This is a genomic window from Vibrio lamellibrachiae (assembly GCF_050337265.1).
Taxonomy (GTDB): domain Bacteria; phylum Pseudomonadota; class Gammaproteobacteria; order Enterobacterales; family Vibrionaceae; genus Vibrio; species Vibrio kyushuensis.
Genome location: NZ_JAKJSU010000005.1, coordinates 115,344 through 173,014, shown reverse-complemented (window position 1 = coordinate 173,014; position 57,671 = coordinate 115,344). Strand labels below are relative to the sequence as shown.

Genomic DNA, 57,671 nt, shown 5'->3' with positions numbered 1-57,671 from the left:
GCAGATGGGAATACGTTTACCTTGAAATAGTGGCATTTTAAAGTGGTCAGGGTAATGACCATCGCTATAGAAAATACCAAGGTCGATCGGATCAAATTGAAAGTCCGCGATATTCTGTTTTGTTACCAACTTTATACTTAAGTTTGGATACTGACCGCGAAAATTCTTCAATCGTGGCATTAGCCAAGCGGAAGCGAAGTAGGGTGATGTTCCGATGTAGATTTCGCCACTGAGTTCGCCGTTTTGAATATCGGACAACTCAGAAAAAATCAGTTCGAAAGAGGTGTTGAGCATCGACAGCACACGAACACCTTCAGGGGTTAATTCCAGTTTTCTTGTTTTTCGGATGAAGAGGTTGAACTTAAGTTGAGTCTCAAGTTTCTTGATTCGGTGGCTGACGGCACTTTGAGTCAAAAATAGTTCATTCGCAGCGTCAGTAAAGCTCAAATATTTAGCCGCCACGCTAAAGGTGTGCAAATGGGCCAATAGTTGCTGTTTATTATCAAACATACGCTATACATGAATTCTAGTAATCTATGTGGTGATTGTAGTCGTTTGTCAACCGTTAGTGAATTCGTTTTAATGAACTCAATTAATGGGTTTCTAGCGAAAGGTAGTAGATATGACAAACAAACAGACATTAAAAGTAACGGTGATTGGCGGTGGTTCTAGTTATACACCTGAGCTGGTTGAAGGATTATTAGCTCGAAAGGATGAACTGCCTATTTCAAATCTGTGGCTTGTTGATATCGATGCGGGGATGGAAAAAGCGAAAGTCATTGCTGCACTCACAGAGCGAATGATAGCGAAAGTCGGTGCAGATATTACCGTGCATTTAACAACAGATCGTAAAACAGCGCTGAAAAATGCAGATTTTGTTTGTTCTCAGTTTAGAGCGGGACGGATTGAAGCGCGACTACGTGATGAGCGTATCGCACTCAAATATAAAATGATTGGCCAGGAGACCAATGGGTTAGGTGGTTTCTCAAATGCTTGCCGTACGATTCCTATCGCCCTTGAAATTGCAAAAGAGATGGAAGAGCTATGCCCTAAAGCGTGGTTACTGAATTTTACGAACCCATCAGGCATGGTAACTGAAGCTCTACTTAAATATTCAACCATCAAAACGGTGGGTCTGTGTAATGTACCTATTAACATGGAACGTGGCGCATCATTGATGTTAGGCGTTCCTCAAGATGAATTGACGATGCAGATAGCTGGTCTTAATCACTTAGTCTGGGCACGTAAGATCCTACATAACGGTGAAGATAAGCTTGAACAAGTGAATGAACAGCTTCTAGCGGGCAACGATAGAATGACGCCTAAGAATATTCCGCCATTTTCTTGGAATGAAGATCTACTCAAAAATATGGGCATGACGCCTTGTGCTTACCTTCGTTACTACTATCAGTCTCGAGATATCATCAACAAAGAGTTTGAAGCATCAAAGAATAAGAGTAACCGAGCTGATCTGGTTGCAAAAATTGAAGCTGATTTACTCGAACTGTATAGCGACCCAACGCTAGACACGAAACCTAAAATATTGGAAGAACGTGGTGGTGCGTATTACTCAGATGCCGCATGTGAATTGATGAGCAGCATACACAATGATAAGCGTTCTATTATGCATGTGAATACGCGCAACAATGGCGCTATTCAGGGCCTGCCTGATGATTGTGCCGTGGAAGTGAGTTCGGTAATTACTAGCTCTGAAATTCTGCCACTTAATGTCGCGCCATTTCCAACAGATACACTGAGGTTAATTCAGCTGATGAAAGAGTTCGAAACCTTAACGGTGAAAGCCGCAATAGAAGGCGACCTTAACGCTGCGCATCGAGCTCTTATTCTAAATCCAATTGTCGACAGTGGCTCGCATATTCAGGACGCGTTTGAAGAAACGGTCCGTGAAAACATTGAATATATGCCTGCTTTTGCTCACGTTCTGAAAAAGTAATAGCGAGTCATCAAATGCAGCCGTTAAAGGCTGCTCTCTTTGGTAAAGCATTCTTTGAAATTGCTTTATCAGCAGAAACTGGCGAGATGAGACAATGAAATTAATTATGAATGCTGATGACTTCGGCCTATCTGAAAGCGTAAACAACGGAATCGTAGAGTGTATTAAAGCCGGTGTTGTGAAATCAACGACTGTTATGATGAATCAAAAAGCTGTTGACCATGCGGCTAGTCTGTACAAAGAAGGGCTTATTCCTGAAGTGGGTCTGCACTTTACGGTTACAAGTGGCAAGCCCTTATCTGCTCCGTCAGAGGTCCCTAGTTTGGTAGATGAACATGGGTACTTTATTGATAAGGCGGAGCTTATTAGCAAAGCTGACGTGTGCGAGAAAGAAGTCTACAAAGAGCTCCATGCTCAATATTGTGCAGCCATAGATGTTGGGTTTGAGATAAATCATATCGATTCCCATCATTTTGCAGGTGTATTTCCACCGCTTAAGAATGCCTTTGTGAAGTTTGTTAATGACATTAACTTGCCTGTACGTCGCATAGACAACATTGTTTCAGGGCAAAGTATGTTGCGGGTAAAAACGCCAGATGTCTTTGACATGGGATTTTTTGATACAGGGGCAACAATTGAAAATCTAAAACAGATTATATCTAACTATAAAGAGAAGCACCCTGAAGGGTTGATAGAGCTAATGTGTCACCCAAGTACACAAGAGTTTGACGACTTAACAGGACTGACAGGTTATCGATCTATACGAGCAAACGAGACTGAAATCTTGACGTCTCCTGAGCTAATAGACTGGTTACAAGCTCAGGAGATCGAATGTGTGGGTTTTGATGTATTTAGTCGCGCTGTTTAGCTATGCATTACTGCTCTCAATCATTATGGTTTGATAACCTAAATTGACTCAGTGCTTGGATGTGCTCAGGGTGAATACCACAGCATCCTCCAATAATTGATGCACCTGAGTCCAGCCACTGTTTCGCATATTCGAGGTATTGTTTTGGTGAAAGGTCATCACGAATGGCCGATAAGCCGTCATTGGCAAGGTGGTCGTCTTGTATGGGTGTAAAGCCATTGGCATAAACACCAATTTGAATGTTTTTACCAAGCTCAGTGAAAATCTGTTTGCTGATTTTAACTGCGTCGTCCATGACCTCTGGGCAGGAGCAATTGAATAGAATCGCTTGTGCATTGGATTGAGCGACAGCTTGTGCAACGCGTTTAATCTCTTCTCCCGAACGAAGCTTAGAGGGTGGAGTCATATCATCTTTGAGTGTAAACGCGTAGTACACCGGTTTGTTTGAATCCGATAGCATTGCTTGGACTAGTTGAAACTCCTCAAGAGAGCTGATGGTTTCAACAATCCACAAGTCGACAAAAGGTTCTTGTGCATTGATGAGGGCGTCAAGAATAGGCCTTGCTTGTTCAGCGTTAAACAGGTCAGGGCGGTACGAGCCTAATGCAGGTGGTAGTGCACCAGCGACAAGCGTGTTTGGGTGTTCATCAGCTGCATTACGAGCAATTTGAGCCGCTGTTGTGGCTAAACCCTGTCCTTGCTCTTCAAACAACTCCGTTCCTAGGTGAAACGGTACGCACGCATAACTGTTGACGGTAATAACATCACAGTCAGCTTCAATAAAATTGCGATGTGCTTGCAGTACATGCTGTGGAGATTCTATTAGAGATTGCGCACTCCATAACGGCTGAGAAAACGGCGCACCCATACGCTGTAGCTCTCGCCCCATACCGCCATCAAAAAGTGTAAACATCATCCAACTTCCAACTATTCGTAAATGGGCAACAGTACTACATTATTTAGATGTTGAAAATGGTAAGTGCTTGTAGGGAAACACTCAAACATAAGTAAATGATTTTTAACTATTCGATCATTAGAAGGATAACGCTAACTCTTATACAGTCTTTATCTATACTCAAACTATTTAGTGAGTGGGAGACGGTATGTGTGGACGCTTTAATGTTATTGATGACCCGTTAACTAAGTTAGTTAGTGAACTGCTCGACATGCAATTTACTACCCAATCTAATAGCGATGTAAGACCAACGAATATGGTATCCACTGTTGGTCACTCTAAGCAGGCATATAAACAGTTAGAGCTAAATTGGGGAATAAAACCAAGCTGGGCTAAGCGAGTGATCATTAATGCACAGGCGGAAAGCGTATCGACGAAATCGACGTTTCGGGAGGCGTTTGAAAACCACAGAGTAATTGTGCCATGTTCAGGCTGGTATGAATGGAGAACAGAACAAGGAAGTAAACGGAAATATCTATTTGGTAACGCTGATGGTTCACCGCTCTATATGGCGGGAATCGCACTAGAGTCTCAGCAGAAACTGGTAACTCTGACGACAACATCAAATAATCAATGTCAGCCATACCATCATCGAATGCCATTTCTGGTTCCGAGCTTTGCAATTGAGGAGTGGCTGACGGTTCCATCGTCACAATGTGTTCAACTGCTCACTAATTACTGGGACGAAGAGCTATTGATAAAACATTGTGACGAGGGTTAACTTTCAGTCGTGGGGAACTTAACCGCAACACTTCTTGTATTTTTTACCACTTCCGCAAGAACAAGGGTCGTTACGGTTTGGTGTTTTTTCAAACGTTGTTGTTTTTGGCTTGTTTAGCAGCGTATCAAGCTCAAGTGTGTTTTCTTCTTTAGTAGAATCAACAGTAATGCTTGCTACGATAGCGTGCTCAGCGACTAATGCTTCAATTTCAGCTTTACGCTCGTCAGTGCTAACCATTACAGAGACCGGTGCTTCTTCAGTTCCTAACTTGACGTCACGATTAACGTTATAGCCTGATTGAACGTGGCTTTGTCTTGCATCGATTCGGCCTTTAAAAAACAGTTTTGACATTGGGGACTCGCTAACAGTTGGGGTGCGTAATTGAGCGAGGGATTATACGCATATATACCGAATGTGAAAGGCGCAATGGCGTTAAAGCTAAGTATTACTTATTGATAGCCACTATATGAACGCTTAGCAACCCGAGCACTGTTTGGGCTTTTGCTGAAAATCCAATAAGTTACCTTGAGCATCAATGGAAAATTCACAGCAGTCGCTAAACAAGGCATGCAGCATTGAACGACTTTTTTGCACACGAGATTTTAATGTGGAGTATTTAATGCCATGAGTTTGAGCGTACTCTTTTTGAGGAACACCTTCGATCTCTATCTTTGTGAGTAAGTCTGCGTGTTCTTGTGGCAGGCCTTTAATAAAGGGGAGTACGCAGGATGAAAGCTGTTGTAGTACCTCTTCGGGCTCTGCTTCCCAAACATGATCTTCTATTTCCTCAGTTCGTTTACCGTTTTTTCGGTAGAAATCGATGATCGTATTATTGGCTATCTGAAACAACCATGACTTGATCTTCTTCTTATCTTTTATGACACCTAAGTTATTGTACGTTTTGATTAAAATCTCTTGAAGAAGGTCGTCAACGTCATCGGGGGTAGAGACGTTTTTGTGTAAAAAGGCTTTGAGGCTAGCTCGGTACTCAGACCATACAGTTTCAATTTTCATCTTTTCGCTATTCACTTCTGTTTTCCTAGTACCTTGTATAAGTTAGCAAATAAGTGCTCCTAAGAGCACTTAATTTAACGGTTATCAAATAACCAAATTAGTTTGTGCAACAGTCAGGTGTGCAGCAGTTCGCTACGCTACCATTAGTCGTACAGCACTTCTCTTTGGCATTGTCTGAGGTGCAGCAATCAGAAGTACAACAATTAGCTTCGCAACAACCATCATCACAACAATCGGCATTATTACAATCGACAGTGCAACAGTTAGAGGCTTGGCCTTCATTAATTGTCGCAACAAACGTGTTGGTGAGATAAAAGTTTTTGAATCGCTCGATAAAATCTGAAGAAACTGATTTTTCTCCAAGCTCTGTTGATAATATAGCTTGTTGCCATGCTTGCGTTTTAGGCAAGCAGCAAAGTAGGTCGTACCCTGAATGCTCCTTTACTATAGCCGCGCGATGCAGAAGGGGTAACCAAGCAATATCGACATTGCTGAGTTGGTTTGAATTGAAGAACGTTGTAGAGCCAGTCAGTTGCTTCTCAATCTTTTGAAATACAGTGCGCAATTTCTCAGTACGTTGATTGAATGTCGATTCATCTTTACTACTCATGGCCCCGCATTGTGACAGGTAGTTTTTGGTTCCAAGATAGCTCCAGGCGCGATCCTGCGCCCGTTGTTCATTTGAAATACTATCTTCTAATGGACCAAACTCATCCTCGATGTATTCAACAATCGCATCAGATTCAAAAAGGGCGGTGTTGTTTTCGGTGATCAATACTGGCACTTGGCCGTTAGGTGAAAGGTCAAGGAACCACTGCGGTTTATTCTTAAGGCTAATGAATTCGATCTCGTAAGGGATGTTTCTTGTCTCAAGTGCCGCTGTTACACGCTGAACAAATGGGCAAATTTCAAAGCTAATCACTTTAATCATAATGGTCTCTTCAATAAGGTTTTAATGTATTTACCTCTATAAGACGAAGGGACTTTGAAAAAGACGAAATAAAATTGAAGTTAATTAGAAATGAATGGATACGAATATTATCGGGGTACTGTCATTACTGAGGGAACTTGACTGAAAATGTTGTGGAGCGGTTATAGGCGAAGCAATCGTATAGACGAAGCAAACGTATAGGTGAGTTTGCTTCGTCAGGTCATTGTCTGACTTTTACTACATCTGGTGCAATAACTTAACCATAAGCAACGCTAGGGAACCAAAGCACCAACTGGGGCCAAGCGACCAAGCAGCTGAGGGCAATCAGTTGAATTACGATAAAGGGTATAACGCCTTTGTAGATATCCTTTAACGCGACGCCTTCTGGGCATACCCCTTTTAAATAGAACAGGGCGAACCCAACAGGAGGGGTTAGAAAACTTGTTTGCAACGCCATTGCGACCAACATAACGAACCAGACTAGGCTAGGATTATCAACTACGCCATGACCGTCTAATTCAATGCCTAAGCTTGAAATAACCGGAGCAAGCAAAGGAAGCGCAATAAGGGTTATTTCAATCCAATCTAAGAAGAAGCCTAAGAAGAAAATGATCATTAAGATAAAGGCGATGATGCCGTAAGGCCCGAAAGGTAAACCGCTTAGGAACGATTCAATCAGTTCATCCCCCCCTAATTCACGTAATACCAAGGCAAAACAGGATGCGCCTAAAAAGATCATGAAAATATAAGCGGTTGTGCCGTAGGTGGAAAGAAGGACATCTTTAATCACTTTAAGCGAGAGTTTTCTATTGTAGGTTGCCAACAGGGTTGCGCCTAACGCACCAATCCCAGAGGCTTCTGTTGGGGTAGCGATGCCCGCAAAGATAGAACCAAGAACCGCAATAATAAGCACAACGGTTGGAGTAATGGCTTTGAATACCTCGAAAATGATACTCCAATCGACAGGCTGAACATCATCAGGTACAGGAGCATGATTTGGGTTGAGTTTGCCGACAATCAGGATATACGCGATGTATAAGCTACCAAGCAACAACCCTGGTAATATCGCACCCATAAAGAGATCGCCAACCGACAAACCTAGTTGGTCAGCCATAATAACCAACATGATGGATGGCGGCAGTAAGATACCAAGTGTTCCAGCAGAGGCCACCGTACCAAGCGCCAATGGAAGGTGATAACCTTGGCGCATCATGGTCGGCAGAGACATGACGGTCAGTAACACCACCGAGGCACCTATGATTCCGGTTGATGCCGCGAGAATGATCCCGATAGCCATGACTGTGACGGCTAATCCACCATGAACTTTACCAAACAGCTTTTGCATCGACGCCATAAGCTTTTCGGCAATGCCTGACTTATCTAGCATATTCCCCATAAAGATAAACATGGGCAAAGCGACCAAAATCCAGTTGTCCATTATTTTGTAAATACGGTTAACTACTAGCCCAAGGGTGTTGTAGTCCAAGCCTGTGAATGTATCTAAATAGATGTCAGCAAAATAACCAACGCCTGCGAAGAATACTCCAATACCGCCTAATACATACGCAACGGGAATGCCAGTGAACAGTAACAGAACAAAAGAGCCAAACATGGCGATAACGATCCACTCATTTGCTTCCATGGGAGTCTCCTTTCTGTGTGTTGGAATTTAAGGTATGGACGTTTCGCAAAATACGAGAAACTAGTGATAGAAGAAGCACACTGAAACTGATGGGTATGACCGCTTTGATTAGCCAACGAAAAGGTAAACCAGAAGGCGACGATGAGCGTTCATTGACTCGCCAAGCTTCATAAGTGAAATCGTAAGCATGAAAAATCACGACAAGTACAAACGGAATAGCGAATAGGGATAACCCAATAATATCGACCCATGCTTTTTTACGTTCGCTGAACTTGTGGTAAAACAAATCGACTCTAACGTGCAGGTTATTCACTTGTGCGTATGCGGTGCCAAACATGACGGCAGTTGCATAAAGGTGCCACTGCAACTCTTCAAAGGCTATTTGTCCGTTAGAGAATACTTTCCTTAAAACCACCTGAATAATGATGACAGCGATAAGTGCCAAGTTGGCCCAAGCAATAACTTTGCTGATTGATTGGATAAAATTATCGATGTGTAAATACACGGGTGTAGGACTAGAAGTGGATAACGCACGAAGCATAATTTCCTCCAGTGAGACTGATCAGCGTTTAATGCTGACCAGTCGAGCTATTAATTGAATAGTGATTGCTAAAAAGTGTTAGGTTTTAGTGCGCGTTTATTGGCCTGACTCTCTCGGAAGGAATGCATGAGATTCCCACAAAGCGTAACCACGTCGGAACTCACTTAAGTCTTCCCAAACTTTGGCAAAGAATGGGTCTTCTACTTTTTCATCAACCACTTCTAGCCACGTCGTTTCAAACAGGTTCAACATCTCGTCGTTCCAGTATCGAATCTCAACACCTTTCTCTTTGGCTTTTTGCATCGCGCTGTATTGCATTGCTTCACCTTCAGCGATTGAGTAAGTCATTGCCGCCATACACGTAGTTTCAACAGCGCTTTGCTGCATGGTGTCCATGCCGTTCCAAGTATCTTTGTTGATCAGCAGCTCAAACACAGTGGATTGTTGATGCCACCCCGGGAAGTAGTTGTATTTGGCAACTTTGTGGAATCCAAGACGTTGATCAATAGCGGGCTGAGAGAACTCAGACGCATCGATTGCCCCTTTTTCCATCGCACCAAATATTTCACCACCCGGCAGTTGCACTGTACCGACACCCAATTTTTCCATAACAGACGCACCCAACCCAAAGAAACGCATGTTCAAGCCCTTAAGATCTTCTGGCTTCTCGATCGGTTTTTTAAACCAGCCTGAAGTTTCTGGGGAAATAATGGCACAAGGAAGAACCTTAACGTTGTAACCGCCTTGGTCATACATCTCTTGATAGAGTTTTAACCCGTTACCGAAGTGAAGCCATGCCATGTATTCGCCTGCTTCTGGCCCAAAGGGAACGGCAGAGAAAAGAGCAGCAGCCGGTAGTTTTCCTTGCCAGTAACCTGCTGTTGAATAGCCCGAGTTAATTTTACCGGTAGAAACGGCATCTAGAATCTCAGCAGGATTAACCAACTTGCCTGGCTCATAGATTTTCATCTTAATAGTGCCACCTGAGGTTTGTGGAATGCGCTCTGAATACCATTTGATAGGCGTACCAAGTGCAGGCAAGTGACTACCAAAAGCGATAGGCGTTTTAAGCAGTACTTTGTCGGCGGCGTGTGCTGAGCTGAACGTCAATCCACTGGTAGCTGCAACAGCCATGATCAGAGCGATTTTGTTGAGATTCATATCCATTTCCTCGTTAGGTCCCTAGTGTGTGTTGTTTGAAATGCGACTATTGCAAGGCAGTATGCTGATACTTGTGTTAATGCAATGTTACATTTAAGGTAGAGTTTAAAGGTCGTAGTGAGTGGGCGAAATTGGGATAAACGCGCAAATTGAATGAGTAGTATTGCTGAAAATTTTTCGAATGTTACGTAGTACTACGTATAAAAAATTAATGTTAGTTATGGTGTTGTATGCGTTTTGTGAATAATAAAAAATTATCGATTAACATTTTTTTGCTCTCTGTAGTGCCCCTGATTGTGGTGGTTTCTATCATGGCGACGTTACTGTTTAGCCAAGCCAAACAGCTGGTGGAAGAAGAGGTCCATCTAATTCGCGCCAATCTGATTGCCTCCAAGAAACAGGAGCTGCAACAGTATGTCGAGCTTGCTATCAAAGCGATTCAGCCCTATTACGACAGTGACCTTCCTGAAACTGAAGCGAAAACCATCGTTCGCGAAAAACTTACCCAAATGACCTACGGAAATGACGGTTACTTTTTTGCTTATGATTGGGAAGGTGATGCTTTGGTATTACCTTATCAAAAAGACAGAATTGGCAAGAACTGGTGGCTCGTTGAAGATGTTCATGGAAAAAAATTGCTTCAAGAGTTAATTAAAGTCTCCAAACAGAAAGGTGGGTTTGTTGACTATCAGTGGCACAAGCCGTCCAAATTAGAGCCCTTACCTAAATTAAGCTACGCCGTAGGGCTTGAAAAATGGCAGTGGATGATAGGCACAGGCGTTTACCTTGATGACATCGAACAACAAGTGCGCCACATGCACAATGGCTTTGATGACAAGGTGAGCCAAAGTGCCGCTGCTATGTTTGCGGTCATGATCGTAGCGGTATTTCTTATTGCGGCAGTAGGGGCATCGCTTAATTTAAACGTAAAGAAACTCGCGAACGAGCAACTCAGTTTACTCAATGAGCAGATAGTCGATTCTCAAGAAAATGAACGAAGACGCGTATCGAGAGAGCTTCACGATGGTGTAAATCAACTGTTAGTTGCGGCTAAATATCGCATTGAGAATGTTCGTGATGAAAGCGATGAAAAGAGAAAACTGGAAGAGTTAGAATCAGGTAAGGTCGCAATGGAACAAGCCATTGTAGAACTAAGGCGGATCTCACGAGATTTGCGCCCGCCTCAACTTGATGATTTAGGGTTGGTGGCTGGTATTGAAGCGTACCTAGATCAATTGAGGGCAAGAACGGATTTGGACTTACTTTTTGAGCATGATATCGATGAAGTCGTGTTACTTCCTGAAGTTGAAACGACACTGTATAGAGTGACTCAAGAGGCACTGCATAACGTAGAGAAACATGCGCAAGCGAAAGGAGCGGATGTCATTTTGCAGCGAGAAGGATCTGAGCTTCTTTTGACCATCAGTGATGATGGGTGTGGTTTTAATATACCCACCAAACGCAGAGAAAGATCAGTGGCACAAGGAATGGGCGTGAGAAATATGAATGAACGTATTCAAGCACTTGGCGGAAAGTTTTCGGTGTCGAGTGAGGTAGGGCAAGGGACGGAAGTTCGAGTGAGCTTGAACATGGAGTTGTTATGATTAATTTAGTGTTAGCTGACGATCATCGATTGATGCAGGATGGCTTGAAATCGCGCCTAGAAAGGGAAGATAACCTTAATATCTTAGCCTGCGCTGGAACAGGGTTGGAGGCGTTAGAGATTACTCGTTCATTAAAGCCCGATGTTCTTTTGCTCGATATTAATATGCCATTGTTAAACGGTATTGAGGTGCTGCAACAGCTGAAAAGCGAAGCGTGTGACACCTCAGTCATTATGTTGTCTATGCACGATACGAAAGAGTACGTTGTCACTTCCGTGAAGGCGGGTGCGAAAGGGTATGTGTTAAAAGACGTTGGCTCAGAAGAGTTGGTATTGGCGATCAATCAAGTTGCCCAAGGGCGTTCTTATTTAAGTGCGCAGGCATCAGATAAGTTACTTGAGCAGTTTAACGAAAAACCAGAGGTAAAAGACGACACCTTGTCCAAACGAGAGCTTGACGTGTTACATGCGTTAGTTGAAGGAGACTGCAACAAAGCCATTGCTAAGAAGCTGCATATTAGTGTGCGCACAGTAGAGACTCATCGATTAAGAATTAAGAAAAAACTGGCGGTAACTTCTACAGCAGGGTTAGTGAAAGCGGCTATTGATAGAGGTCTTATAGAGTAGTTTGAAGACTAGTAGAAGCGGACATCAGGTTATGTCCGCCAACCTTTATGAGACTACATTACAATGAGTCCAAATGGTTCGAGCAACTGTGCTTGCTGCCAGTCACACACCTTCACGCCATACATAGATACGCGGCGAATATCGAGCCCTTCTAGCTCAACATGAGTTAAGTCGCATTGCTCCATGCCAAACGTTCCCCATTGTTCTGGGCTAAATTCTCCTCGCGATAAATCCGACCCTTTAAGGCTTGCGCCCGATAAGTTAGCCCCATTCCAGCGGTTTTCAAACAACTCGCATTTCTCTAATAATGCACGCTCAAAATTACTGTAGGTTAGGTTACAGCCCGTGATGTAGGCTGATGAAAAAAATGCTGCGTTACTAATTCGATTAATAAAGTTAGCTTGTTGGAAATTTGCTCCCTTTAAATCACATTTACGCAGTTCAATGCCAAAGCAATCAGCGCCGCTGAATTGGCACATGGTCAGCATACAATTGTCAAAACTGGCGTCTTTTAAGTTGGCGTATTGGAAGCTACAACCTTCAAGTGCTTTGGGTTCAATGAAGCGACACTCTAAAAATTTTGCATCTCTCAAATCTGCGCGATCAAAACTGCAATTAAAAAATCGACACTGTTTAAAGGTTTGGCCCTGCAGGTCTTGGTGAGAAAAATCGTGCTGGTGATAAGTCAGATCTGTATGAGTCATATTCCCTCTTTTGGAATGGTGTACCGAAGATAGGCTAAGACTAACATTGCTTATTGCTATATTTCCACATAATTAAATGCCGTAATATCAGTGATTTACAATCGCTCAAATTGCCCGTTTAAAGAGCCTGTAGAGCCCGCTAGCCATATCGATTTGAAATTATCGCGATAGCATATCAAGAAAATAGTTTCATTCCGCGTGTGAGCTTAGCGTACGCATTAAGCAATGCCACACTCATGGTCTATAGTTAGCTAAGTATTAGAAGAACAATAAAAACAAATGTCAGATGGATTTGAGAGTGTATTTATGAACGTAACTAAAATACTAGCTGTCGCTTTAGGCTGGATAATTTGTGTCCCTCTATTTGCTGATGAGATACGTCTACTTACCTGGGAAGAGTACTTTTCTTCAGAGTTAATCAGCGAATTTGAACAACAAACCGGGCATACCCTCAAACAAGTCTATTTTGAAAGCGAAGCGTTACGCGATCAGGTTGTCTATTCAGGCAAAGCAAAAGCATATGATCTTTTTATTATTGATGGCTATACACTTCAGCAATTGGGCGAAGAAGGTGTGTTGAGTAGAGTAGATCGTTCTCTAGCAGAAGGTAATTTTTCAAAAGACTCGGTGGCGGCGTGCAAAGATTATGGTGTTCCATATTCGTTTGGATCGATTGGTATTGGCTATAGAGGATCAAAAGTGGATAAAACATTTAATTCTTGGATGGATGTTTTTGACTACGCAAAAGAGAATCCAAATACAGTCGTTATGCCAGATGAGGATCTGGATACTGCCGGAATTGCTTTGATGGCACTTGGGTATCATCCCATGAGTACGAGTGAAAACGAGCTAAAGGAAGCGTATCAATTGTTGGATGGAGTCGTAGGTAGCTTACTCGCATTTAGAAACACGCTCGGCTATGCAATGGACAAAGGTGCTGATTCTTCCATGGATGTGTCGGTATTTTATTCTGGTGAAAAAGAACAAATAAGCATCGCAACGAATCAAGATGATTGGGAGTATGTGATTCCTACCGAAGGGACGTTAATGTGGTATGAATGTTTCTCTAGCCATGTGGATAGGCCGATTAACGAGGCTACAAGATCATTCTTAAACTTTATAAATAAACCACAAAATGCCATCAATAACGCTCAAAGTATATGGTTTGCAACAACAAACAACAAAGCGTTGAAGTTAGCTGAGAACGACTATCTAAAGGATAGTGAGCTATTCCCGAAGGTTACAGAAAAAACTAAGAATTACAGTTATGATGTAATAGATGAAAAGTCACAACAGATAAGGGCCAATATTATCAATATACTATCATCAGACAAGTAGGGTGATTTATGCAGCTTTCACTTAAGCTTAATATAATTATACTCCCTGTTATGTTGTTAATATTTTCAATGGCTGGATATATAACTTATATTGCTCAGAAACAACAATTAGAATCTGTATTGGATTTGAAGATTAAATATGAATTAAAACATGTAGCGGGAACGTTAAATAAATCCATCAATGCACTAGAGACACTGAGTAACCTATTTTTAGATAGTGATGCAATTAACGGGTATCTAAACTCATTAAGTGTGAGTAAACACAGTTCATATTCAAATAGTAGGTTAACAAAGTATATAACGAGCTTAGACCCCAGCTTTGGTTCTGTGACTCAATTTTCGTTAGTTGATTTAGCGGGAAATGAGCTGTTTATCTATGATACGAAAGATCCCTTTGCGTCTATTGAATTACCTGAAGGTTTTAGTGAGTTTTTTGAAAGTGTTAGCAGTGAGTTAAAAGACCAAGGACTGACCAAGATTGATACTAGTATGTATCATTATCATACTTTGGAGTCGAAAAGAGACGAAATTTTATTGGTGAAAATATTTTCACCAGACGTTCCTATTCCTAGTACAAACGTTTCTAAAACACATAGACTATATGCTGCGATATTTACCGTTTTGCTTAATCCGAATGAAGGGTCGTTATCTTTACAAGATTCAGCGCTAAAGAGTAATATTGAATTGAAATTATCGTCATTAGGTCCTTCTCGTACTATCTATAAAAACCAACATATTGATAGGCAGAGTACAGACGAAAGCAGGTATGGATTCTCACTAACCTCCGATCTTTTTCATATTACAATATCGCTACCCAACGAAAAGCTAAATGATTTTTATCGTCCTTATAAGGTCATTTTTACGATTATTGTATCGCTAGTGACATTACTCTCATATATGTTCCTAAAAGTACTAATAGAAAAAGGCGTGATTGGGCCCATTGTGGATCTGACACAGCAGGTAGAATTATCAACGCCGGGTGGCGTAATGACAATAAAGCGTTCTAGCGATGATGATGAAGTTTCTACCCTTGCAAATAAATACCTTGATCTAATTGAAAGTCTGGAAGCTCAAGCTAAATATGATACTTTAACTGAGCTTGCGAATCGAAATCAGTTTAACTTATTTTTAAACAGTACACTTAATACAAATGTTATCTCTAATGACCGCTTTGCTGTACTTTATTTTGATATAGATAAATTTAAAGTGGTGAATGACCGATTTGGCCATCGAGTAGGTGATGAGATATTAAAGTCAATATCGAGTGACTTAATCAACATATTAGATTCGTATAAAATACCTTATGGAGAGGATGATAAACGCCTTTTGGCGCGAATATCGGGTGATGAGTTTGCTATTATTATTCAGAACGTCCGGGGTATGAGAGACATTGAGACAATATCTAATGAAATAATCAATTTATTTCAAGGAGGGTATGAAATTGATGACGTTGTATTTGATATTGGCATTAGTATTGGTGCTTCGATATACCCTGATGATGCGATTGATGTGGAAGGGCTGATGCGTAATGCAGATATAGCGATGTATAAAGCTAAAAAATCAGAAAAAAGCGTACTGCAAATTTATACGACGGAACTTGGGGATGAGGTGGAACGCTATGAGTATATTAACTCTAGCTTGAAGCTCTCTTTAAAGGAAAGTGCATTTTATCTCGTGTATATGCCTATCTATCATTGCCAAACGAGGAAAATTATTGGCTGCGAAGCTCTTTTAAGAAGCACATTGTCAGAGTTATCCCACTATGGTCCCGATGAGTTTATCCCTATCGCTGAACGATCTGGAGTGATAAAAGAAATTGATTATTGGGTGATGGAAGCTGCAATAAAACAGTTATCGTTATGGATGGAGAATATTAACTTCGATGGGGTAATGTCGATCAATTTTTCATCATGGCAGTTGAAGAATCAGGAGTTTGTGCCGAAGGTTGTAGAGCTAATTAAACGATACAATGTTCCGCCTCAACGTGTTGAACTTGAAATTACAGAGACATGCTTCGTACCTGGTGAATACAAGAACTTAGAAATACTTACCGAGTTACATAACATCGGTGTGAAGCTGTCTCTTGATGATTTTGGCACAGGGTATACGGCATTCAGTCAGTTGATCGACTATCCAATCAATACATTAAAAATTGATAAGATGTTTGTTGATGCGTTAGAAGATAGTGGAAACGGAAAGAATGGTGACCGTCCGCTGGTCGATATCATGGTTGATGTGGCTAAGTTGTATAATTTAAACATGGTTGCAGAGGGTATCGAAACCGAACATCAATTGAGATACGTGACAAAGTTGGGCTGCCAAAGTGCCCAAGGTTATCTGCTATCAAAACCATTGACTGTCGAGCGTTTTGTTGAACAGTGGGAGAGTCAAGAATTGCTATTTAACGATCTTGAGGGGCAAAAATCAGAGCATCAACGAAAGCTAAAATCGGTATAGATAAGTAATCGTAAGTCGCTTAAAAAAATTTGGCTGAATAAGCCATATGCCACCGTCTTGATTGTAGATATAAAATCTCTAGTACACTTAAAGTCTCAGTGCACTAGAGATTCTCTTTGTTGTTTAGTCTATTGATTACAATTTTCACTCACTATAGTTGTAGCCTCATTAAGTGCATTTGAAGTCGCAGTTAATTCATTAAGAGCGCTCGAGCACTGCGAAGTATCCCTATTTTTATGGGTACAGTTTCGTTTCACTTGTCTTAATATTGTTTGATAATCACGTTCTAACGCTGTTGCAGTAGCGATATCATCCAGACAGGTATCTGTTTCTGGCGGAGGAGGCGGTGGTGGGTTACCCGCTAAGTTAGGGTCAGTTTCACCACTGTCTACCTGTCCATTTGAATTCGCATCTTCGACACCGTCTAACATACCGTCACCATCAGTATCTTCATTAAGAGGGTCAGTGACGGTTGATATGTCAGCATCAGGAATGAAAATATTGAAGTCGGTATCACTTCCTTGCGGAGTGTTTAATCCTAGCTCCAGTCCATCTTGTAAACCGTCGATATCAGAATCGATGAGATTAGGGTCGGTCTCACCACCATCCACGTTCCCGTTTTGGTTCACATCTTCATTACCGTCTAATACGCCATCGTTATCGGTATCATCATCCAATGGGTTGGTGGTTGAAGTTGGGTCGTAGTCACCGCCGTTTCCAGTTTCAATGCCGTCTAGCAGTCCATCAGAATCAGTATCTCTATTTACTCGGTCGGTTTCATTTGGACCTACAGTTCCATCCCCGTTTACGTCTTCCTCTTCGTCGGCTAATCCATCATTATCACTGTCTAGATCCAAGTAATCTGCTAGTCCATCGCCGTCCGTATCGCTCCCACCAGTATCTTCTTCGATATTCGTAAAGATACCGTCCCCGTCGTCGTCAGGGTCAATACGATTAACATCTCCATTATTGTCACTGTCGGCATTCAACTCATCGATGTCGGCAACAGTATCGTTGTCACTGTCTGCGTCCAAATAATCTGGAGTGCCATCACTGTCAGTATCTACACTTGGGTAGCCTTCTTCTAAATCTGAATAACCATCCGCGTCAGAATCAGAGCTACCTGTTACATCGTCCGCCATGCCATTACAGTTATCATCAATGCCGTTTCCAACGATTTCAATCATATTGGGATTAATACTAGGGTTGCTATCATCACAATCAGTGCCACCGACGATATCACTATCAAAACCATCACCATCGGCGTCTGCTGCATCAGCGCCATCACAGTTTTGGTCTATTCCGTCGTAATATATTTCTGATGCATGAGGGTAAATTGAATTGTCGCCATCGTTACAGTCGCCTAAGGCAGAACCATCTGAATAGCCAGTGTCACTACAGCTTAAAGTTTCGTTAACCACTGCCATTGAGTCAGAGGCATATCCATCGTCATCTGCATCGACGTAACAAGCATCATAACTGTCACAGTTTTGATCGATGCCATCGCCAACAATGTCATTTGCTTCAGGGTGAATACGGTAGTCATTATCATCACAGTCACCACCATATTCAATCCATCCACCTCCTAAGTCATAACATGTGCCTTGCGTAACCGTAGCAGAGGTGAGATCTCCGTAAGCATCTCCATCCCAATCTGAATAACACGTTAATGCGTAAGCGTTGGTTGACGCCAAAATACCCACGAGAACTATAAAAGTCTTTAAAAGTAATTTCATATTATTATCCCCACAACGGTGGATAGTTCATTTATTACACGCATAGACGCAGTAACGCGGCCTATGCACTATTATCTTTTGTCAAAAGCTCAATTAACTAAAGGTAGAGTATGTATTGATTGATCTATCAATAAAGAGGTGAGGGACGGAGTTTTATGGTGAATAACCATACTTTTCACTAGCGAATGACGAAATGAAAGGAGCACGTATTGTTGGTTTATCGCTCTAATCACTAGAGCGATAATAGGTTAGATATTCTCTACAGCATCTAAATCTTCAGACTCTTCGTTGCTGTCGACTAGGGCAGTATTTTTGATTGGGTCTATTTTGGTGATATCAACCAAGATGTCAGCATCTTGATGGGTGTGAATGGCTTGGCTACGACCATTGTTTTTTGCTTTATACAGCGCAGTATCCGCGGCTTTAATAAGATCAACAGTAGATGCTTTTAGGTGAGGGTAAGTCGTTACGCCGATAGACACGCCGAGTTGCCCGAGCGATAGCCCTTTCATTTCTAAGTGAAGCTCTCGTATCTCTTTAACGATGGCTTCAGCAAGCTTGGTTGATTCTTGAATACCACAATTTGGACTAATGACCGCTAGTTCTTCTCCGCCTAGGCGGCAAGCGACATGTTCTTCATCAATGACTCGTTTTAATAAGTTAGAGACTTCTTTTAAAACATAGTCCCCAGCATCGTGGCCGAAGTTATCGTTAAAGCGTTTAAAGTGGTCCAAATCAAGCATTAGAAGAGACAGTGGCTCTTGGCTTGAGTTCGTTTTTGACCATTCGTTGTCGAAGACTTCTTCAAAGTAACGACGGTTAAACAGCCCAGTAAGAGGATCACTCAACGCTTGAGAACGCAGTTTTTCTTGTAGGCTTAAATTCGCCAAGGCCAAACCTAAGTGTTCTGCAATGGTAAATGCCAACTGTTTGGTCTCATCGTCAATTAACTTTTCACCAAAGTGCAGGTGATACATGCCAACAGTGTTGCCGTGAGCTGTTAAAGGAATACAAAGCGTAAGCCCGTCATCTTCGCAACTGCTCATATGGGTACATGGAAGATGGTGGTGCTCATCGGCGGACAAATGATACTTCCCTTTGCGTAGAGCCCAGCAATCATTAGGAGCATAAACTTTATTGGCTGGCCATTCTCCGCCCCAATCAAGTTTGATTTCTAATTGATTTCGAGAATCTCGCATAATGGAAACACATCCGTTTATATCCCCTAGGATCCGAGGAATTATGTCAGCGACAACGGTTTGAGCTTCACTGATGCTGTTACAAGCGGCCAACATATGCGCCAGCCTTTGCAGGAGTTCAATCTCTTCGGTGCTTTTCCGAATGCGAGATTCTTGCTTATCTCGCTCTTGGTTAATCAACGTCAATATTCTTCTGTTACTAATCCAAGAGGAAAGAATAAGAACTAATAAACTGCCACCTAACAATGCATAAACGATGATTTCTAATTCGGAAGCCATGGCGTAAAGCGTGGTCATTGGCATGGCTAACCGCAGGACATATCTCGCATCATGCCCATGCTCACTATCGTTGGTGTGACTTGTTTCTTGAGATAAATTGAGCGGTTTGGCAACATAAAGAAGCTCTTGATGAAGATCTGGGCTGAAATATTTATTCATACCACTTTTACCTTCGAAAGCTGTGGCTATTTCAACTCGTGTCCGGTGATCGTCCATTTTCGCTATTTCACGTGCATTGAGTGTTGTGTCGGCAAGTACTTTCCCACTGCTGTGGATGATAGTAAACCGTCGTCCGAACTTGGATTGCGACAACGTCTGGAGATAGTTGTTTATTTCAGTGGGGCCCATTTCATAAAGATCGATTTGATCGGTTTGAATTTGCTTTGCCACATCGTCGACCAGTCCAAACATATAATCACTGACAATATGGGTTAGCCAATCATCTAAGGTTTTTTTGTAAAAGTGGATACCGACTAACATAGAGAGGGCAATAGCAATAATAGGGAAATACTGAAATTGACTAAACGATTTTCTTTTCATTTTTATCACCGTAAAACTAGCCTACATGATCATGCCTTACCAAAGCAAAGCACCTCAATTTGTTCTGACGTTAAATTATAGTTATTCATTGAGTTTAGTATCAATTCTGAGATCCGCTACTTTTGAGGGGTGGAAATATTTATTCAGATAGGAATAGTGGATAAATACGTGGCAGAAGTCTCACTATCTATAAGTAACTGATAATGAGTTGAAAAGTTGCAGTTACGTTTGTCACAAATAGTTATTAAAATGAGTGAAAAGCCATAGTTTTTGTAAGTTTAAGTGCCTTTATAGCTAATTTAGCGAGATCTTATATGAAGAGACTTAAAAGCGGATTGAATGGAAATTAGAGCCAACTTGTATAAGTGGCTCTAAAATTAAAAATCAGCAGTCATAAATGCTAGTTCGAGATTCCCGCAGGCTCTTTATTCGAATAACGTTCTTTTAATTTCAGCGATACGTTAACTAAAGCTATTAGCACAGGGACTTCAATGAGAGGACCAATCACACCAGCAAATGCTTGATCTGAACTGATGCCAAAAACTGCGATAGAAACCGCGATAGCGAGTTCAAAATTGTTGCCCGTTGCGGTGTAAGCAATGGATGTGTTTTTGTCGTAAGGAATCCCCATTCGTTTACCGATAAAAAAGCTGGTAAAAAACATGATTACGAAATAGAGAGTAAGAGGGATCGCTATTCGAACCACATCCATCGGCAACTCGACGATCATTTCACCTTTAAGGCTAAACATAAGCACGATCGTACCCAGCAGAGCTATCAATGTAATAGGGGAAATACGGGGAATAAAGACGTCGTTGTACCACTCCTCACCTTTGAGGCGCACCAGTATTTCACGGCTAAGAAAGCCCAGTAAGAAGGGGATACCAAGGTAGATTAATACGCTATGAGCTATGTCGAGTATTGAGATATCGACGACCATGCTTTCATACCCAAACACAGGTGGTAGCACAGTGATAAACAGCCATGCCATGAAGCTATAAGTAAAGATTTGGAATACGCTGTTTAATGCAACCAACGCAGCTCCGTATTCTTTGTTGCCTCCACCAATGTCATTCCATACCAGTACCATCGCGATGCAGCGAGCTAGCCCTATAAGGATAATTCCCACCATATATCCAGGATGATCACCCAGAAACGCAAGTGCCAATATAAACATTAGAGCTGGGCCAACGATCCAGTTCATGATTAACGACAGAGTAATCGCTTGTTTGTCTTTTGTGACTTTACCAAGCAGGCGGTAATCTACCTTTGCAAGGGGAGGGTACATCATCAAAATTAGACCGATTGCTAATGGGATGTTGGTAGTACCGACGGACATTGCTTCGTTTAGTTGCTCTACCTGCGGGAAAGCAACGCCAAGGGCGACACCCACTGCCATCGCAACGAATATCCATAGAGTTAGGTAGCGATCCAAAAAGCCAAGTTTAGGGATAGCGTCTATTTGTTTAGTCATAAATTAACCTACATTATTAATATTAAAATCAATTCGAATATCGTCGATTGACGATTAAAGAGTTACTAAAGAGGAAGATAGAGATTCTTTTAAGAATGTTATCTTCCAATATCTATTAGTTAAAAATCCCAGAAAACAATGCTGAGTAAGTCTCTATTTTCTCACGATTAACTCGATAACACATTCTTGGCGGGTTAGGTTCCGCGGTAATAAATTCCGCTTGTTTTAGAATGCGTAAGTGCTCTGATACTGTTGATTGTGCAAGCCCCAACTCAGAGACTAAATCACTATTTAAGCAGCCGCCTAAGTTGTCCAACGTGAGCAGTATCTTTAAAATTCTGACGCGAGCAGGATGAGAGAGTGCTTTTGATAAGGCAGCAAAACTATTTTCTTGAGCTAACTCTTGCTCTGTAGTAGAAAATGCAGCCGAATTGGTGTTAGAACAGGCAGTATTCATAAGTAGTTCATAGTTAATCGTCGAATTGCGATTAAATATACTCTCTTCAAATTTATCGATCAAGTATTCTCTTCCTCCGTGATCGTTTGCAAAGCAACTGATTAATTATTGTTATAAGTTTGACGAATAAAGAAGTCTTATGAATAATTTGTCACTACTTTGTTGTTAACAATAATCAGGCTTTTGCCGACTAGGAAAGTACGTATGTTTAATTCTGCTTTAGAAACGATTAATAGATTACTGACCACCATTGCGTTATTGATGGTCATTGCTTACGGATGGCAACACGCTTTTAGTCCTAGAGCAAAGAATGTCCAGATGATTCAAGAGGCTGGGTACAATATAGATAGCTCTTCATTAACAGATGCCATCATGTATGGTGATGAAAACATTGTGAAAGCATTATTGAATTTTGACTTGGACCCCTCAAGAGCAGATATTGATGGTTATACACCACTGATATTGGCTGTCGAATCTGAACAGTCAGAAGTGATTGACTTACTGATAAGTAAAGGGGCAGATATAAATGGCATTGACCCTGAAGGTGGGTTTCCAATCTGGTATGCAGTTGATTCTGGAAACTTGAAGTTGATTAAGCAATTGGTTGGTCATGGAGCATCGCTTAACGAGTTAGACGATCTCAAACAAACCATCCTTATGTATGCGTCGTCTGAAGGGAAGAGAGAGTTAATTGAATTGGGTATTCAGGCAGGAGTGTCGCCAATGAGTCAAGATTTGGAAGGGGACACGATGCTTCACTATGCGGCTTATGGCGAAATGTATGAGACGTATGAATGGATTGCTGACCAGTTTCCTCAATTAATCGGTGTGAAAAATACTGATGGATTTACAGCTTTGGATATCGTGAGTCTAAATTAGGTCGCTCTGTTGCTTCACTGGTTCATTAGTCCCTAATCAAAATGACAAAGGCTCCCTAGTTCTTTCATTTTCGAAAGTTCTCGGGAGCCTTTGGGCTATATGAGAGTTACATTCTCATTTTGGGTCTCGGCTCATAACATCAAAGACGTAGTTTAATTAAGTACGATAACGCGTTAACACTTTCCCCAATTCACGGGAAGACTCCGTAAGATTCGCGACCCCGGATAAAGATTGCTCTGCAACGCCCTTTAGCGTATTCGATTGGGTTCTAATATCGGACAGCTCACTGGCTATATCGTTGGCGACTGAGCTTTGCTCAAGCGCGGATGTGGAAATCTGAACACTCATATCGTTAATATTTCGCGCAGAATCAGCGATGAAATTAATGTCATCACCAATGTTTGTGATTATATCTCGGCTGTTTTGAGCTTGATTTACCGTTTGCTCAGTAATGGACGCGATACTTTGACTCTCATTTTGCAGCTTTTCAATCATGGCTTGAATTTCAACGGTTGCTGCTTGTGTACGGCTAGCAAGGGTGCGAACTTCATCGGCAACGACTGCAAAACCTCGGCCTTGTTCACCCGCGCGTGCTGCTTCAATCGCTGCATTAAGTGCCAGTAAGTTGGTTTGCTCGGAAATACCGTTAATAGTGGTCACGACATCACTAATTTGCGCTGTGTTATCGTTGAGCGTTGCTGCTGAGCTAGAAGCCTGTGAAATATAATCAGACAGTTGAACGATCTGCTGGATTGCTTTTTCAACGCGAGATCGACTCTCATTAACCTGAGCGCTGTCTTGTTCGGTTTGCTGAGTCGCTTGGTTGGCAATCGAAGCGACTTCTTGTGCCGATGCCGTCATTTGTTCCATAGCAGTAGCAACAGAATCAAGTGATGAATATTGATTATTAATCTGTGCTTCACTCTCTTTCATTTCACGCTCGAAAGAACTTGATGTCTCCCCAAGCTTAGTTGAGTTACTTTTTACCGTATCAACCAGTTGAGAAAGGGTGTCCATTGCGTTATCCAGCGCGCAACCAATCGTTCCGAATTCATCCCGACCTGCGTGAAACCCAAGACGAGATGTTAGATCACCTTCTGATATCTTTTCGGTTGTTGAATACAATACCCATAGCGCACCACCAATAAATGTCGCCACCCAATAAACAAAAAGAGCAAAAGGTAGAACCCAAAGGTAGCTAAGAGCAAAAGAGCCTCTAGCTGAGCTGAGCATGGTGTTGTATCCGGTAGAAAAGTTTTCTGTTAGCTGATAGGTGGTACCGGATTTATGTTGGCCGTTAACCGTCACTACGCCATTGTTATAATGAGACTCACTCATTCTAGATGTCGTTGAAAGGCCGCGAATAGAAGAGGTATCAATATTGTCAGAAGCTAGAATGCCAGTCAGTTTGTATTCCGCTGCCATAATAGACTGCGCTTCAAATTGATCGACGGTGTAATAATAGCGAGCCCCCGCAATACACGTTAGGGTTGTTAAGAAAAGGGCAAAGACCACCCACATTTTGTCGTTGATCGACATTTTAATAAACAGGCGATCAATCGTTCGAAAATCCACTTCTTTCATAGAAAGCTCCATGCACAAAATTTGCAGACATTTTACAAATCAATGAAAATCATTAGTGAGATGTACATCTCAAATCTATGTACTGAATGTTTTCTGTTGCGTAATTTATGTGATCTGCGTTGGTAGGAGCTTGTGTTTTGGTATTAACAAAGAGGTTAACAAGACTCATTTCTAATCAATTTGGCTTTCAAAAGACGTGCTAGATACAAATTGGTATCTGTATACGACTGTTAATGTTGAAAATTTAATAAAAATTAAAAAAAGTACTGTACATAACGATTTCAGACGTTATTATATTCCGCAGTTGTTCAGAGAGTTATTAAATGCAGCATCAAGTACAAGTAAAACTTCCACTACTAGAACCACGTTTTTGTAGCTAGGCGTTTCCCTTTTATTTTAGCGTAACATGATATAATTCAACACATTAACATACTGTTAATGTTGAACTTTTTCTTAAATATAAATAAATAAGGGACATCACATGTCTAACTCAATTACTGGTACTGTAAAATGGTTCAACGAAACTAAAGGTTTCGGTTTCCTAACTCAAGATAACGGCGGCGCAGACGTATTCGTACATTTCCGTGCTATCGCATCTGAAGGTTTCAAAACTCTTAACGAAGGCCAAAAAGTGTCTTTCGAAGTAGAGCAAGGCCAAAAAGGTCTTCAAGCTAGCAACGTTATCGCTCTTTAATTAGACGCTAATGTCGTAAGCTTATTACGAATAAATGAAAGGTCGCCATTGGCGGCCTTTTTTATGTCTGCTATAAAATGCCTTAACGAAACTGTCTTGGGCTTGAGCCGTATTGGCTTTTAAAGCACTTAGAGAAATAATTGCTGTCCGAAAATCCGCACTGTTCCGATATAGCTTGGATAGACAAGTTCATATCATCCTTAAGTAACCTCGCTGCATGTTTAAGTTGAACCTCCCGAATGTATTGATTAGGTGAGGTCTGGAAGAACTGACGAAACAACCGCTCTACCTGACGTTTACTAATAAAAGCCGCTTTACCGATGGCTTCGCTGTTCAATTGAGTACTAGAAAAGTGCTGTTCTATATGAACAAGCGCTCGGCTCAGTGCTAGTGTTTGCTGATTATTGTCTTGTGATCCACCTTGATATGTTCTGGAAAGGTTAATCACTAACTGTTGCATAAGCGAAGAGAGCATGAGTTCAAACCCATTGGGTGCGTTGTTGTATTCAAAATCTATTTGGTTAAGCAGTTCTTCTATCCGACCTAACTGGACGAGATCCAGAGTGAGCTTTGCTTGGTACTCGCTAGTTTGCCTAGCAATAGGCTCAACGTTAAATAGCGCTTGATAGCCTGGCAACAGTTTTAGTTGAGGGGATTCAAATAGCGGTGCTTTTGAATCAAACATTAGATTGATAATTCGTAGATTGTTCACATCTTTAAATCCGTGCTCTACTTCCCCATTGATTACAAATACATCTCCTTTATTCAATGGGTATACATGCCCGGCAACTTGGTGCTTTCCAGAACCATCAAAAACGATAAACAACTCTGAAAAATCGTGCTTATGAGGTGCAAAGTCATGGTCGTGGTAGCCATGATCATACGCAAATTGAATGTGTTTATGTTTCTGGTGTGACTTGAGCTGGTAAGTGGTCACCATGTCGCAATATTCCTTTTTATTGTCGCTATTTTGGTAGAGTTGGAAATTCTAGAATTTTAAACTAATCCCAACAAGTGTATTTCGCACATTTCCTGTTTAGAAGTCACAAATGGATTTTTTATTATGACGACCCAATTCCAGACACCGTATTTCTCTAGTTGGCCCAAAATCCAATCAGAATTTTCAGTTGAGTCAGAGATGGAAGCTGAGATAGCCTCTATTGTTGACTTGATGACCAATGAAGAAAAGGTCGGTCAGATGATTCAACCTGAGCTTAGAGAGATCACTCCCGAGGAGGTTATCCAATATAAGATCGGGTCTATTTTAAATGGTGGTGGTTCATGGCCGAGCGGTAATAAGCACGCAACTGCAATCGAATGGGCTGAAAAGGCCGATGAGTATTGGCTTGCCACTGAACAGGCTTTTAAAGGTCGACCATTTCGTATCCCCTTTGTCTGGGCGACAGATGCAGTTCATGGCCATAACAATGTTTTTTCATCAACAGTATTTCCTCACAATATCGGCTTGGGCTGCGCGCGAGACCCCGAACTAATTCGGACAATTGGTCGGATTACTGCACTTGAAATAGCTGCGACGGGTCTTGATTGGACATTTGCGCCAACTGTTGCAACGCCGCGTGACCTCCGCTGGGGCCGTGTTTATGAAGGCTACTCTGAAGATCCTGAAATTACTTATGCTTACGCAGGTGAAATGGTTAAAGGTCTACAAGGTAATAATGAGGAATTGAAAGACGAACACCATGTCATTTCTAATGTAAAACATTGGGTTGGTGATGGCGGTACGTTATCAGGTATAGACCGTGGGATTAATAGCTACAGTGAAGATTTGCTTAGGAACATTCACGCAATGGGCTACTTTAGCGGTTTAAATGCAGGTGCTCAGGTGGTGATGTCATCGTTTAACAGTTGGGATGATGGCAATAACTATGATCACGATACCGCGACATCTGGATCTTACAACAACAAAATTCATGGCAGTAAATACTTATTAACAGATGTACTTAAAGAGCAGATGGGCTTTGATGGGTTCGTTGTTACCGACTGGAATGGTCACGCTGAAATAAGCAAATGCAGTGATGAAGATGCGAGTTATGCGATCAATGCAGGTAACGATATTTTGATGATACCGGTTCGTCAGCATTGGCAGGCGGTATACCACAAGACCTTAGCCGATATTGAATGTGGCGTGATTTCAATATCTCGAATTAACGACGCTGTATCACGTATATTACGAGTGAAAATGCGTGCTGGTTTGTGGGACAAGCCACAACCTTCAAAGCGAGAACTCGGTGGGAATCAGTCAATTCTTGGGGCAGATGAACACCGACAGGTGGCTAGGGAAGCAGTACGAAAATCACTCGTCCTGCTTAAAAATAAAGAACAGATAATACCGCTAAAACGTAATCAACGTATCGTTTTAACGGGAAGCGCAGCCAACGATCTACAAAAACAATCGGGTGGTTGGAACCTGACTTGGCAGGGCGACGAAAACTTATTCAGTGACTTCCCTGGTGCGACAACGGTGAAAATGGGGTTAGAGGCTCAGCTTGGTAGCGAGAACGTTATTTATGACCCTGAATTAGAGACAAAGCTTGTTGCCGGAGATACCGCTGTTGTGGTGTTTGGCGAAGATCCTTACGCCGAGATGATGGGTGATATCAAAGCGTGGCAAAGCCTAGAATTCTCTAAACTAAAGCGTAGTTACGCTGCAGATTGTGAAAAAATCACTCAGCTTCACAATGCTGGCGTTAAAGTTATTTCGATTTTCTTTAGTGGTCGCCCTTTGTACTTAAATGAAGAGATTGCTCGTTCGGATGCATTTATTGCTGCATTTCTACCGGGCAGTGAAGGGCAGGGGATCATTGATGTTTTGGTTGCCGATGAAAATGGTCAGCCTAACTACGATTTTGAAGGTGTACTGTCATTTAGCTGGCCAAACAAGAAATCGAGTACAACTGTTCATCGTATCCCGACGCATATTCCCGAATATCAATTACCAGCCAATGAACAACATCCTGACGGTGAGCACGCGCCCTTGTTCGAATATGGCTATGGCTTGAATTACAGCAAGAAGTTACAAGCACGAAATCTCGATGACATTGAACTAGATATGAGTACTGATGTAACCCTTACAAAGCAAACCCATATCTTTGGTGTGCAAGCTACCATAGGCGATTACCAGTGTAGGGTAGCCGATGTCGCAAATCCAACTGGCGTCGAAGTTTCGAGAAATAACTCAATTGAGCTAGCAACCTTAACCACCAATCCAGTCAACTATCAACAGCAGCAAGATGCGATAGAACTTACCTTTAAAGAGGGCGGGAATGTTCTGTATATTGAAACGACTAACCCCGATGGTGAAGATCTTAGCCGATACCAAACAGGCGTGATTTCATTCGAATTGAAAGTATTAGAAGCGGCGAGTGATGATGTGATCGTTACCTTAGCTAAGCCAGCTGACGATATCGACAATGCAGTTAAATACGTACTAAATAGAGTACTAATTAAAGAGTCTGAGGAATTTGTACAAATTCAGATCCCTTGCCAGCACTTTTCTTATGGTGGTTTGGATCTAACAAACTTGAAGACAGTTTTCTCATTCGCAAGCCGAGGAAGCTTTAAAGCCGTGATGGCGAACGTGTGCTGGCAAGCATAATAACCTTTAAACCAAAACGAACGAAGCGTAAGAGGTTTCATTGATGTCTAAGTTTATCGATAACGGAAAACGGTTTTCTCTCACAACACCAACTGAATTGCCCAACTCAGCAGGATACCTATGGAATCGTCACATGATGATTCATATGAACTGTCAGGGCTATGCCGTTGCTCAGTACATGAACCCAGAACCCAAGAAATATGCGCATGTCCCGGCCCTTGCGGCAACTAGCTTCATGCAACCCGAGCAACCCTATTTTGCACACCATCCGGGTCGGTTTTTCTACTTGAGAGATGACGAGAGTGGCGAGCTGTTTTCTGCTCCGTTTGCACCTGTGAAGGCTGGACTAGATTCGTTTAAGTTTGAACCGGGACTTTCCGATATACGTTGGAACGTTGAGCATATAGGTCTTCGTATTGAGGTGACTTTAACGCTAAGTGAAACCCATGTGGTCGAGCTTTGGAATGTGAAGGTGACTAATTTACATGACCATAATAGAAGTGTATCGATTATTCCCTACTTTCCGGTAGGTTACTCTTCATGGATGAACATGGGGGCGCATTTCGACCATGAATTGAACGCGGCTGTGTGTACCTCGATCACGCCTTATCAAAAACTTGAGCAGTACGAAAAGAATAAACACCTTAAAGATATTACGTTTCTGTCATCAGATTTGACGCCAAGTTACTACGAGCTAAGCCAGCCTGCGTTTGAAGGGCAAGGTGGGTTACATAACCCTGACGCACTAAGCGAGGGTAAGAACTTAACCAATGGCGATGCTATTTATGAGATCCCAGCGTGTACACTGCAATTTTGTGTCGAGCTTGAAAAAAATCAATCGAAAGAGTTGAACTTAATGTTTGGCCCTGCAATTGATAAAAAAGAAATTGCAGCGATTAAGGAAGCACATAGTGGAACTGCTTTAAATGAACAGCGTGAAAATTACCGACAGTATATCGAATTAGGTAATGGCGTTTTAAACGTCAATACACCAGACAATACCTTTGATGATTTCGTTAATCACTGGCTACCAAGACAGGTTTATTATCATGGTGATACCAACCGATTAACGACCGACCCACAGACGCGAAACTATCTTCAAGATGGTATGGGAATGGCGTATGTAAATAGTTCTGCGACTAAAAAGGTCATACTAACGGCGTTTGCACAGCAAAAAAGTGACGGTGAAATGCCTGATGGTATTTTGCTAACACCGGAAGCCGAACTGAAATACATCAATCAAATTCCTCATACTGATCATTCAGTTTGGCTAGCCATTATTTTACAGGCTTATCTGAATGAAACGAATGATTGGTCGATATTGGACCATCAACTTCCATGGGAAGATGACGAATCAACTGCCACAGTGTTAGAGCACATGAACCGAGCGATGGCACATTTATGTGCTGCACGAGACGAGCGCGGTCTGCCTTATATTGCTCAAGGCGATTGGTGTGATCCCATGAACATGGTAGGGCCAAAAGGCATCGGTGTTTCTGGATGGTTAACGCAAGCGCTTAGCTACGCGTTACAATTGTGGATAGAGATATCTGACAAGCGTAATGATCAATCGGTAATAGCGAGTTTTGAAAAAACAGTCACTGAGCTACAAGCTCTTACCCATGAATATTTTTGGAAAGGTGATTGGTATGCGCGTGGCATTACCGATGATGGAGTCACCTTTGGCGTTCCTGAAGATAAAGAAGGGCGTATCTTTTTGAATACTCAAAGCTGGGCCTTCTTAGCGGATATCCCAACAAATGAACAGAAAGAAAAGATGCTCCAATCGGTAGACGATCAGCTTGATACCCCTTATGGCGTAATGCTGTATGCCCCTGCATTTACCCAAATGCGCGAAGACGTGGGCCGCGTAACTCAGAAGTGGCCAGGCTCTGCGGAAAACGGATCGGTTTATAACCATGCGGCCGCGTTTTATGCAGCTAGTTTATATGCAATTGAAGAGGCGGACCGAGGGTTCTCTGTATTACGAAAAATGCTGAGCGATCATAATGATGAAGGATTTGAGCGTCGAGGCCAGCTGCCTGTCTACATTCCAAATTACTATCGTGGTGCCTATTATCAGTACCCAAGCAAGGCGGGTCGTTCGAGTAATCTGTTTAATACTGGGACAGGCGCATGGTTTTATCGCATGGTGATCGAGCAGATGTTTGGTTTAAAAGGGTGTGAAGAAGGGCTTTCTATTTCACCGAAACTACCCTCTCATTGGGATGAGGTATCGGTAACACGCGAGTTCAGGGGAGCCACCTTCGAAGTGAACTATCTTCGTTGTGATGACGTGACAACAGCGCAGGTTTGGCTAGAAGGAAATAGACTAGAACATAATATTGTTACGGAAATAGAGACTGGAAAGCTCTATGAAGTAACCGTTCGCTTGGCTAGGTGTTAATAACGAAATAAAATAAATGAATCAAAGGTTATAGCACCGCAAAGGGGCAGGCTTATTTAATTTAAGTCTGTCCTTTATTCGTATTGGCTCTTCCTAAACAAGATTGAGAAGAATGAAAAACAGTCTTTTTGCATTACAGATTGACGCAAGCTAGAAAGAACGATTGAACTATTAGTGCTAATGTTAGCTGCCTTTATTGATATGTAAACGGTAGCTTAATGATTATTTTAAATAGATATAAGCAATCGCTATTAGTAATCTAAATAGTCGTTATATCGCTTCTTAATTGAATTATTCTTTATTATTTCTCTGTACAGTAACGGAGAAATTCAATGCAAACCCCTTCTAAATTTGTAAAAAATGTTCTTGCGGTATCTATTGCTGCTTCCACAACATTCGCGGCTTCCCCTGCGCTCGCGAAAGCCCCCAATATTGTAACGATCATGCTAGATGATGTTGCTCCTATGGATATCTCAGCGTATCACCGAGGTTTGGGAGCGATCAAGACTCCAAACATTGACCGTATCGCTAAACGTGGAGTTATGGTCAGTGACTATTATGCGCAGAGTAGCTCTACTGCGGGGAGAGCCGCTTTTATCACAGGTCAGTACCCATTTCGTTCAGGCTTAACTTCTGTTGGTCAACCGGGTTCAAAACTAGGGTTGAAAAAAGAAACCCCAACGCTTGCTGAACTACTAAAGCTGAAAGGTTATGACACAGTACATGTCGGTAAATCTCATTTAGGTGATAACAATAGTCACTTACCTACGGTACATGGATTTGACGAGTATTATGGATTTCTTTATCACCTCAATGTGATGGAAATGCCTGAACAACCAGAGTTCCCTAAAGACCCCAATTTTGTAGGTGTGCCTCGTAACGTCATTCACTCTATTGCGACAGCAGAGTTTGATGAGACTGTTGACCCTCGTTTTGGCGTAGTCGGTAAGCAAAAAGTGACGGACAAAGGCAGTCTAGGTAAAGAGCGAATGAAGCTCATCGATGAAGAGTTTTTAGATTTCGCTACGGATTGGTTGGATAAACATGAAACCAAAGATGATGACAAACCTTACTTCATGTGGTTCAACCCGTCTCGAATGCACACCATTACCCATGTTAGAAAAGAGTATGAAGGCGCGAGTCAGACATCAACTTACTATGATGCACTTAAAGAAGTAGATGACCAAATAGGAGTCTTACTTAGCAAGCTGGAATCTCTTGGAGAATTGGATAACACCATTATCTTATTTACGTCCGATAACGGCGTAAATATGGATCATTGGCCTGACGCTGGTGCGGCTTCATTCCGTGGGCAAAAGGGCACGACATGGGATGGTGGTTTTCGTGTACCTATGTTGGTTAGTTGGCCAGAAAAGCTACCAAAGGGAGAGTATGTGGATGGGTTAATGTCTGCAGAAGATTGGTTACCAACGATCATGGCTGCAGTCGGAGAGCCTAATATCAAAGAAGAGTTACTCGAAGGGAAAGAGATTGAGGGTGTTGAACGTATCGCTCATATCGATGGATACAATCAATTAGATATGCTTTCCGGTAAAGGTGACAGTAACCGCCGTGAATTTTTCTTCTATAACGAAAGTGACTTGAATGCAGTTCGTGTGGATGAATGGAAAGTGCACTTAAGAACTAAAACTACCTGGACAGAACCTGCGAAAGAGTGGCCTTTTGGTGTGTTGGTCAATATAAAGGCAGATCCTTATGAACGTTCTCCTGATACTTCAGGTTGGTATCATTGGATGAAACAAAAATCATGGGTTCTACCTTACTTTTATAAGAGCATTAATCAGTATCAACGGTCATTGAAAGCTTACCCACCGGCTCAAAAAGGCACTGGTGTTGGTATGGGTAACGATACGATCGATTAAGTCAGACACATAATCGTTTGAGCATATTGTGCCTCTATTTATAGGGGCACGATTTACGTAGTGGATACAAAATATCAGCCTAAATAATCACAGGCATTTCCTTTTCGAATCAATACTTCAAAACAATTTTTAATGAGAGCATCTATGACAACGCCTTTGCCTTATAGCTTATCGATCAAACCTGTCGGTTCAAACTGCAATCTCGATTGTAGCTATTGCTACTACCTTGATAATCAATCCGGGTGTGGTCCTGTCATGGGTGATGATGCGCTCGATTTGGCTGTTCAACAACATATTGAATCTCAACCGGTTAACGCACCCTTAGTAGATTTTATTTGGCATGGCGGAGAGCCGTTATTACGTGGAAGAGAGTTTTATGAACGAGCCATAAAACAGCAACAACGCTGGGCCGAGAAAAAAGAGATAATTAACACGTTTCAAACTAACGGAACGTTGATTAACCATCGCTGGGCCGAGTTTTTTAAAAAACACAATATTATGGTGGGGATAAGCATAGATGGGCCTAATTTACTAAATGATATTGCTCGAATTGATCTCAAAGGGGAATCGAGCTTCGAGAAAACCATGCGAGGTGTTTCTCTACTGAAAGAGCACAACGTCGAGTTCAATACTCTAACGGTGATCAATAATCGAACTTATAAACATGGCGCTAAGATATATCAATTTCTAAAAGAGAGCGGAAGTCCATACCTTCAGTTTCAACCGTGCCAAGATCATGAGCTAGATCGTCGCTCTGAATATGATTGGTCATTGACAGGTGATCAGTGGGGGATATTACTTTGCGATGTCTTTGATGAGTGGTGTAAGCAAGATATAGGTAAAGTCTATGTACAGTTTTTTGAAAACTGTTTAATGATATTAATGGGTAAACCTAGTCAAATGTGTCATCACAGTGAAACTTGTGGCCAGCAGCTAATGATGGAAGCCAGTGGTGATGTTTTTAGTTGCGATCACTTTGCTTACCCAAAATATAAAATAGGTGAGTTAGGTGACACTACACTTCAAAGTTTAGTGAACAGTGAACAACAGCGTCATTTTGGTGACGATAAAAAAACACAACTAAACCAAGAGTGCCAACAATGTGATTTCTTAGCAATGTGCCAGGGAGGTTGTCCAAAGAACTGGACAAGTAAAACTTCGAAAGGTGAGGATATCAATGCATTGTGTTATGGGTATAAAAAGTTTTTTAATTATGCGCTTCCACGTTTGTTAAAAATGGTTGATGCGATGCTGAGTGGTTATTCTCCACAATACTACGCGCTTTTTTAAGTTAAACTGACCTTATGGCAAGTAACGATTTTCTTCTATGAATAAAGACTACAACCTACTACGGTTGCTGATGGTATTATATGAAACTCGCCAAACAGTAGCCGCAGCAAGAAAGCTGAATATTAGTCAACCAACAGTAAGTTTGATGCTAAAAAAATTGCGAGAGCAGTTTTCTGATGAGCTATTTGTACGCAACAAAAACATGCTAGAGCCAACGGAAAAGTGCACAGATATAGTGGACAGAATACCAGCTTTGATTGACCAAATTGAACAGCTATATGCGACGAATGAACCATGGGGCATAGAACAAATGAAAGGGGAGATCACGTTCCTTTTTCCCGCTACATTGATGGCCCCGATAGCGGCACCCCTCGTGGCTAAATTGACGGTTGTTGCGCCTTTATTAACGGTGACTTGCCATCCATGGGAGCCTAATAGTTTACGAAATTTAGAACAGACTAGGAATTACTGGGGTGTTGGTTACTTGCCCTTAGCGACAAACAAGAATGTTGTTGAAATGTCATTACCAGACGATAAGTTTATGCTCGTCACTCGAAAGGGACACCCTTTAACGGCTCCTGTTGTTGAAGAGCTATTGAAATTTCCACTCTGTGTCAGCGTGATTCCCGGTTACATAGAAGCATCTAAAGTTGAGATGTTGATAAAAAAACACAAACTCGAGAAGAATGTCAGTGTACGTTCAAGTGATTCGAGTATGATGCTAGAGCTAATTCATTTAAGTGACACTATTGGCGTAATGTCGATTAAAAATACCCCTCTCATCACTGACCGATTTGATACATATCCACTGCCTAAAGAGTTTTACCAAGAGACGTTCCGCCGTGAGTGTGCGTTGTTTTGTCATTTACGAGATAGAAATACACCATTTACAAACTGGATTTTTCAAGAATTGACGACCATGATGCGAGTAGATGATGAGTCGAGCGCCCGTTAGTCTTAATTATGAAATAATTTGGCGTGGAAAGATTTATTGTACAATCTTAGCTGATTAGCATGAAACCTAATTAAAAGAGGTCTGTATGATTACTTGGAAGCATCAAATTGAGTCGATAAAGCACTTAGTCGATTGGGTATGGTATTTGGATGTCTTGGCCAACGATACAATTGATTCTATGCCTCAGCTTGTTCCCAATGTAAATGCTCATTATATCGTTACGCCTCGTGCGCAATCTTATGATTATAAGAGTAAGACTGATCATTTCTCGGGTATCGGAACGCACCTCCTCACGGCAAGTACTCAGACATTAACCTTGAATGATCATGCGCCATTAACGCGTCTTGGCATTCGTTTTACACCTACCGCTTTGTATCAGCTGAATAAGCCTCAAGCAGGATTAATAAATCAGTGTCTAGATATTGATTGGTTAGAGCTGCTATTACACCCTAACTCTTATCAATCGCTAATTGTAGATTCTAATAAAGATGAGTTGTTAGCCAAAGTTGAACAAGACTTGTCACCGTTAATAGAGTTAGCGCAATCTGATAGTTCGGTTGTACTTGTGGAAAAAGCCTTAACGCTAATTGAAGACAATAACGGATTATTGACCAGTGAATTTCTGTCGGAACGTTGCTTTACGACAAAACGCACTTTAGAAAGAGCGTTTAAGAAAGTAGTTGGTTTGAGTATTAAGCAGTATCAAATCATTATTAAATTTGAAGCTCTGTTTATGCATGTATATCAGAACCCAAAACAAGCTGACTGGGCAGAACTAGCCAACCAGTTTGGTTTTAGTGATCAACCGCATCTAATTCGTCAAATGAAGCAGGTACTCGGTGTTACGCCCTCAGGATATTTGAATGCCAGAGATCTGGTCATTGATATCTATGGAGACTTTGAGTAGAGCGCCTTTATACATAATGTCGCAAAAGTTCAATCGCAGTAACTTCGGGTTCGCTATGATGCTGTCAATTTCAAAGAGAAGGTAAAAACAGTGTCGATTACAAACTTTAAGCAAGGGAAAGACACCCCGCTAAGTGATGAATTTACTATCCGTTTAATTACTCATGATGATCTTCAAGACATCGTGACTATGCTCGGTAATCCCAATGTCGCCAAGTATCTATTTTTTGCACCAGCGCCAGTGGAAATGTATCACGGTTTTTTCAATCCAATCATCGAGAATACTAAAGAGTCTATTGAAAGAGGGGAGTGGCCAGAGAATCCAACGGCGATTATTCGAGATCGACAAGGGCGCTATATGGGGATGACAGGGTTGCCATCAGTCATGTTTTTACAGGGGAATTTTGAGGTAGGCTATCAACTATCTGAGCATGCTTGGGGGCAGGGGATCGCGACATTAGCGTGCCAATTTATGACCCAACTAGCTTTCACACAACTAGATGCGCATAAAGTAACAGCAGATTGTTATTTAGGTAATGTTGGTTCCTATAAAACAATGGCTCGGTGTGGGTATCAACATGAAGGCACACAAAAAAATTATTACAAACTAGAAGAGGGATTTGAAGACCGAGTTCACTATGGAATAACCAAAGAGCAGTTTGACGCGTTGTAGGTTGAAAGATATTCACTCGAAACAGTCGTGAATCAGACTCAAAAAAGCCAGCCTAGGGAGTGGCTGGCTTGTTCATATTTTGACTAAATTATGGATTTGATGGTAATTATTGTGTAATTATTTATCGACGATTAGCCATTCGTTTATATTGATGTCGTCTTCCTCTAAGCGTTAAGCCTAATTGCATTATATTTTCTGGCGGTGCGATACCGCTATATCCACCATCGCCAATATGTACGATATCAGCGCCGGCTGCCTTAGAAGCCATAGCCACTTGTTCGATATAGGACTCTGTCGCTCCCTCTTGAGAAGTACCAATGGCCAACATGCCGAGCATTCCGCTTTGGTGGACTGCCGTCATCATCTTTCTGGCGAGATCTGCGTCAACCCCAGGCGTCGTGTATGGAGCTGGAAACATCATGACATCAGCCCCTGCTTCAGCGAAGTTAGGAATAATATTCAGGTTATAGTCATTACCTACACCGCCAGCGTGCATTTTCCCAGCTACAACAATGATATCTTGAGACACCTTCCGTACTAAACTTATCGCACCTAAAATCGTTTCTTGCGTGACTGCGTTGCCAGGATTTCCAGTGAGCATGACATAATCAAGCCCAATTGCGATTGCACGTTCTACAGTTTCTCTTGTGACAGTTCGCCCGATATCAACGTGGTTGATACTTTCTGGAACAGGCTCTAAATTGCAACCTATTAAGCGTCCTGTGGCCTTTTTTACTTCTTGAATCGACATTATTTCATCAGGGTTTTCAGATAAAATTTTGATAGCTGGGTTCATGACATCTAAGCAATTCAATGTGATCATGTCAGCCCCAAAGGCCGCCGCAATTTCAGGACCAGACACGACATCCAGTGGTGGTGTAATCGCGACGACATTTTCGACCATGATGGTGCGTCCCTCTGAGTTTTGAATGCTGTCTACAATGTCTTTTCGTGAAGCATTCCGAACATCTTCAGCAGTAAAATCAAATATGCGCTTCTTCATGACTTCTTACCTTATGTAGTTGATGATAAATCGCTACGATCTCTTCGGCCATTTCTCGACACAACATTGTGGTCATAATATGGTCTTGAATATGGGTTAGGATGAGCGTCATAGTGACTTTGCCTGCTCCCTCATCGAAACCAATTAATGACGTTTGCGCTTTATGAACGGAACTCAATGCTTTATCACCATCCAGTAATAGTTGATGCGCGTGTTGGAACTGACCTTTACGTGCAGTGGTCATTGCTTCCATAAATGTCGAACGTGCTTCGCCAACCTGACAAAGGAGAGACATCAGAAATTCTTCAGTGATGTCCTCATTACTATTAATTTTTACATTCATCGAGCTTTCCTTGTGTAGCTGTAGACTGGGCAGTATCTAATGCGTTTTCTTCTGCGAGTAACTGTCTCTCATGTACTTTTAAGAATGGGTAGAAGACGAGTGCACTGACTAAGATGCTGCTGACAACGACGAGTGCAGCTGTTCCAGAGTTGGTTGCAATGATGGCTCCTATTGGTGCTGGCATTGTCCATGGTGGAATAGCAATGATCTTGGCGACAAACCCTGCTTTAAATGCAAACCAAACAATGGTTGTGTTCAATGTCGGAGCAAGAAGCCAAGGGATAAAATATATTGGGTTCATGACAATAGGGGTGCCAAAGATGACCGGCTCGTTGATGTTGAACGTACCTGGAATGATGGACATTTTCCCTATGGTCTTAAGTTGAGTCGCTTTAGAACGCATCATTAAGATAACTAACCCCCAAGTGCCGCCCGCGCCGCCTACAAAGATAAAGAAGTCCATGACAGGGTTAATAAAGATGGCGGGTAAAGGTTCACCTGCAGCGAGTGCTTCTTGGTTCAGCCCTAGGTTAATCAGCAGCATAGGCCCAATGATCCCGCCTACAACGGAACCGCCGTGAATGCCACTAAACCAAAGCAATTGAATCAGTAATACCGCGAGTAAACATGCAATATAGCTGTCTGATGCGAGCACCAAGGGTTGGAATAACGTCATAATTGCATCGGGTATTTTCATACCGTGCTGAGCTAGGTATACATTGATGGTCATGACGATGATTGAGATAAATACAATGGGAATCAATAGATCAAATGATGCGGATATTTTTGGTGGAACCGCTTCAGGCATTTTGATTCGGATATTGTATTTGATCAGCAGCCTTTGCATTTCAGGTACAAATAAACCACAGATGATGGCGGTAAAAGCCCCCGTTCCGCCGAGAAATGCACCCGGTAGAACACCACCGATTTCCACATTGACCATAGGAGCGGCAGCCAGCAAGAATGCAAACATAGATAACATGCCAGTGTTCATTGGGCGTAATTTATAGGCTTCTGCTAAACTAAAGCCGATACCAAATGACGCGTAAAGGGCGAAAATCCCCATACTAAGTTGGAAAGGGGTAAGAATATTGTCTTTACCAATGATTTCAATCAACCCATGCCAAGCATCAAAGAAGAAATTACCGTCTGAGGGTGGGAAAGCTAAAACCAGCAGTAGTGAACCAACAATTAGAAATGGCATTGTTGAAACAAACCCATCTTTAATTGCATTTACATGTTTTTGTGCGGAAATTTTGCCAGCAGCAGGTGCTACGACAGTTTCGACAAACCTCAATACGTTATCAAATAGTGCCATTTTGCTAACTCTCCATAGTTTCGTGGGCTTGATAGAGTGAAATTGCTTGTTCTAATACTGCATCGCCTTTTAATAATCCGTAATTCATCATATCGATCAGTCCGCAGCCCTTATTTTGCTCTTTGGCTACTTGTCTAAACTCCTCATATTTGAATTTTACTTGGGGAGCAACCAAGCAGACATCGCTCCATTTGATGCACTCATCAAACTCTGAGATTGAATGCGCTGATATTTCACACTTAACGCCTTTTTCTATTGCCGCCTTTTCCATTTTGCTCACGAGCATGCTTGTTGACATACCAGCAGCGCAGCAGAGGAATATCTTCATATCGTTTCTCCTTTCCGTGTATAACCACTTATGATTTTTAATGTAACCGGTTTCGGTAACCGGTTACATATATACACCACAAATCATTGCAATGAGTAACATATGATCGATTTATGCAGGCTGTGTCTAATTTTTAAACGAATGTAAACTAGTGATGTTTTTGTAGATAAAAGAAGGAGAATTAGGTTTAGGGCGATATAGAATGAAGAAAGGAAACAGAAGTAATACCTCCCATTTTAAGGTGAATTAATAGCAAAAAAGGGGAGGTTAGGAAGATGAACTAGAGCGAGTTAGGCATAGTCGAATTTCGTACGATGAGTTGCCCGCGAATCACCTCTGATTCAAATGAAAGGTCTCCTTGAATGAGCCTTTGTGCGACAGACATGGCCTGCGCCATAATCGTTTGAATGGGAACTTCAACGGTTGTAAGTGCTGGTTCAATGAATGCACTACAAGGATCGTTATCAATACTAACAATAGATATATCCTTAGGTACTGATAGCCCATGTTCGGTCAATGCTTTAATGCAACCGATGGCAATATCATCTGAAGCGGCAACGATTGCAGTATCCAACAGCCCTTCTTCTATGAGTTCTTTTCCGGCGGCGTACCCTTCTATATAACCAAATTCACAGGCGATTTGGCGAGATTCTAGAAAAAGTTCGGGGTGTGCCATTATGGCCTTATTGAAACCTTTTGAACGAGATGATGACGTAGGTGTGGCGGGCTTTGGGCCAATATAGGTCAACTTTCTGTGGCCGGAATTTAACAGGTGTTCAACCGCCATCTTGACAGCATGTTGCTGATCAAATGCAATGGAATAGCCTGCACTTAATGGTAACTCTCGGCCTACGTTCACTAACGGAATATCAATGGAATGATTGAGTGCAATGATTTGATCGCTTGATAGCATTCGACTATACAAAACGATGACATCACATCTCTTTTCAACCAATGAGTGTACAGCTTTTAGTTCACTCTCTGCTTGGTTATGTCCATCCGCAATCAGAAGTTGCTTACCCATTAGATCGGCGCTAACAGAGGCTTGTTTGAGCAAAATTCCAAAATAACTTCCGGTGAAATCTGAAAGGACTAATCCAATGCTATTACCACTTTTTGTTGCTAAGGCTTGAGCGACTGAGCTAGGTTTATAGTTAAGTTCTGACATGACAGAGTTAACTAATTCTCGAGTGCTTTCTTTGACTTGCCCCGTACCATTAATGACACGAGAAACCGTCGCTTTTGAAACTCCAGCAATACGAGATACATCTGAAATTGTTGCCATTCATGCCTCTTGCAGATCATACATCTTTATTTTGAATTCCGAAGATAACAGATTTTAGAAACAATAGAGAAGAAAATGCGTAGCTACCAATGGGCTAGCTACGCATATAAATTACGATATTTACCAAGTTAAGTTTCAATGGGCACAATTAGAATATCCACAGGTGACTTGTTTATTAGGTGCTTGGAATAAGAAACAATACTGCTCCAAAAGTCGTGGTGGTGACCGCATATTAACAGGTCGACATTGTTATCAATGATAGTGTCGTGGAGCTTATTACTTAAATCCCCTGTGCCGACAAAGAAAGACTTGATGGGGAAGTCGGTATAAGCTTCAAACGTTCTAAGTTGATCTATGGAGTTTTGCTTTAAAGGAATGTCTTCGACGCCTGTTGTGATGTCGATAAGATCCGGATAAATTTCGCCATGTGTCCCGTCCATGTGGACGAAGGAGATCTCAGCGCCCATGGTTTTTGCAAGGAAGATAGCTCGATCGATGAGTATTTTACTGTCGTCTGAAAGCTCTAGTGCAACTAGGATGTGTTTGTATTTCATAACTATTCCTCTTTCTTGATTCACTTGGGTCAGCATAGTGTTGGTGGGTTGAAATTGCTGTCGAAGCGGTCGCAAAACGCACAAGTTTCATTGCCATATTATACAAATAGATAGATGTGGAATTAAACGTTAATCTATTCTCATAGTGATCAACTATCACCATTTTCAACCCTATGACTTTAGTGAATACGAATGTTGGGATAGGCTAGTGAAATTGACGCCATCTGATTATTATTTGCGGTAAGGCTATGTCTAACTCAATCTCGATTCGTTCTTATAGTCGCCAAAAAAGGGGACATTCTCACCCCTTTCATCAGCTCGTTCTCCCATTGCGTGGTGTGATAAATCTAGAGATAGAATCTTACACGGGGAAGGTGACGCCTGGAGAGTGTGTCATTATCCAAACGGGTCAAATGCATTACTTTACCGCTCAAGACCATGCGAAATTTGTTATCGTCGACATGGAGGAACTGCCGGAAAATCTCACTAACTCGGATGTCGTGGTATTTACAATCACACCTCCGCTTAAGAGTTTTCTATCTTTTGTCGAACAGCAACTTATTTTTCAGGTGAGTAATGCACTCGAAGGTCAGGTTTTTTCTCTTTTTAATGGATTGCTAAAAGAGCAAAGGCTAGTGAAGCAGTTGGATCATCGAGTCAGAAACGTGTTGGATCATATGGAAGAAAACTTAAGCGACGACTTGTCGATAGAGTCTTTAGCTCATATTGCGTGCCTAAGCCCGACACAATTAAAGTTGATATTTAAAAAGCAGACCAAACTTTCCGTGATGCAATATCTAACCAAAATGCGTATGGATAAAGCACAGGCTCTATTGCTTAATACCGATTACCCAATCTCGATTGTTGCGGAAAGTGTTGGCTACCGTGACCCAACCGCATTTAGCCGACGCTTTACCCAACACTTTGGGTTAACACCTTCTAAGCTTTCCAGGTAATTACGTCTTAGTTGCTGTAGGAATAGTCCTTTCTGCAAGAACAAGTGAATTCTCTCGTATTAATATCACCCTTAATTTATTAAGGATGAAGAATCGATATGTTAAAGGATAACAAAATTTTACGAGGGATTGGTGCGGTGACTTTTTCAAGCGTTCTATGGGGGACGACGGGTACAACAGCAAGCCTAACTTCAGGTGTGAATCCATTGGCAATCGGTGCATTTTCAACAGGACTTGGAGGGCTGTTACTTTTCATATACTCCCTTAAGGCCATTAAGAGAGACATGCCAATACTGCTCTCTAATCCATTATTGCTGCTTATAGGAAGTCTATCAGTGGCTCTATATCCATTGGCGTTTTATACCTCAATGAACTGGTCTGGCATTGCGATAGGTACCGTCGTATCTATCGCGAGTGCCCCATTTTTTACGGTAATACTTGAGCGTCTTATTAGCAAGAAGTCGATTAAGGTATCTTGGGTGGTTAGTTTTGCATTTGGAGGATTAGGGATAACTTTCTTAGCATTCAGCCATCCGCACCAATATTCTCCAGACTCTGAATTTACCAGACATAACCTTGGGCTAGTATTAGGGCTTGTTGCAGGGCTGACTTATGCCTTTTATTCATGGGCGGCAAAAGAGCTTATTGATAAAGGGATCTCGTCAAAATCGAGTATGGGATGTTTATTTGGTTTGGCCTGTTTGCTTTTACTACCGTCACTTTTGTATACAGGGGATAACCTTTTTAGAGATGCTGAACATACGATGATTGCACTTTATCTGGCTACTATTCCAATGTTCATTGGTTATCTCTGTTTTGGCTATGGTCTTCGATATATCGACGCTAGTAAAGCAACATTAATTACATTACTGGAGCCGCTCGTTGCAACTGTGTTGGCCGTTGTTATCGTTGGGGAACAGCTTACGAAATTGGGCTGGGTAGGGATCTCGTCCATTATTCTCTGTTTACTTATTCAGATTAAAAGTACGTCGCCTATCCCAAAACTCAATTCTAATAAAGCAACTGCTCGTAACGCTGGTATCACTGTGGGTAGTTCTAGTGCGGAGCTATAATTTGCAATGACTGCTCCTCAAGTGTGGAGCAACGGTTAGAGATATTTAATCGAAGATGTAAGCGCTGTGGAATTGACTACAATTGTAAAAGCAAAGGGGGCATGGAATGAACCGGATCGCTTTACTACTTTTTCTACTATTGTTCAGTACATTGGCTACAGCAGGTCGTGTCGTCTTTATTCATAGTTATCATTTGTCTTATCCTTGGGTGCAGCAGTACCGAACTGGTTTTTTGAATGAGATAGGAAAGATTCAATTAGATGAATATGAGTTGGATACAAAGCGTAAACCCGATGTTGAATTCTCAGCCATTTCAAACAGTGCGTGGCATTTTATTGAGCAGAAAAAGCCTGATTTGGTGGTGTTGGCTGATGACAATGCACTTAGATTATTAGGGCGAAAAATAACTGAAAATAATCTTCCACTCGTCTTTCTCGGTATAAATTCCAACCCTCGCGACTACCTTGAATTGAACGAATATACGTCCGGTGCCATTGAGCGGCCTTTAATGAATCGGTCAGTGTCTATGTTGATAAAGTTATTGCCGGAGCTAGAACATGTCAATGTGATGATGGATAATAGAGCGACATCGCATGCAATTTTAGAAACGTCGTTTAATAACAAAGTTGAACAATCTATTTTGGGTATTACGGTAAGCAGCTCACTGATTAGTGATTATAAAACTTGGAAAGAGCGCGTTTTGAACGCTAAAGAATTGCATTACGATGCTTTAATCATTGCGAATTACGCGGCTCTAAGTGATGAGACTGGCGATAATGTCCCTTTAGATGAGGTGAGCGAGTGGACTAGTAAAAATAGCCCTGTTCCAGTTTTTTCTTTTTGGAGTTATTCGATAGGTAAGGGTAAAACTATCGGCGGTTTAACTATCAGTGGTGAGCAGCAAGGGGAAGAAGCGGCCAAATTGGTCAATGACTACTTTAGCAGTGGAGCGTTACGTCCTATTGTAACCCCTGCTCGTGGGCGTTTTATCTTTAGCGAGTATGAGTTAAAACGGTGGGGCATAGTCCTACCACAATTTATGTTGGATAAAGCACTTTTATTGCCATAGCTGATAAATGTCCCTTTTATACGTACGCATTAATTATATTTTCTTGTGTATTGAACAAATAGCACTTGAATTTGTCCTATAAAAACAATCACAATACACGGCACTTATTTTTGCAGTTGAAGCTATGAAGACTCCTCAAAACAAATACAGATTAGCCCGATGGTCGCTTGCGATCGTATGGTGGGTCGTATTTGTGTGCGTGGCTCAAAATGCTGGATTTTTCCAAGTTTGTTCTATCAATTACTCGCTAGACACAAACGGCTACTCTCAAGAAACGAATGGTTATGCTCAAGTTACCCCTGTGTCTACACCGCTTAAAACGGCTTCATCGTTAGGTGCTCAACAAGAAGACAGCAACTTAACTCAAGAGTGTGAACTCTCGAAGCAGTTACTTAATGCTCACCAGCATCAAATCGATGACTATCCTCTGATGATGTTCATTTTTGCGCTCCTATTTATCGCATTATTGATGTCGTTGCCGGGTAACTTCTCATCTTTTACCGAACCAATTGTCCCCAAACGGCGGACTCATTTAACCTTGTGTGTGTTTAGAGAATAAAAATTTCGATTACTGGCTTAGCCAGCGATTCGTTATATCTTTATTTTTATAGGAACACAGATGAAAAAAATCAATTTTGCTGCGGTATCAGCCTTCATATGGTTGGTCATTCTTTTAGGCAGCGCATATGTACTTATCCCCAAAGCATTGGCTCAACCTGTACCAGAGACTTCATTAGGTGCAGATACTGTTAGCACTGGCTGGTTACAAAATCCAGATCACCCACCCGTAGAGACGCGTTTTGTCGTAACAGGGCAAGTGAATGAGTCTCAGAAAACAGTCGAAGGCTTTCTTGAAGTTAAACTGGCTGGAGATTGGAAGACCTATTGGCGTAGCCCTGGTGAGGGTGGAATTAAGCCAAGCATGAGTTGGGATGAATCCGTAAATGTTAATGATGTGGATTGGTTATGGCCATACCCGCAGAGGTTCAGCCTGCTAGGTATAGAAACACTCGGCTACAAAAAGCGGGTCGTTTTCCCCATGACTCTTCATGTTGAAGATATGAATACGCCGGTGACGTTCAAGTCAAACTTGACGTTGTCTTCATGTACAACGGTGTGTGTTCTTACCGATTATCCTCTTGAATTGACTTTCGTACCATCAGATCTGTTGCTATCTGATGCAGCGATGCACATCTACGCTCAAGGGCTCAGTCAGGTACCTAAAGCCTCACCACTGATTCAAGAAATCAGTGCGATTTGGGATCAAGGCAAGAGCAAACTGCAAGTTACTGCAGTTAAGAAAATAGGTTGGGATAAACCGGATATTCTCGTAGATGGGCACTCTGAAGAAGTTGAAGACGCAGCGTTTACACGTCCTATCATTCGGGTTGAAGGTGATACTCTAGTAGCTACATTTGATGTGACAAGTTGGATGGGTACGCCAGATCTCGGTGGTGAAGAAATCTTGGTAACCATCGATGATCAAGACTTCATTACAGAGTTACCTACGATAGTTGTGTCGAAAATTATTACTGAAGTCGATACGAGTTTATCCATTGAAAAGATGTTTTTGTTTGCGTTCTTAGGCGGACTTATCCTAAATATAATGCCTTGTGTACTTCCAGTGCTAGGCATGAAACTAAGCAGTGTGGTTTCTGCGTCGTCGCTTAACAGAAGGCAAATTCGACTCCAGTTTCTGGCCTCGTCAGCAGGTATTTTGACATCATTTCTCCTGATTGCTTCCTTCCTAGCAGCACTCAAGCTGACAGGAAATGCAGTAGGTTGGGGAATACAGTTTCAAAGTGGTTGGTTCATTGGCTTAATGGTACTAATCACCGCGTTGTTTGGCGCTAATATGTTGGGCTTGTTTGAGATTCGTTTATCCTCAAACACCAATACTTGGATGGCGACAAAAGGGGATAACTCATACAGTGGTCACTTCACTCAAGGTATGTTTGCAACACTGCTTGCAACGCCGTGTTCTGCTCCTTTCCTAGGAACCGCTGTTGCATTTGCCTTGGCAACGAACATTCCAACGATGTTCGCGATATTTATAGCTTTAGGCTTAGGTATGGCGCTGCCTTGGATATTGGTATCAATCTTCCCTGCGATAGCTCTCTCTCTGCCTAAACCTGGCGCTTGGATGAACAACGTTAAGTATTTATTTGGCGGCATGATGCTACTGACGAGCATCTGGCTTCTTACGTTGCTGTCAAACCACTTACCGATTTTATGGGTGTATGTCATTGCAATTGCGGCGGTAATTACTCTCTTTATTCGTACATTGAAAGTACATGGAGAGAAGGCAGCGGCTTGGGCTGGTGGCTTAACTATTGCCCTAATTGCGGGTGGCATGATCATAGGCAGTATGACGGCTGATAAATGGGCTAGCCCTTTACCGCCAGAGCCAGAATGGCAAACACTGTCTACTGATGCCATTTCACAACATGTCGCAAATGGGAAAACTGTGTTTGTCGATATTACTGCGGATTGGTGTATTACATGTAAGGCCAATAAAATTGGTGTGGTACTTCAAGAGCCGGTTTATAGCACGCTTCAACACCCAGATGTTGTTACCATGCAAGGTGACTGGACGCGTCCAAGTGAGAGTGTGACGGCTTATCTTCGTTCTCACGGTCGATTTGGCGTCCCATTTAACATCGTTTATGGACCACAGGCACCAGATGGAATCCCGTTACCTGTCATCTTAAACAGCGACGTTGTCATTGACGCCATTAACCAAGCAAGTGGTGGTAAAAAATGAACACTAAGATGACCAAAGACAAAGAAACAAAGGCCAGCAAACCCAAAAAGAAGCGTACTTGGAAGTACTGGCTTAAAGAAGTACTCATGTATGTGGTGGTTATTACCGTCGTGTCCATAGGTGTAGATTACTGGCGAGCTCAAGACATGCCAAATGATGTCCCGTCACCGATTCAAGCTTTATCGCTCGATGGTGAATACATTGACGTGATAGAGATGAGTAAAGAGAAACCTGTCGTGGTCTATTTTTGGGCGACATGGTGTGGGGCGTGTAAGTTTGTAACTCCTACAATCAACCGATTAGGCGACTCTTATCATGTCGTTGGTATATCAGGAACATCGGGTGAAGACAGAAGAGTATCTCGTTATCTTGAGGCCCATGGGTATGATTTCTCGAACATCAACGACAATCGAAATAGCATCTTCCGAGAGTGGGGAGTAACGGTCACGCCAACCATTGTGATTATTCGTAATGGCGAAGTGAAATCAATTACCACTGGCATAACCACTCCGCCGGGTCTTTATGCTCGTTTGTGGCTTGCTCGATAGTCAGAACACAAGACTGACTGCTAAAAGTACATTCCTATAAATAAAAGAATTTTGGACAATAAAATGAAAATTAAATTGGTTACAGCACTAATCAGTGCGCTACTGATCTCTCCGTTAGCTTTGGCTAAAACGCAAGATGAAAAAATGGACGAGATTAATACTATGTTGAATTCAAACCCATCACTCATTGATGGCCTTCATACGAGCTTGATTAACTATTTGAGTGAGCAGAACGTGTTTGACCAAGCGTTAGAGCACAACCATGACTATATTTACAACAACCCGAATCAATCGTCATTTGGAGCGAAAGAGCCAACGGTGACGATTGTGAATGTGACAGACTACAGCTGCCCGTGGTGTAAAAAATTAGACCCTGTTCTTCATGAGCTAGTGGACAAGTACCCTGAGCAGATAAAAGTGATTAACCTGTTAGTTCCACTCAAGGAATTAAGAAGCAAAAATAATTCAACAACATACGCATTGAACGTCTGGCAACAAGCACCAGAAAAATACAAAGCAGTCCATGATATGTTGATCAGTAAACCGGGTGCTCATAATGAAGCTTCAGTCTTTAAGGTGGCGCAGAAAACAGGGACAGAGAAGCAGTACAATGCTGAAAAACTGTCGACTGAAATGATGGCAACTAATTACAACTTAATGAAAGACTTAGGGATACGTGGCACGCCTGCAATGCTAATCGGTGACGAACTCGTGTCTGGTTATGTACCGCTAGACCGACTAGAGAAGATGCTGGAAAGTCAGCTGACGAATTAATCCAGTATTCGGTAATTATACAAGGGCGCATCAAGCGCCCTTTTACAATTAAATAGAGTGAGTCTTCGTTTGAACGGTATAAGACGGTTGTTGATTAGAATATATGACTAGTATTGTTCATACTAGTTATCACAAAACCCTGACATATTGTCTGTAGACGAACAACTGCTTTAGCCATACTATGCACTTGTTTGGGGAGTAGTCGCCTTTAGTTTACTTATCGTCATCTCGTTAAGCGTTCGCTTTTCCGGTAAGTATAAGTTGAGTCATTAATAGTGAATCAACTTCGACAAGACCAACACAATCAAAGCGATATTAAGCGTGGTTATCTGTGCTTATTATCGTTAATTTTGTTTGTGGAGGGCTTTGTTATTAAAGTTGCAGACTTACGGTTAATCACCCTAGACTCATACCGACAGCCCTCCAATTTGGAGGAATTATGACCCCTGAAGTTTATGTAGGCTTTGCCCTGCTAACCACCGCACTTGTTTCACTCGATATTTGGCAAACGCGTGGCGGCAACATTTCTATTAAAAAAGCTACAATCTGGAGTATCTTCTGGTTCGCTCTCGCCTTTGTGTTCGCTTTCAGCATTTCACTGTTTTGGGAGGTGTATGCTCCTGACAGTGACTATTCATCCCAAAAGGCAATGGTATCGTTCATCACCGGATACTTGCTTGAGAAGTCATTGAGTGTAGATAACCTGTTTATCTTTGCGATTATATTCCATCAGTACGCAGTGCCTGAAAAATTACGGCCAAGAGCGTTACTTTGGGGCGTGATCGGTGCATTGTTTTTACGTGCAGTGATGATTTTAGTTGGAGCGCAGTTATTAGAACAGTATCACTGGCTGTTGTATGTGTTTGCTCTCTTTTTGATTTGGACAGGCATAAAGTTAGCAACAAGTTCTGGCGAAGAAGAGCTAAACCCGCTGCCAGAAAAACTCATTCGCCGTTTTGTTCCTGTAACAGCAGAGTTCAAGGGTAACTCGATATGGGTCAAAGAGCAGGGTAAATGGTGGGCAACGCCGATGCTTATTGTGGTTGGAGTCATCGCGTTTATGGATGTCATGTTCGCTTTGGATTCAATCCCCGCTATTTTCGCCGTAACCAGAGAGCCATTTTTAGTCTTGGCAGCGAATGTATTTGCACTATTGGGTTTACGTTCACTCTATTTTGTCCTTCAAGGGATGATGGATAAGTTCGTTTATCTTAAGCCTGCTTTAGCATTCATTATGGTGTTCATTGGCATCAAGATGATGTTGGTGGGTAGTGATTATGAGATACCAACTTATTTGTCGTTGGCTGTACTTCTATTGACAATGATGATCGCCGTTTTTGCGTCAATTAAAAAGCAGCCGCAACGAGTAGATGATGTAAACAGTGCGATCACGAGAGAATAAGCATACTAATATTTTTAGTTAAGCGACTACAATACACCTGAATATTTTCAGGTGTATTCATGAAAGTACCGTCGTGTTGTTAACCTCGCATCGCCATTGATACTTTGGAGTTTGGATCTTTGTTCAAGACCTTACAAATATCCCATCCAGCTTGTGCCACTTTATCCAAATCAACACCTGTTTCAATACCAAGTTCGCGACATAAATACAGCACATCTTCGGTTGCGACATTACCACTAGCGCCTTTAGCATAAGGGCAGCCGCCTAATCCAGCGACGCTACTGTCTATAACGTTTACGCCCATCTTTAGCGCTTGGTAAATGTTCGCGAGCGCCAGTCCCCATGTATCGTGAAAGTGCACGGCAATCTGTTGGGTGGGGATGACTTGTTGTACAGCACTCAGCATTTGTTGAACCCGAATGGGCGTTCCTGTGCCTATGGTGTCTCCTAATGAAACCTCCATGCATCCAACATCAAGGAGTAGCGTTGCGATCTCTGCGACTTGTTCTGGTGGAGTTGCGCCATCATAAGGGCAGTCGATGACGCAGGATAAATAGCCTCGGACGGGTATATCCAAAGAGCTGGCGCGTTCAACCACAGGTATAAAGCGTTCAAGACTTTCCATTAGCGTGCAATTGATGTTCTTTTGGCTGAAGCTTTCTGAGCACGACGTAAATATTGCGATTTGGTCAGCGCCGGCCTCGATAGCTTGTTCTAACCCTTGAAGATTCGGCGTCAAAGCGGAATAGACGACATTAGGTCGCCGAATGACTTTTTCCATGACCTGTTTAGAGTCAGCCATTTGTGGCACCCACTTAGGAGAGACAAATGAACCGGCTTCAATATGGGTTAGGCCAGTGGCAGACAGTTGATTAATAAAATTAACTTTGTTCTCGGTGTTGATCAACGCTTCGTTTTGAAGCCCATCTCTCGCCCCCATTTCTACGATCTTAACGTGTGATGGTAGAGTAATGTCTTGTTGGCTAACTGAACTTTGATTGTGCATTTATCTACGTTTCCATGCGGGTGGGCGTTTGGCGAAAAAGGCTCGCACCCCTTCTTGTCCCTGCTTTGAACTGCGAATATCAGCGATTAACTGACTCGTATGATCGATTAATTCTTGATCTATAGGCCGCTGTTCGCACATGTGACAAAGGGCTTTCGTCTCTTTAAGTGCATTTGGGCTGTTTGAAATTAGCATATGAACAACTGACTGGACTTGAGCTTCCAAGCGCAGGTTTTGCTCTTTACTCTGGTGTTGATAGTGGTAAACCACACTTGATTCTACAACGTAATGCAGCAAACCTAATTGGCATGCGGTAAGGGCGCTAAACTTTTCAGCGGTCAGCATGTATCGCCTTGCTTGACGTGTACCAATAGCTCGGCACACATAAGGTGCGATGGTAGCGGGAACCAGTCCTAGTTTTACTTCACTAAGACAAAATTGGGCATTCTCTGTTGCTATGGCAATATCGCAACAGCATATTAGCCCTAATGCGCCACCGAACGCACTGCCTTGAACAACTGCAATGGTTGGACGGGGGAAGTTATCTAATCGTTGCATTAACAGGGCTAGGTTGTCTGCATCCAGCCGGTTCTCACTAGGACTTTGCTCAGCCATAGATTGCATCCAATTGAGATCTGCGCCAGAGGAGAAATAGTTGCCGTTCGCACGAAGCAACAAGCAGCGTACAGAGGGGAGCCGAGCGAGTTTTTTAATTTGCTTATTCAGCAGCTTGATAAGTTTGTCATCAAAGGCGTTGTGTTTATCAACACGATTTAGTGTCAATGTGGCAACCCCTTTACAGTCAATATGGCAAAGCACTTGGCTCACGCTATCGTGGGCTGAGTCCGGGTGAGTTGTTTTTGTCTGTTTATTCATGATGACCGGCCTACATACGGAAAATCCCAAATTCACTCTCTTTAACAGGTGCATTCAGCGCAGCTACTAAAGCTTGACCTAAGACAGAGCGAGTCTCTTTAGGATCGATAATGCCATCATCCCAAAGTCTTGCACTGGCATAGTATGGGTGTCCCTCTGTTTCATACTGTTCAATAATGGGTTGTTTAAATTGTAGCTCGTCTTCTTCGGTCCATGGTTCATCGTTGCGTTTTTTAATATCGCTTTTCACTTGAGCAAGCACACCCGCGGCCTGTTCACCTCCCATAACGGATATGCGTGCGTTCGGCCACATCCATATCATAGTAGGATCATAAGCGCGCCCACACATACCATAATTACCCGCACCATAAGAACCGCCGACGATAACAGTGAACTTAGGAACATCAGCGCAAGCGACTGCCATCACTAACTTTGCACCGTGTTTGGCTATACCTTCCGACTCATATTTCTTACCGACCATGAAACCGGTGATGTTTTGTAAAAAAAGCAGCGGGATTTTCCGTTTGGCGCAGAGCTGAATAAAGTGTGCGCCTTTTTGAGCTGATTCCGAAAATAGAATGCCATTGTTGGCAACGATTCCGATAGGGCGGCCGTAAAGATGCGCAAAACCGCACACCAGTGTTGTGCCATAGAGCGCTTTAAACTCATCGAAGTCCGAATCGTCTACTACTCGCGCGATTACTTCTCTTACGTCAAAGAGTAGGCGCAAGTTGGCATTGACGATCCCGTATAAATCGTTGGCATCGTATCTGGGTGGAAGTATGGTTTTGTTTGGTGGCGTAGGTGGGCTTAGGTTCGTGCTAGCGAGCGCCTCCCGTGCCAGTGTTAGTGCATGGTGGTCGTTGTTTGCGTAGTAGTCAGCAACACCAGATTTTTTACAGTGGACATCTGCTCCGCCGAGCGCTTCGTCTGTGACAATTTCTCCTGTTGCTGCTTTGACAAGTGGTGGCCCAGCTAAGAATATGGTTCCCTGATTTTTGACGATAATAGAAACGTCAGCCATTGCTGGAATATAAGCCCCGCCCGCGGTACAAAGACCTAATACAACGGCGATTTGGGGTATGCCTTTGGCTGACATGCGAGCTTGGTTAAAGAAGATTCGGCCAAAATGATCTTTGTCGGGAAAGACGTCTGCTTGATGGGGGAGATTTGCGCCCCCAGAGTCGACCAAATAGAGACATGGCAGTTGGCATCGTTCTGCAATTTCTTGCGCTCGAAGGTGCTTTTTAACGGTTAATGGATAATAGGTGCCACCTTTGACCGAAGGATCATTGGCGATGATCATACAATTAATACCTTCGACCAACCCTATGCCGGCGACAACTCCGGCGCAAGGAATTGAATCATCATAAACCCGCCACGCAGCAAATTGTCCGATTTCTAGTAGCTCAGTCCCATCATCAAGTAGCGCGTTGATACGTTCACGAACTGGTAACTTCCCTTTAGTTCGCTGACGCTCAATCGCTGCTTTTCCACCCCCTTTCTTAATGGCGTTTAAGTTGGCGGTAAGGTTAGAAACGAGCTCACTCATGACTTTCATATTCTCTTTGAATTGAGGGTCATTGGGTTTTGCTTTGGTCAGTATTACGGCCATTTAACGCTCCTTTAAGCCTTCATTGTAAGGGCAAAGATTCTAGCTATTTTGACTCTTCAAAAAGTTCTCGCCCAATCAGCATACGTCGAATCTCAGAGGTGCCGGCACCAATTTCATACAGTTTTGCATCGCGTAAGAGTCGGCCAGCGGGAAATTCGTTGATGTAACCATTACCCCCAAGAAGCTGAATCGCATCTAATGCCATTTGTGTCGCTAATTCGGCGCTATAAAGAATGACACCAGCGGCATCTTTTCGTGTTGAATCTCCTCGGTCACAGGCAGCAGCAACGGCATAGACATAAGAACGGGCGGCATTCATCCGAGTGTACATATCAGCGACTTTGGCTTGTATCAGTTGAAACTCACCAATAGCCTTACCAAACTGTTTACGATCGTGGACATAGGGAATAACTAAATCCATACACGCTTGCATAATACCTAACGGTCCAGCCGCAAGAACCACACGCTCGTAATCAAGACCACTCATCAGCACTTTTACACCTTGATTTAGCTCTCCGAGGATATTCTCTTTAGGAACTTTGCACTGTTCGAAAACAAGCTCACACGTATTTGAACCGCGCATTCCAAGCTTGTCGAGTTTCTGAGCGTGGCTGAATCCTTCAAAACCCTTTTCAATAATGAACGCCGTGATCCCGTGAGACTTGGCCTGTGAATCGGTCTTAGCGTAAACCACTAACGTATCAGCGTCTGGCCCGTTGGTGATCCACATTTTGGTGCCATTGAGAATATAGGAATCATCAATTAAATCCGCTTTTAGCTGCATGCTCACAACATCCGATCCCGCATTGGCTTCACTCATTGCCAGAGCGCCGACATGAGAGCCATCAATAAGCTTGGGCAGGTATTTCGCTCGTTGTGCTGGGGTGCCATTTCGGTAAATTTGATTCACGCAAAGGTTAGAATGTGCTCCATAACTGAGGGCAACAGAAGCCGAAGCCCGGCTTATCTCTTCCATTGCGATTACGTGGGCTAGGTACCCCATATCGGCACCACCGTATTCTTCACTGACTGTGACGCCCAACAACCCCATCTCCCCGAACAATTGCCATAGGTGGTTTGGGAATTGATTTTCTTTATCTACGTTTGCCGCGATGGGAGCGATGTGCTGCGTTGCGAATCCGTTTACATGCTCGCGAAGCATATTAATGGTTTCATCGTGTCCGAAATTTAATGGCTGAAATTGACTGTTCATAACGCCTTCCTGATTATGTTGTATCAACTAATTCAGACTATCCCTCTGAAGGAGGATTTGAGCGACTTAAAGCTTGGTGACAACGATCTTTCGCTAAGTTGAGCTCGCTCATCACGACGTTAATGTCATCGAGCTGTCGTTGAAGGGTGTCTTGTTTATCTTCAATGATAGATAACATTTTGATTAACTGGCTATCGCATTGGTCAGTGTCATATAGCTCGAAAAGCTCTCTTATTTCTGCTAGAGAAAACCCTAAACGCTTACCTCGTAAGATTAACCTTAAGCGAATTTTGTCCCTATGATGGTAGACGCGAGTGCTCCCATTTCTTGTAGGGTAGATGAGCCCCATGTCTTCATAAAATCGAATACTTCGGGTTGTTATTTCGAATTCTTTGGCCAATTCGCTAATTTTAAATGTTTCCATTTATTGACCTCCTCTCCCTTCTTTGCGTGAGACTGAGCAAAGAGGAAAGCGTGTGCAAAATGCTTTACATGTTGTCATTTTGTTTCTTGACGTTTACGTAAATGTTAGTGCTATGCTTACGTAAACGTCAAGAAATCACAGTACGAAAGATAACCAGTTTAGTATTGTGTTTTTCTCTAGCAATGGAGAGGGCGAATGGATAAATCCATTTGGATAGTGTCAGCGAAACGAACGCCATTGGGTAGCTTTCAAGGCATGCTCAGTGATTATTCTGCACCAGATTTGGGGAAACACGCGATTCGTGCCGCTGTAGATGCAGCGCCTGTGAACCCTGACACCATCAGTGAAGTCATTATGGGTTGTGTATTACCGGCTGGCTGCGGACAAGCTCCAGCTCGACAAGCTGCGCTCGGCGCTGACCTTCCATATTCTGTCGCTTGTACCACCATTAACAAAGTCTGTGGCTCGGGAATGAAGTCCGTCATGCTCGCATACGATCTCATTAAGGCTAATTCTATTGATACCGTTGTAGCTGGTGGAATGGAGAGCATGACCAATGCACCATATCTGCTCAAGGAGTCTCGTGGTGGTATGAGGCTCGGTCATAAAACAACATATGATCATATGTTTTTGGATGGCTTGCAGGATGCCTATGAAGGCGAATTGATGGGGACTTACGCGCAAACTATTGCTGACAAGCTCGATATATCACGAGAAGAGATGGATGAATGGGCAACTCAATCGGTGACGCGGTCACGTGAAGCGGGCCATCAACAGTTATTTCAAGATGAAATAGTCCCGTTGGCGATTAAAGGGAAGAGTCACAGTAAAACTAGTGATGCTCCCGAACAGTCACTGGACTTTGATGAGCACCCGAGAGAAATCGATCTAAATAAAATTTCGTCGTTACGAGCTGCATTTTCGAAGAATGGCAGTGTCACTGCTGCAAACTCAAGTTCTATAGCAGATGGCGCGGCAGCTTTACTAATTATGGACTCGGAAGCCGCGAAAAAGCAGGGTCTAAAACCCCTGGCCATTATTAAGGGCCATACGACGCATGCAAGAGTACCAAACGAATTTACCATCGCCCCTGTCTTTGCAATAAAACAGCTACTTTCTGAACTTGATTGGTCGATAGACGAAGTCGATCTATGGGAAATCAACGAAGCCTTTGCTGTGGTGACTTTAATCGCATTGAAACAATTAGGGTTAGATAAAGATAAGGTGAACATTAAAGGCGGAGCGTGTGCGCTTGGGCATCCCATTGGTGCAAGTGGGGCAAGAATTATCGTCACGCTTATCCATGCATTACGCCAGTTGGGTGACAGTAAGAGAAAAGTACTTGCTGAAAGCAGTGATGCAACACTTGAATCAGAATCTGAACCCACAAGTACTTTTCGTGGCGTTGCATCTCTTTGCATTGGCGGTGGTGAAGCGACTGCAATCGGTATTGAAGTGCCATATTAAATTGAAGCTAACGCTAGATTAAGCGTTATTGTTTTCGAGAGCATAATTGGGTTGAAAGCGGTTTTCGTGACAGGTTTAGTTTGGAAGTGGAAAGCAGTAAAGATCAACATAAAAGGATAGAGCTATGAATCAGTCTGTACCCTTATTTATTGATGGGAAATTTAGTCAATCAACGACCGATGAGTGGATTGATGTTACCAACCCTGCGTCTAATGAAGTGATTGCAAAGGTTCCTTGTACAACAGAGTTGGAGATGACGAAAGCCGTAGAAAGTGCCGCTGAGGCATTTAACGTTTGGAGAAAAGTCGCGGTGCCGGAAAGGGCAAGGCTGATGCTCAGATATCAACATCTTCTGAAAGAGAATCACGATCAAATTGCGACTCTGCTTTCCCAAGAAACAGGTAAAACGGTAGTGGATGCAAAAGGGGATGTTTGGCGGGGAATAGAGGTCGTCGAGCAAGCCGCCAATATCGCCAGTAATATGATGGGGGAGATGGTTGAGAATGTGGCCACCGACATCGACAGTTATTCGTTTATGCAGCCCCTTGGTGTGTGCTGTGGTATTA

The 57,671-nt window shown here is 42.4% G+C and carries 51 protein-coding genes and 1 pseudogene (2 of these 52 cut by a window edge); 26 read left to right on the top strand and 26 right to left on the bottom strand.

Annotation, left to right across the window (positions count from 1 at the left end; translation table 11 throughout):
* On the bottom strand, positions 1-510 hold the 5' portion of the coding sequence (locus L4C54_RS06385; RefSeq protein WP_428807516.1) for a LysR substrate-binding domain-containing protein. Its footprint begins 378 nt before the window's first position; 510 of the gene's 888 nt are visible here — the first part of the coding sequence; it begins with the start codon at positions 508-510; the stop codon falls past the left edge of the window.
* Between the two features lie 112 nt (positions 511-622).
* On the opposite strand from L4C54_RS06385, the gene L4C54_RS06380 reads away from it, so the two are divergent.
* Together L4C54_RS06380 and L4C54_RS06375 are read left to right on the top strand one after the other, a co-directional pair.
* Positions 623-1,954 carry a 6-phospho-beta-glucosidase gene (locus L4C54_RS06380; protein ID WP_428807515.1) on the top strand — a complete coding sequence of 444 codons (1,332 nt, stop codon included), beginning with the start codon at positions 623-625 and terminating at the stop codon, positions 1,952-1,954.
* Positions 1,955-2,048: 94 nt separating this feature from the next.
* Entirely contained in the window at positions 2,049-2,822 is a 774-nt protein-coding gene (locus L4C54_RS06375) for a carbohydrate deacetylase (protein ID WP_428807514.1), read from the top strand.
* A gap of 16 nt (positions 2,823-2,838) precedes the next feature.
* Here the strand turns inward: L4C54_RS06375 and L4C54_RS06370 are convergent, their stop codons facing one another.
* Positions 2,839-3,735, bottom strand: coding sequence for a homocysteine S-methyltransferase family protein (locus L4C54_RS06370; protein ID WP_428807942.1), 897 nt, complete (start codon positions 3,733-3,735; stop codon positions 2,839-2,841).
* A 190-nt stretch (positions 3,736-3,925) separates the two neighbouring features.
* On the opposite strand from L4C54_RS06370, the gene L4C54_RS06365 reads away from it, so the two are divergent.
* A complete protein-coding gene (locus tag L4C54_RS06365) occupies positions 3,926-4,498 on the top strand; it encodes an SOS response-associated peptidase (protein ID WP_428807513.1) in 573 nt (190 codons plus the stop codon).
* 18 nt (positions 4,499-4,516) lie between these two features.
* On the opposite strand, the gene L4C54_RS06360 is transcribed toward L4C54_RS06365, so the two are convergent.
* The 6 genes and pseudogenes from L4C54_RS06360 to L4C54_RS06335 all read right to left on the bottom strand — a co-directional run bounded on the left by L4C54_RS06360 (position 4,517) and on the right by L4C54_RS06335 (position 9,787).
* Positions 4,517-4,849: a PBPRA1643 family SWIM/SEC-C metal-binding motif protein gene (locus tag L4C54_RS06360; RefSeq protein WP_428800027.1), complete on the bottom strand. Its 333-nt coding sequence runs from the start codon at positions 4,847-4,849 to the stop codon at positions 4,517-4,519.
* Positions 4,850-4,972: 123 nt separating this feature from the next.
* Complete coding sequence (gene sigZ / locus L4C54_RS06355) at positions 4,973-5,512, bottom strand: RNA polymerase sigma factor SigZ (protein WP_428807941.1); 540 nt, start codon at positions 5,510-5,512, stop codon at positions 4,973-4,975.
* A 288-nt stretch (positions 5,513-5,800) separates the two neighbouring features.
* Positions 5,801-6,443: pseudogene (locus L4C54_RS06350) on the bottom strand (glutathione S-transferase family protein); the annotation flags it as partial.
* A 256-nt stretch (positions 6,444-6,699) separates the two neighbouring features.
* Positions 6,700-8,085 (bottom strand): TRAP transporter large permease, encoded by a 1,386-nt coding sequence (locus L4C54_RS06345; RefSeq protein WP_428807512.1) that lies wholly within the window; start codon positions 8,083-8,085, stop codon positions 6,700-6,702.
* Positions 8,072-8,626, bottom strand: coding sequence for a TRAP transporter small permease subunit (locus L4C54_RS06340; protein WP_428807511.1), 555 nt, complete (start codon positions 8,624-8,626; stop codon positions 8,072-8,074). Before L4C54_RS06340 ends, L4C54_RS06345 begins: the two co-directional genes overlap by 14 nt.
* A 96-nt stretch (positions 8,627-8,722) precedes the next feature.
* Positions 8,723-9,787, bottom strand: coding sequence for a TRAP transporter substrate-binding protein (locus L4C54_RS06335; RefSeq protein ID WP_428800030.1), 1,065 nt, complete (start codon positions 9,785-9,787; stop codon positions 8,723-8,725).
* A 230-nt stretch (positions 9,788-10,017) separates the two neighbouring features.
* Here L4C54_RS06335 and L4C54_RS06330 point away from each other — a divergent pair, with 230 nt between their 5' ends.
* Together L4C54_RS06330 and L4C54_RS06325 are read left to right on the top strand one after the other, a co-directional pair.
* Positions 10,018-11,391: a cache domain-containing protein gene (locus tag L4C54_RS06330; protein WP_428807510.1), complete on the top strand. Its 1,374-nt coding sequence runs from the start codon at positions 10,018-10,020 to the stop codon at positions 11,389-11,391.
* Positions 11,388-12,017 carry a response regulator gene (locus tag L4C54_RS06325; RefSeq protein WP_428807509.1) on the top strand — a complete coding sequence of 210 codons (630 nt, stop codon included), beginning with the start codon at positions 11,388-11,390 and terminating at the stop codon, positions 12,015-12,017. The genes L4C54_RS06330 and L4C54_RS06325 overlap by 4 nt, the downstream gene beginning before the upstream one ends.
* A 53-nt stretch (positions 12,018-12,070) precedes the next feature.
* Here the strand turns inward: L4C54_RS06325 and L4C54_RS06320 are convergent, their stop codons facing one another.
* Positions 12,071-12,721, bottom strand: coding sequence for a Qnr family pentapeptide repeat protein (locus L4C54_RS06320; RefSeq protein ID WP_428800033.1), 651 nt, complete (start codon positions 12,719-12,721; stop codon positions 12,071-12,073).
* A gap of 306 nt (positions 12,722-13,027) precedes the next feature.
* Here L4C54_RS06320 and L4C54_RS06315 point away from each other — a divergent pair, with 306 nt between their 5' ends.
* Both L4C54_RS06315 and L4C54_RS06310 read left to right on the top strand, forming a co-directional pair.
* Positions 13,028-14,059 carry an extracellular solute-binding protein gene (locus tag L4C54_RS06315; protein ID WP_428807508.1) on the top strand — a complete coding sequence of 344 codons (1,032 nt, stop codon included), beginning with the start codon at positions 13,028-13,030 and terminating at the stop codon, positions 14,057-14,059.
* Positions 14,060-14,067: 8 nt separating this feature from the next.
* On the top strand, positions 14,068-16,515 hold the full coding sequence (locus L4C54_RS06310; protein WP_428807507.1) for a putative bifunctional diguanylate cyclase/phosphodiesterase: 2,448 nt from the start codon (positions 14,068-14,070) through the stop codon (positions 16,513-16,515).
* Between the two features lie 128 nt (positions 16,516-16,643).
* Here the strand turns inward: L4C54_RS06310 and L4C54_RS06305 are convergent, their stop codons facing one another.
* From L4C54_RS06305 to L4C54_RS06290, 4 genes are all read right to left on the bottom strand, one after another.
* The gene (locus L4C54_RS06305; RefSeq protein WP_428807506.1) at positions 16,644-18,251 is read right to left on the bottom strand and encodes a MopE-related protein; all 1,608 of its coding nucleotides are present in this window, start codon (positions 18,249-18,251) and stop codon (positions 16,644-16,646) included.
* Positions 18,252-18,499: 248 nt separating this feature from the next.
* Positions 18,500-20,269: a sensor domain-containing diguanylate cyclase gene (locus L4C54_RS06300; RefSeq protein WP_428807505.1), complete on the bottom strand. Its 1,770-nt coding sequence runs from the start codon at positions 20,267-20,269 to the stop codon at positions 18,500-18,502.
* A 400-nt stretch (positions 20,270-20,669) separates the two neighbouring features.
* Positions 20,670-21,743, bottom strand: a complete 1,074-nt coding sequence (gene arsB / locus L4C54_RS06295) for an ACR3 family arsenite efflux transporter (protein WP_428807504.1) — start codon at positions 21,741-21,743, stop codon at positions 20,670-20,672.
* A gap of 115 nt (positions 21,744-21,858) precedes the next feature.
* Entirely contained in the window at positions 21,859-22,200 is a 342-nt protein-coding gene (locus L4C54_RS06290; protein ID WP_428807940.1) for an ArsR/SmtB family transcription factor, read from the bottom strand.
* A 204-nt stretch (positions 22,201-22,404) separates the two neighbouring features.
* Here L4C54_RS06290 and L4C54_RS06285 point away from each other — a divergent pair, with 204 nt between their 5' ends.
* On the top strand, positions 22,405-23,079 hold the full coding sequence (locus tag L4C54_RS06285) for an ankyrin repeat domain-containing protein (protein WP_428807503.1): 675 nt from the start codon (positions 22,405-22,407) through the stop codon (positions 23,077-23,079).
* A 156-nt stretch (positions 23,080-23,235) separates the two neighbouring features.
* Here L4C54_RS06285 and L4C54_RS06280 read toward each other — a convergent pair whose 3' ends face one another.
* Complete coding sequence (locus tag L4C54_RS06280) at positions 23,236-24,663, bottom strand: methyl-accepting chemotaxis protein (RefSeq protein WP_428807502.1); 1,428 nt, start codon at positions 24,661-24,663, stop codon at positions 23,236-23,238.
* 481 nt (positions 24,664-25,144) lie between these two features.
* Here L4C54_RS06280 and cspE point away from each other — a divergent pair, with 481 nt between their 5' ends.
* On the top strand, positions 25,145-25,357 hold the full coding sequence (gene cspE / locus L4C54_RS06275) for a transcription antiterminator/RNA stability regulator CspE (protein WP_120032071.1): 213 nt from the start codon (positions 25,145-25,147) through the stop codon (positions 25,355-25,357).
* Between the two features lie 82 nt (positions 25,358-25,439).
* Here the strand turns inward: cspE and L4C54_RS06270 are convergent, their stop codons facing one another.
* Positions 25,440-26,297: a helix-turn-helix domain-containing protein gene (locus L4C54_RS06270; protein ID WP_428807501.1), complete on the bottom strand. Its 858-nt coding sequence runs from the start codon at positions 26,295-26,297 to the stop codon at positions 25,440-25,442.
* Positions 26,298-26,420: 123 nt separating this feature from the next.
* Between L4C54_RS06270 and L4C54_RS06265 the strand changes: the two genes are divergently transcribed.
* From L4C54_RS06265 to L4C54_RS06235, 7 genes are all read left to right on the top strand, one after another.
* Entirely contained in the window at positions 26,421-28,973 is a 2,553-nt protein-coding gene (locus L4C54_RS06265; protein WP_428807500.1) for a glycoside hydrolase family 3 protein, read from the top strand.
* Positions 28,974-29,016: 43 nt separating this feature from the next.
* Complete coding sequence (locus tag L4C54_RS06260; RefSeq protein WP_428807499.1) at positions 29,017-31,380, top strand: GH36-type glycosyl hydrolase domain-containing protein; 2,364 nt, start codon at positions 29,017-29,019, stop codon at positions 31,378-31,380.
* A gap of 332 nt (positions 31,381-31,712) precedes the next feature.
* Positions 31,713-33,263, top strand: coding sequence for a sulfatase-like hydrolase/transferase (locus tag L4C54_RS06255; protein ID WP_428807498.1), 1,551 nt, complete (start codon positions 31,713-31,715; stop codon positions 33,261-33,263).
* A 144-nt stretch (positions 33,264-33,407) separates the two neighbouring features.
* Positions 33,408-34,553, top strand: a complete 1,146-nt coding sequence (locus L4C54_RS06250; RefSeq protein WP_428807497.1) for an anaerobic sulfatase maturase — start codon at positions 33,408-33,410, stop codon at positions 34,551-34,553.
* Between the two features lie 37 nt (positions 34,554-34,590).
* Positions 34,591-35,508, top strand: coding sequence for a LysR family transcriptional regulator (locus tag L4C54_RS06245; RefSeq protein WP_428800047.1), 918 nt, complete (start codon positions 34,591-34,593; stop codon positions 35,506-35,508).
* Between the two features lie 85 nt (positions 35,509-35,593).
* A complete protein-coding gene (locus L4C54_RS06240) occupies positions 35,594-36,415 on the top strand; it encodes an AraC family transcriptional regulator (RefSeq protein WP_428807496.1) in 822 nt (273 codons plus the stop codon).
* 90 nt (positions 36,416-36,505) lie between these two features.
* Positions 36,506-37,087 (top strand): GNAT family N-acetyltransferase, encoded by a 582-nt coding sequence (locus L4C54_RS06235; RefSeq protein WP_428807495.1) that lies wholly within the window; start codon positions 36,506-36,508, stop codon positions 37,085-37,087.
* 121 nt (positions 37,088-37,208) lie between these two features.
* Here the strand turns inward: L4C54_RS06235 and L4C54_RS06230 are convergent, their stop codons facing one another.
* The 6 genes from L4C54_RS06230 to L4C54_RS06205 all read right to left on the bottom strand — a co-directional run bounded on the left by L4C54_RS06230 (position 37,209) and on the right by L4C54_RS06205 (position 41,918).
* Entirely contained in the window at positions 37,209-38,090 is an 882-nt protein-coding gene (locus tag L4C54_RS06230) for a DUF7916 family protein (RefSeq protein WP_428807494.1), read from the bottom strand.
* Positions 38,071-38,433 (bottom strand): PTS lactose/cellobiose transporter subunit IIA, encoded by a 363-nt coding sequence (locus L4C54_RS06225; protein ID WP_428807493.1) that lies wholly within the window; start codon positions 38,431-38,433, stop codon positions 38,071-38,073. The genes L4C54_RS06230 and L4C54_RS06225 overlap by 20 nt, the downstream gene beginning before the upstream one ends.
* On the bottom strand, positions 38,417-39,751 hold the full coding sequence (locus L4C54_RS06220) for a PTS sugar transporter subunit IIC (RefSeq protein ID WP_428807492.1): 1,335 nt from the start codon (positions 39,749-39,751) through the stop codon (positions 38,417-38,419). The genes L4C54_RS06225 and L4C54_RS06220 overlap by 17 nt, the downstream gene beginning before the upstream one ends.
* 4 nt (positions 39,752-39,755) lie before the next feature.
* Positions 39,756-40,079: a PTS sugar transporter subunit IIB gene (locus L4C54_RS06215; protein WP_428800053.1), complete on the bottom strand. Its 324-nt coding sequence runs from the start codon at positions 40,077-40,079 to the stop codon at positions 39,756-39,758.
* A gap of 280 nt (positions 40,080-40,359) precedes the next feature.
* Positions 40,360-41,364, bottom strand: a complete 1,005-nt coding sequence (locus L4C54_RS06210; RefSeq protein ID WP_428807491.1) for a LacI family DNA-binding transcriptional regulator — start codon at positions 41,362-41,364, stop codon at positions 40,360-40,362.
* 128 nt (positions 41,365-41,492) lie between these two features.
* Entirely contained in the window at positions 41,493-41,918 is a 426-nt protein-coding gene (locus L4C54_RS06205) for a universal stress protein (RefSeq protein ID WP_428800055.1), read from the bottom strand.
* A gap of 248 nt (positions 41,919-42,166) precedes the next feature.
* Here L4C54_RS06205 and L4C54_RS06200 point away from each other — a divergent pair, with 248 nt between their 5' ends.
* The 8 genes from L4C54_RS06200 (at position 42,167) to L4C54_RS06165 (ending at position 50,504) form a co-directional block, all read left to right on the top strand.
* Positions 42,167-42,874: a helix-turn-helix domain-containing protein gene (locus L4C54_RS06200; RefSeq protein WP_428807490.1), complete on the top strand. Its 708-nt coding sequence runs from the start codon at positions 42,167-42,169 to the stop codon at positions 42,872-42,874.
* 98 nt (positions 42,875-42,972) lie between these two features.
* Positions 42,973-43,947, top strand: a complete 975-nt coding sequence (locus L4C54_RS06195) for a DMT family transporter (protein ID WP_428807489.1) — start codon at positions 42,973-42,975, stop codon at positions 43,945-43,947.
* A gap of 106 nt (positions 43,948-44,053) precedes the next feature.
* A complete protein-coding gene (locus tag L4C54_RS06190) occupies positions 44,054-45,016 on the top strand; it encodes an ABC transporter substrate-binding protein (protein ID WP_428807488.1) in 963 nt (320 codons plus the stop codon).
* A gap of 124 nt (positions 45,017-45,140) precedes the next feature.
* Positions 45,141-45,575 (top strand): copper resistance protein, encoded by a 435-nt coding sequence (locus tag L4C54_RS06185; protein ID WP_428807487.1) that lies wholly within the window; start codon positions 45,141-45,143, stop codon positions 45,573-45,575.
* Positions 45,576-45,635: 60 nt separating this feature from the next.
* Complete coding sequence (locus tag L4C54_RS06180) at positions 45,636-47,780, top strand: protein-disulfide reductase DsbD family protein (RefSeq protein ID WP_428807486.1); 2,145 nt, start codon at positions 45,636-45,638, stop codon at positions 47,778-47,780.
* Positions 47,777-48,328 carry a protein disulfide oxidoreductase gene (locus L4C54_RS06175; RefSeq protein ID WP_428807485.1) on the top strand — a complete coding sequence of 184 codons (552 nt, stop codon included), beginning with the start codon at positions 47,777-47,779 and terminating at the stop codon, positions 48,326-48,328. The genes L4C54_RS06180 and L4C54_RS06175 overlap by 4 nt, the downstream gene beginning before the upstream one ends.
* Before the next feature lie 63 nt (positions 48,329-48,391).
* Positions 48,392-49,102 carry a DsbA family protein gene (locus L4C54_RS06170; RefSeq protein WP_428807484.1) on the top strand — a complete coding sequence of 237 codons (711 nt, stop codon included), beginning with the start codon at positions 48,392-48,394 and terminating at the stop codon, positions 49,100-49,102.
* Positions 49,103-49,541: 439 nt separating this feature from the next.
* Positions 49,542-50,504, top strand: coding sequence for a TerC/Alx family metal homeostasis membrane protein (locus L4C54_RS06165; protein WP_428807483.1), 963 nt, complete (start codon positions 49,542-49,544; stop codon positions 50,502-50,504).
* 79 nt (positions 50,505-50,583) lie between these two features.
* On the opposite strand, the gene L4C54_RS06160 is transcribed toward L4C54_RS06165, so the two are convergent.
* Genes L4C54_RS06160 through L4C54_RS06140 form a run of 5 tightly spaced genes read right to left on the bottom strand, consistent with a single transcriptional unit; the run spans position 50,584 to position 55,638 of the window.
* Positions 50,584-51,477, bottom strand: a complete 894-nt coding sequence (locus L4C54_RS06160; RefSeq protein WP_428807939.1) for a hydroxymethylglutaryl-CoA lyase — start codon at positions 51,475-51,477, stop codon at positions 50,584-50,586.
* A 33-nt stretch (positions 51,478-51,510) separates the two neighbouring features.
* The gene (locus tag L4C54_RS06155; RefSeq protein ID WP_428807482.1) at positions 51,511-52,386 is read right to left on the bottom strand and encodes an enoyl-CoA hydratase-related protein; all 876 of its coding nucleotides are present in this window, start codon (positions 52,384-52,386) and stop codon (positions 51,511-51,513) included.
* A gap of 10 nt (positions 52,387-52,396) precedes the next feature.
* Complete coding sequence (locus L4C54_RS06150) at positions 52,397-54,001, bottom strand: carboxyl transferase domain-containing protein (RefSeq protein WP_428807481.1); 1,605 nt, start codon at positions 53,999-54,001, stop codon at positions 52,397-52,399.
* 43 nt (positions 54,002-54,044) lie between these two features.
* Positions 54,045-55,214, bottom strand: a complete 1,170-nt coding sequence (locus tag L4C54_RS06145) for an isovaleryl-CoA dehydrogenase (RefSeq protein WP_428807480.1) — start codon at positions 55,212-55,214, stop codon at positions 54,045-54,047.
* 37 nt (positions 55,215-55,251) lie between these two features.
* Positions 55,252-55,638, bottom strand: coding sequence for a MerR family transcriptional regulator (locus tag L4C54_RS06140; RefSeq protein WP_428807479.1), 387 nt, complete (start codon positions 55,636-55,638; stop codon positions 55,252-55,254).
* Between the two features lie 195 nt (positions 55,639-55,833).
* Between L4C54_RS06140 and L4C54_RS06135 the strand changes: the two genes are divergently transcribed.
* Positions 55,834-57,105, top strand: a complete 1,272-nt coding sequence (locus L4C54_RS06135) for a thiolase family protein (protein WP_428807478.1) — start codon at positions 55,834-55,836, stop codon at positions 57,103-57,105.
* Positions 57,106-57,229: 124 nt separating this feature from the next.
* Positions 57,230-57,671 carry the 5' end (the start) of a CoA-acylating methylmalonate-semialdehyde dehydrogenase gene (locus tag L4C54_RS06130; RefSeq protein ID WP_428807477.1) on the top strand. It continues 1,052 nt past the right edge of the window, so 442 of the gene's 1,494 nt are visible here — the first part of the coding sequence; the start codon lies at positions 57,230-57,232; its stop codon lies beyond the right edge, outside the window.

Excerpts from the sequence above, each read along its gene's own strand:
- L4C54_RS06380 (WP_428807515.1), top strand. The coding sequence starts at position 623 with ATGACAAACAAACAGACATTAAAAGTAACGGTGATTGGCGGTGGTTCT.
- L4C54_RS06245 (WP_428800047.1), top strand. The coding sequence starts at position 34,591 with ATGAATAAAGACTACAACCTACTACGGTTGCTGATGGTATTATATGAA.
- L4C54_RS06175 (WP_428807485.1), top strand. The coding sequence starts at position 47,777 with ATGAACACTAAGATGACCAAAGACAAAGAAACAAAGGCCAGCAAACCC.
- L4C54_RS06195 (WP_428807489.1), top strand. The coding sequence starts at position 42,973 with ATGTTAAAGGATAACAAAATTTTACGAGGGATTGGTGCGGTGACTTTT.
- L4C54_RS06285 (WP_428807503.1), top strand. The coding sequence starts at position 22,405 with ATGTTTAATTCTGCTTTAGAAACGATTAATAGATTACTGACCACCATT.
- L4C54_RS06255 (WP_428807498.1), top strand. The coding sequence starts at position 31,713 with ATGCAAACCCCTTCTAAATTTGTAAAAAATGTTCTTGCGGTATCTATT.
- L4C54_RS06260 (WP_428807499.1), top strand. The coding sequence starts at position 29,017 with ATGTCTAAGTTTATCGATAACGGAAAACGGTTTTCTCTCACAACACCA.
- L4C54_RS06250 (WP_428807497.1), top strand. The coding sequence starts at position 33,408 with ATGACAACGCCTTTGCCTTATAGCTTATCGATCAAACCTGTCGGTTCA.
- L4C54_RS06360 (WP_428800027.1), bottom strand. The coding sequence starts at position 4,849 with ATGTCAAAACTGTTTTTTAAAGGCCGAATCGATGCAAGACAAAGCCAC.
- sigZ (WP_428807941.1), bottom strand. The coding sequence starts at position 5,512 with ATGAAAATTGAAACTGTATGGTCTGAGTACCGAGCTAGCCTCAAAGCC.
- L4C54_RS06375 (WP_428807514.1), top strand. The coding sequence starts at position 2,049 with ATGAAATTAATTATGAATGCTGATGACTTCGGCCTATCTGAAAGCGTA.
- L4C54_RS06365 (WP_428807513.1), top strand. The coding sequence starts at position 3,926 with ATGTGTGGACGCTTTAATGTTATTGATGACCCGTTAACTAAGTTAGTT.
- arsB (WP_428807504.1), bottom strand. The coding sequence starts at position 21,743 with ATGACTAAACAAATAGACGCTATCCCTAAACTTGGCTTTTTGGATCGC.
- L4C54_RS06135 (WP_428807478.1), top strand. The coding sequence starts at position 55,834 with ATGGATAAATCCATTTGGATAGTGTCAGCGAAACGAACGCCATTGGGT.
- L4C54_RS06170 (WP_428807484.1), top strand. The coding sequence starts at position 48,392 with ATGAAAATTAAATTGGTTACAGCACTAATCAGTGCGCTACTGATCTCT.
- L4C54_RS06225 (WP_428807493.1), bottom strand. The coding sequence starts at position 38,433 with ATGAATGTAAAAATTAATAGTAATGAGGACATCACTGAAGAATTTCTG.
- L4C54_RS06315 (WP_428807508.1), top strand. The coding sequence starts at position 13,028 with ATGAACGTAACTAAAATACTAGCTGTCGCTTTAGGCTGGATAATTTGT.
- L4C54_RS06200 (WP_428807490.1), top strand. The coding sequence starts at position 42,167 with ATGTCTAACTCAATCTCGATTCGTTCTTATAGTCGCCAAAAAAGGGGA.
- L4C54_RS06340 (WP_428807511.1), bottom strand. The coding sequence starts at position 8,626 with ATGCTTCGTGCGTTATCCACTTCTAGTCCTACACCCGTGTATTTACAC.
- L4C54_RS06180 (WP_428807486.1), top strand. The coding sequence starts at position 45,636 with ATGAAAAAAATCAATTTTGCTGCGGTATCAGCCTTCATATGGTTGGTC.
- L4C54_RS06205 (WP_428800055.1), bottom strand. The coding sequence starts at position 41,918 with ATGAAATACAAACACATCCTAGTTGCACTAGAGCTTTCAGACGACAGT.
- L4C54_RS06210 (WP_428807491.1), bottom strand. The coding sequence starts at position 41,364 with ATGGCAACAATTTCAGATGTATCTCGTATTGCTGGAGTTTCAAAAGCG.
- L4C54_RS06240 (WP_428807496.1), top strand. The coding sequence starts at position 35,594 with ATGATTACTTGGAAGCATCAAATTGAGTCGATAAAGCACTTAGTCGAT.
- L4C54_RS06345 (WP_428807512.1), bottom strand. The coding sequence starts at position 8,085 with ATGGAAGCAAATGAGTGGATCGTTATCGCCATGTTTGGCTCTTTTGTT.
- L4C54_RS06290 (WP_428807940.1), bottom strand. The coding sequence starts at position 22,200 with ATGAATACTGCCTGTTCTAACACCAATTCGGCTGCATTTTCTACTACA.
- L4C54_RS06305 (WP_428807506.1), bottom strand. The coding sequence starts at position 18,251 with ATGAAATTACTTTTAAAGACTTTTATAGTTCTCGTGGGTATTTTGGCG.
- L4C54_RS06145 (WP_428807480.1), bottom strand. The coding sequence starts at position 55,214 with ATGAACAGTCAATTTCAGCCATTAAATTTCGGACACGATGAAACCATT.
- L4C54_RS06325 (WP_428807509.1), top strand. The coding sequence starts at position 11,388 with ATGATTAATTTAGTGTTAGCTGACGATCATCGATTGATGCAGGATGGC.
- L4C54_RS06165 (WP_428807483.1), top strand. The coding sequence starts at position 49,542 with ATGACCCCTGAAGTTTATGTAGGCTTTGCCCTGCTAACCACCGCACTT.
- cspE (WP_120032071.1), top strand. The coding sequence starts at position 25,145 with ATGTCTAACTCAATTACTGGTACTGTAAAATGGTTCAACGAAACTAAA.
- L4C54_RS06300 (WP_428807505.1), bottom strand. The coding sequence starts at position 20,269 with ATGAAAAGAAAATCGTTTAGTCAATTTCAGTATTTCCCTATTATTGCT.
- L4C54_RS06190 (WP_428807488.1), top strand. The coding sequence starts at position 44,054 with ATGAACCGGATCGCTTTACTACTTTTTCTACTATTGTTCAGTACATTG.
- L4C54_RS06140 (WP_428807479.1), bottom strand. The coding sequence starts at position 55,638 with ATGGAAACATTTAAAATTAGCGAATTGGCCAAAGAATTCGAAATAACA.
- L4C54_RS06155 (WP_428807482.1), bottom strand. The coding sequence starts at position 52,386 with ATGAATAAACAGACAAAAACAACTCACCCGGACTCAGCCCACGATAGC.
- L4C54_RS06220 (WP_428807492.1), bottom strand. The coding sequence starts at position 39,751 with ATGGCACTATTTGATAACGTATTGAGGTTTGTCGAAACTGTCGTAGCA.
- L4C54_RS06310 (WP_428807507.1), top strand. The coding sequence starts at position 14,068 with ATGCAGCTTTCACTTAAGCTTAATATAATTATACTCCCTGTTATGTTG.
- L4C54_RS06270 (WP_428807501.1), bottom strand. The coding sequence starts at position 26,297 with ATGGTGACCACTTACCAGCTCAAGTCACACCAGAAACATAAACACATT.
- L4C54_RS06185 (WP_428807487.1), top strand. The coding sequence starts at position 45,141 with ATGAAGACTCCTCAAAACAAATACAGATTAGCCCGATGGTCGCTTGCG.
- L4C54_RS06230 (WP_428807494.1), bottom strand. The coding sequence starts at position 38,090 with ATGAAGAAGCGCATATTTGATTTTACTGCTGAAGATGTTCGGAATGCT.
- L4C54_RS06335 (WP_428800030.1), bottom strand. The coding sequence starts at position 9,787 with ATGAATCTCAACAAAATCGCTCTGATCATGGCTGTTGCAGCTACCAGT.
- L4C54_RS06320 (WP_428800033.1), bottom strand. The coding sequence starts at position 12,721 with ATGACTCATACAGATCTGACTTATCACCAGCACGATTTTTCTCACCAA.
- L4C54_RS06370 (WP_428807942.1), bottom strand. The coding sequence starts at position 3,735 with ATGTTTACACTTTTTGATGGCGGTATGGGGCGAGAGCTACAGCGTATG.
- L4C54_RS06150 (WP_428807481.1), bottom strand. The coding sequence starts at position 54,001 with ATGGCCGTAATACTGACCAAAGCAAAACCCAATGACCCTCAATTCAAA.
- L4C54_RS06280 (WP_428807502.1), bottom strand. The coding sequence starts at position 24,663 with ATGAAAGAAGTGGATTTTCGAACGATTGATCGCCTGTTTATTAAAATG.
- L4C54_RS06215 (WP_428800053.1), bottom strand. The coding sequence starts at position 40,079 with ATGAAGATATTCCTCTGCTGCGCTGCTGGTATGTCAACAAGCATGCTC.
- L4C54_RS06265 (WP_428807500.1), top strand. The coding sequence starts at position 26,421 with ATGACGACCCAATTCCAGACACCGTATTTCTCTAGTTGGCCCAAAATC.
- L4C54_RS06330 (WP_428807510.1), top strand. The coding sequence starts at position 10,018 with ATGCGTTTTGTGAATAATAAAAAATTATCGATTAACATTTTTTTGCTC.